Origin of the sequence: Shewanella decolorationis S12 (genome assembly GCF_000485795.1) — a bacterium.
Taxonomy (GTDB): Bacteria; Pseudomonadota; Gammaproteobacteria; order Enterobacterales; family Shewanellaceae; genus Shewanella; species Shewanella decolorationis.
The window spans coordinates 1-57,671 of sequence record NZ_AXZL01000053.1 but is presented as its reverse complement, the minus strand read 5'-3'; the positions used below and the strand labels follow the sequence as shown (position 1 = coordinate 57,671).

General features: G+C 48.9%; 50 protein-coding genes and 2 pseudogenes (1 of these 52 running past the window's edge). 27 read left to right on the top strand and 25 right to left on the bottom strand.

Annotated features, from left to right (window positions below; genetic code table 11):
- From SHD_RS05365 to SHD_RS05335, 7 genes are all read left to right on the top strand, one after another.
- On the top strand, positions 1 to 184 hold the end of the coding sequence (locus tag SHD_RS05365; protein WP_023266171.1) for an ATP-binding cassette domain-containing protein. It extends 1,184 nt beyond the left edge of the window; only the last 184 of its 1,368 coding nucleotides appear in the window; its start codon lies off the left edge, out of view; the stop codon is at positions 182 to 184.
- Positions 174 to 857 (top strand): energy-coupling factor transporter transmembrane component T, encoded by a 684-nt coding sequence (locus tag SHD_RS05360; protein ID WP_023266170.1) that lies wholly within the window; start codon positions 174 to 176, stop codon positions 855 to 857. Before SHD_RS05365 ends, SHD_RS05360 begins: the two co-directional genes overlap by 11 nt.
- Positions 854 to 1,396, top strand: a complete 543-nt coding sequence (locus SHD_RS05355; RefSeq protein WP_023266169.1) for a hypothetical protein — start codon at positions 854 to 856, stop codon at positions 1,394 to 1,396. The genes SHD_RS05360 and SHD_RS05355 overlap by 4 nt, the downstream gene beginning before the upstream one ends.
- Positions 1,397 to 1,411: 15 nt before the next feature.
- Positions 1,412 to 2,149 carry a DNA-binding protein gene (locus tag SHD_RS05350; RefSeq protein WP_023266168.1) on the top strand — a complete coding sequence of 246 codons (738 nt, stop codon included), beginning with the start codon at positions 1,412 to 1,414 and terminating at the stop codon, positions 2,147 to 2,149.
- 7 nt (positions 2,150 to 2,156) lie between these two features.
- Positions 2,157 to 2,399: a hypothetical protein gene (locus SHD_RS05345; protein ID WP_023266167.1), complete on the top strand. Its 243-nt coding sequence runs from the start codon at positions 2,157 to 2,159 to the stop codon at positions 2,397 to 2,399.
- A gap of 219 nt (positions 2,400 to 2,618) precedes the next feature.
- Positions 2,619 to 3,809, top strand: coding sequence for an HD-GYP domain-containing protein (locus SHD_RS05340; protein WP_039977640.1), 1,191 nt, complete (start codon positions 2,619 to 2,621; stop codon positions 3,807 to 3,809).
- Positions 3,810 to 3,913: 104 nt separating this feature from the next.
- On the top strand, positions 3,914 to 4,549 hold the full coding sequence (locus tag SHD_RS05335) for a paraquat-inducible protein A (protein WP_023266165.1): 636 nt from the start codon (positions 3,914 to 3,916) through the stop codon (positions 4,547 to 4,549).
- Positions 4,550 to 4,591: 42 nt separating this feature from the next.
- Here the strand turns inward: SHD_RS05335 and SHD_RS05330 are convergent, their stop codons facing one another.
- Genes SHD_RS05330 through SHD_RS05315 form a run of 4 tightly spaced genes read right to left on the bottom strand, consistent with a single transcriptional unit; the run spans position 4,592 to position 10,176 of the window.
- Positions 4,592 to 4,897 (bottom strand): DUF3240 family protein, encoded by a 306-nt coding sequence (locus SHD_RS05330; protein WP_011627657.1) that lies wholly within the window; start codon positions 4,895 to 4,897, stop codon positions 4,592 to 4,594.
- Positions 4,894 to 7,947: an efflux RND transporter permease subunit gene (locus SHD_RS05325; RefSeq protein ID WP_023266164.1), complete on the bottom strand. Its 3,054-nt coding sequence runs from the start codon at positions 7,945 to 7,947 to the stop codon at positions 4,894 to 4,896. The genes SHD_RS05330 and SHD_RS05325 overlap by 4 nt, the downstream gene beginning before the upstream one ends.
- A gap of 1 nt (position 7,948) precedes the next feature.
- On the bottom strand, positions 7,949 to 8,977 hold the full coding sequence (locus SHD_RS05320) for an efflux RND transporter periplasmic adaptor subunit (RefSeq protein ID WP_023266163.1): 1,029 nt from the start codon (positions 8,975 to 8,977) through the stop codon (positions 7,949 to 7,951).
- Complete coding sequence (locus tag SHD_RS05315; RefSeq protein ID WP_039977618.1) at positions 8,974 to 10,176, bottom strand: TolC family protein; 1,203 nt, start codon at positions 10,174 to 10,176, stop codon at positions 8,974 to 8,976. Before SHD_RS05315 ends, SHD_RS05320 begins: the two co-directional genes overlap by 4 nt.
- A 144-nt stretch (positions 10,177 to 10,320) precedes the next feature.
- Between SHD_RS05315 and SHD_RS05310 the strand changes: the two genes are divergently transcribed.
- Both SHD_RS05310 and SHD_RS22020 read left to right on the top strand, forming a co-directional pair.
- A complete protein-coding gene (locus SHD_RS05310; RefSeq protein WP_023266161.1) occupies positions 10,321 to 10,866 on the top strand; it encodes a helix-turn-helix transcriptional regulator in 546 nt (181 codons plus the stop codon).
- Between the two features lie 112 nt (positions 10,867 to 10,978).
- Complete coding sequence (locus tag SHD_RS22020; protein WP_084294843.1) at positions 10,979 to 11,125, top strand: hypothetical protein; 147 nt, start codon at positions 10,979 to 10,981, stop codon at positions 11,123 to 11,125.
- 48 nt (positions 11,126 to 11,173) lie between these two features.
- Here the strand turns inward: SHD_RS22020 and SHD_RS05300 are convergent, their stop codons facing one another.
- Both SHD_RS05300 and SHD_RS05295 read right to left on the bottom strand, forming a co-directional pair.
- Positions 11,174 to 12,124, bottom strand: a complete 951-nt coding sequence (locus tag SHD_RS05300; RefSeq protein ID WP_039977617.1) for a YeiH family protein — start codon at positions 12,122 to 12,124, stop codon at positions 11,174 to 11,176.
- A 265-nt stretch (positions 12,125 to 12,389) separates the two neighbouring features.
- Positions 12,390 to 12,953 carry an aldolase/citrate lyase/malate synthase family protein gene (locus SHD_RS05295; RefSeq protein ID WP_011624573.1) on the bottom strand — a complete coding sequence of 188 codons (564 nt, stop codon included), beginning with the start codon at positions 12,951 to 12,953 and terminating at the stop codon, positions 12,390 to 12,392.
- A gap of 208 nt (positions 12,954 to 13,161) precedes the next feature.
- Between SHD_RS05295 and SHD_RS05290 the strand changes: the two genes are divergently transcribed.
- From SHD_RS05290 to SHD_RS05280, 3 genes are all read left to right on the top strand, one after another.
- Positions 13,162 to 14,694: a DUF3612 domain-containing protein gene (locus SHD_RS05290; RefSeq protein WP_039977616.1), complete on the top strand. Its 1,533-nt coding sequence runs from the start codon at positions 13,162 to 13,164 to the stop codon at positions 14,692 to 14,694.
- Between the two features lie 243 nt (positions 14,695 to 14,937).
- Entirely contained in the window at positions 14,938 to 16,197 is a 1,260-nt protein-coding gene (locus SHD_RS05285) for a KAP family P-loop NTPase fold protein (RefSeq protein WP_023266157.1), read from the top strand.
- Positions 16,169 to 16,432, top strand: a complete 264-nt coding sequence (locus SHD_RS05280; RefSeq protein WP_039977615.1) for a hypothetical protein — start codon at positions 16,169 to 16,171, stop codon at positions 16,430 to 16,432. The genes SHD_RS05285 and SHD_RS05280 overlap by 29 nt, the downstream gene beginning before the upstream one ends.
- A 77-nt stretch (positions 16,433 to 16,509) precedes the next feature.
- Here SHD_RS05280 and SHD_RS05275 read toward each other — a convergent pair whose 3' ends face one another.
- The 7 genes and pseudogenes from SHD_RS05275 to SHD_RS05250 all read right to left on the bottom strand — a co-directional run bounded on the left by SHD_RS05275 (position 16,510) and on the right by SHD_RS05250 (position 23,807).
- Positions 16,510 to 17,757 (bottom strand): glutamate-5-semialdehyde dehydrogenase, encoded by a 1,248-nt coding sequence (locus SHD_RS05275; RefSeq protein ID WP_023266155.1) that lies wholly within the window; start codon positions 17,755 to 17,757, stop codon positions 16,510 to 16,512.
- Positions 17,758 to 17,768: 11 nt separating this feature from the next.
- Entirely contained in the window at positions 17,769 to 18,875 is a 1,107-nt protein-coding gene (proB, locus tag SHD_RS05270) for a glutamate 5-kinase (RefSeq protein WP_023266154.1), read from the bottom strand.
- A gap of 9 nt (positions 18,876 to 18,884) precedes the next feature.
- A complete protein-coding gene (putP, locus tag SHD_RS05265; RefSeq protein WP_023266153.1) occupies positions 18,885 to 20,381 on the bottom strand; it encodes a sodium/proline symporter PutP in 1,497 nt (498 codons plus the stop codon).
- A gap of 3 nt (positions 20,382 to 20,384) precedes the next feature.
- The gene (locus SHD_RS22015) at positions 20,385 to 20,561 is read right to left on the bottom strand and encodes a hypothetical protein (RefSeq protein WP_023266152.1); all 177 of its coding nucleotides are present in this window, start codon (positions 20,559 to 20,561) and stop codon (positions 20,385 to 20,387) included.
- Positions 20,562 to 20,885: 324 nt separating this feature from the next.
- On the bottom strand, positions 20,886 to 22,241 hold the full coding sequence (gene gorA / locus SHD_RS05260; protein WP_023266151.1) for a glutathione-disulfide reductase: 1,356 nt from the start codon (positions 22,239 to 22,241) through the stop codon (positions 20,886 to 20,888).
- Between the two features lie 167 nt (positions 22,242 to 22,408).
- Positions 22,409 to 22,924 (bottom strand): hypothetical protein, encoded by a 516-nt coding sequence (locus tag SHD_RS05255; RefSeq protein WP_039977638.1) that lies wholly within the window; start codon positions 22,922 to 22,924, stop codon positions 22,409 to 22,411.
- A 95-nt stretch (positions 22,925 to 23,019) separates the two neighbouring features.
- Positions 23,020 to 23,807: pseudogene (locus SHD_RS05250) on the bottom strand (hypothetical protein).
- A gap of 268 nt (positions 23,808 to 24,075) precedes the next feature.
- Here SHD_RS05250 and prlC point away from each other — a divergent pair.
- Complete coding sequence (gene prlC, locus SHD_RS05245; RefSeq protein ID WP_023266147.1) at positions 24,076 to 26,115, top strand: oligopeptidase A; 2,040 nt, start codon at positions 24,076 to 24,078, stop codon at positions 26,113 to 26,115.
- Between the two features lie 128 nt (positions 26,116 to 26,243).
- Positions 26,244 to 26,774, top strand: a complete 531-nt coding sequence (locus SHD_RS05240) for a thioesterase family protein (protein WP_023266146.1) — start codon at positions 26,244 to 26,246, stop codon at positions 26,772 to 26,774.
- Positions 26,775 to 26,788: 14 nt separating this feature from the next.
- On the opposite strand, the gene SHD_RS05235 is transcribed toward SHD_RS05240, so the two are convergent.
- Complete coding sequence (locus tag SHD_RS05235) at positions 26,789 to 27,436, bottom strand: glutathione S-transferase family protein (RefSeq protein ID WP_023266145.1); 648 nt, start codon at positions 27,434 to 27,436, stop codon at positions 26,789 to 26,791.
- 206 nt (positions 27,437 to 27,642) lie between these two features.
- Between SHD_RS05235 and SHD_RS05230 the strand changes: the two genes are divergently transcribed.
- A complete protein-coding gene (locus SHD_RS05230; RefSeq protein WP_023266144.1) occupies positions 27,643 to 28,332 on the top strand; it encodes a DNA-3-methyladenine glycosylase I in 690 nt (229 codons plus the stop codon).
- Between the two features lie 102 nt (positions 28,333 to 28,434).
- Here the strand turns inward: SHD_RS05230 and SHD_RS05225 are convergent, their stop codons facing one another.
- Positions 28,435 to 29,181: a TorF family putative porin gene (locus tag SHD_RS05225; protein ID WP_023266143.1), complete on the bottom strand. Its 747-nt coding sequence runs from the start codon at positions 29,179 to 29,181 to the stop codon at positions 28,435 to 28,437.
- Positions 29,182 to 30,003: 822 nt separating this feature from the next.
- Here SHD_RS05225 and SHD_RS05220 point away from each other — a divergent pair.
- From SHD_RS05220 to SHD_RS05205, 4 genes are all read left to right on the top strand, one after another.
- On the top strand, positions 30,004 to 31,152 hold the full coding sequence (locus SHD_RS05220; RefSeq protein ID WP_023266142.1) for an efflux RND transporter periplasmic adaptor subunit: 1,149 nt from the start codon (positions 30,004 to 30,006) through the stop codon (positions 31,150 to 31,152).
- A 9-nt stretch (positions 31,153 to 31,161) separates the two neighbouring features.
- Positions 31,162 to 34,296, top strand: coding sequence for an efflux RND transporter permease subunit (locus SHD_RS05215; protein WP_023266141.1), 3,135 nt, complete (start codon positions 31,162 to 31,164; stop codon positions 34,294 to 34,296).
- 109 nt (positions 34,297 to 34,405) lie between these two features.
- Complete coding sequence (locus tag SHD_RS05210) at positions 34,406 to 34,702, top strand: hypothetical protein (protein WP_023266140.1); 297 nt, start codon at positions 34,406 to 34,408, stop codon at positions 34,700 to 34,702.
- A gap of 48 nt (positions 34,703 to 34,750) precedes the next feature.
- Entirely contained in the window at positions 34,751 to 35,050 is a 300-nt protein-coding gene (locus SHD_RS05205; RefSeq protein ID WP_011624555.1) for a hypothetical protein, read from the top strand.
- Between the two features lie 92 nt (positions 35,051 to 35,142).
- On the opposite strand, the gene SHD_RS05200 is transcribed toward SHD_RS05205, so the two are convergent.
- Positions 35,143 to 36,750, bottom strand: a complete 1,608-nt coding sequence (locus SHD_RS05200) for an AbgT family transporter (RefSeq protein WP_023266139.1) — start codon at positions 36,748 to 36,750, stop codon at positions 35,143 to 35,145.
- Between the two features lie 468 nt (positions 36,751 to 37,218).
- Between SHD_RS05200 and SHD_RS05195 the strand changes: the two genes are divergently transcribed.
- From SHD_RS05195 to SHD_RS05185, 3 genes are read left to right on the top strand one after another with little or no spacing between them, the layout of a single operon-like run.
- Positions 37,219 to 37,785 carry a LemA family protein gene (locus SHD_RS05195; protein ID WP_011624553.1) on the top strand — a complete coding sequence of 189 codons (567 nt, stop codon included), beginning with the start codon at positions 37,219 to 37,221 and terminating at the stop codon, positions 37,783 to 37,785.
- Between the two features lie 50 nt (positions 37,786 to 37,835).
- A complete protein-coding gene (locus SHD_RS05190) occupies positions 37,836 to 38,864 on the top strand; it encodes a DUF3137 domain-containing protein (protein WP_023266138.1) in 1,029 nt (342 codons plus the stop codon).
- Positions 38,864 to 39,583: a lytic transglycosylase domain-containing protein gene (locus SHD_RS05185; RefSeq protein WP_023266137.1), complete on the top strand. Its 720-nt coding sequence runs from the start codon at positions 38,864 to 38,866 to the stop codon at positions 39,581 to 39,583. The genes SHD_RS05190 and SHD_RS05185 overlap by 1 nt, the downstream gene beginning before the upstream one ends.
- 378 nt (positions 39,584 to 39,961) lie before the next feature.
- Here SHD_RS05185 and SHD_RS05180 read toward each other — a convergent pair whose 3' ends face one another.
- Both SHD_RS05180 and SHD_RS05175 read right to left on the bottom strand, forming a co-directional pair.
- Positions 39,962 to 40,807 carry a 23S rRNA (adenine(2030)-N(6))-methyltransferase RlmJ gene (locus SHD_RS05180; protein ID WP_023266136.1) on the bottom strand — a complete coding sequence of 282 codons (846 nt, stop codon included), beginning with the start codon at positions 40,805 to 40,807 and terminating at the stop codon, positions 39,962 to 39,964.
- A gap of 92 nt (positions 40,808 to 40,899) precedes the next feature.
- Complete coding sequence (locus SHD_RS05175; RefSeq protein WP_023266135.1) at positions 40,900 to 43,164, bottom strand: EAL domain-containing protein; 2,265 nt, start codon at positions 43,162 to 43,164, stop codon at positions 40,900 to 40,902.
- Positions 43,165 to 43,429: 265 nt separating this feature from the next.
- On the opposite strand from SHD_RS05175, the gene SHD_RS05170 reads away from it, so the two are divergent.
- From SHD_RS05170 to SHD_RS05160, 3 genes are all read left to right on the top strand, one after another.
- Positions 43,430 to 44,176, top strand: coding sequence for a class I SAM-dependent methyltransferase (locus tag SHD_RS05170; RefSeq protein ID WP_023266134.1), 747 nt, complete (start codon positions 43,430 to 43,432; stop codon positions 44,174 to 44,176).
- Positions 44,177 to 44,301: 125 nt separating this feature from the next.
- A complete protein-coding gene (locus tag SHD_RS05165) occupies positions 44,302 to 44,676 on the top strand; it encodes a hypothetical protein (protein ID WP_023266133.1) in 375 nt (124 codons plus the stop codon).
- A 92-nt stretch (positions 44,677 to 44,768) separates the two neighbouring features.
- Positions 44,769 to 45,221, top strand: a complete 453-nt coding sequence (locus tag SHD_RS05160) for a hypothetical protein (RefSeq protein WP_052030972.1) — start codon at positions 44,769 to 44,771, stop codon at positions 45,219 to 45,221.
- A 346-nt stretch (positions 45,222 to 45,567) separates the two neighbouring features.
- On the opposite strand, the gene cyoE is transcribed toward SHD_RS05160, so the two are convergent.
- The 6 genes from cyoE to SHD_RS05130 all read right to left on the bottom strand — a co-directional run bounded on the left by cyoE (position 45,568) and on the right by SHD_RS05130 (position 50,997).
- On the bottom strand, positions 45,568 to 46,500 hold the full coding sequence (cyoE, locus tag SHD_RS05155; protein WP_023266131.1) for a heme o synthase: 933 nt from the start codon (positions 46,498 to 46,500) through the stop codon (positions 45,568 to 45,570).
- 13 nt (positions 46,501 to 46,513) lie between these two features.
- On the bottom strand, positions 46,514 to 46,855 hold the full coding sequence (gene cyoD, locus SHD_RS05150) for a cytochrome o ubiquinol oxidase subunit IV (protein WP_023266130.1): 342 nt from the start codon (positions 46,853 to 46,855) through the stop codon (positions 46,514 to 46,516).
- Positions 46,855 to 47,475 carry a cytochrome o ubiquinol oxidase subunit III gene (cyoC, locus tag SHD_RS05145; RefSeq protein ID WP_011718747.1) on the bottom strand — a complete coding sequence of 207 codons (621 nt, stop codon included), beginning with the start codon at positions 47,473 to 47,475 and terminating at the stop codon, positions 46,855 to 46,857. Before cyoC ends, cyoD begins: the two co-directional genes overlap by 1 nt.
- Position 47,476: 1 nt before the next feature.
- The gene (gene cyoB, locus SHD_RS05140) at positions 47,477 to 49,456 is read right to left on the bottom strand and encodes a cytochrome o ubiquinol oxidase subunit I (protein WP_023266129.1); all 1,980 of its coding nucleotides are present in this window, start codon (positions 49,454 to 49,456) and stop codon (positions 47,477 to 47,479) included.
- A gap of 2 nt (positions 49,457 to 49,458) precedes the next feature.
- Positions 49,459 to 50,487 (bottom strand): ubiquinol oxidase subunit II, encoded by a 1,029-nt coding sequence (gene cyoA / locus SHD_RS05135; RefSeq protein WP_011624544.1) that lies wholly within the window; start codon positions 50,485 to 50,487, stop codon positions 49,459 to 49,461.
- A 189-nt stretch (positions 50,488 to 50,676) separates the two neighbouring features.
- Complete coding sequence (locus SHD_RS05130; RefSeq protein ID WP_023266127.1) at positions 50,677 to 50,997, bottom strand: hypothetical protein; 321 nt, start codon at positions 50,995 to 50,997, stop codon at positions 50,677 to 50,679.
- 632 nt (positions 50,998 to 51,629) lie between these two features.
- On the opposite strand from SHD_RS05130, the pseudogene SHD_RS05125 reads away from it, so the two are divergent.
- A pseudogene (locus tag SHD_RS05125) lies at positions 51,630 to 55,259 on the top strand (EAL domain-containing protein).
- A 75-nt stretch (positions 55,260 to 55,334) separates the two neighbouring features.
- Entirely contained in the window at positions 55,335 to 55,811 is a 477-nt protein-coding gene (locus SHD_RS05120) for a hypothetical protein (protein ID WP_023266124.1), read from the top strand.
- Between the two features lie 55 nt (positions 55,812 to 55,866).
- Here the strand turns inward: SHD_RS05120 and SHD_RS05115 are convergent, their stop codons facing one another.
- A complete protein-coding gene (locus SHD_RS05115) occupies positions 55,867 to 57,372 on the bottom strand; it encodes a DUF3300 domain-containing protein (protein WP_023266123.1) in 1,506 nt (501 codons plus the stop codon).
- Positions 57,373 to 57,671: the final 299 nt, after the last annotated feature.

Here is a 57,671-nt window from a genome sequence, read left to right as displayed (position 1 = left end):
TATGGATAAAGAGTACTATCGCAAAGTTTGGTTCCTGCTCAAGCGCCTCAGTGCCCAAGGCAGTGCGATTCTGATGACCAGCCACAGGCTGGTGGAACACAGTGCGGTGTCGCGGCAGTTAAGCCTGCGCCAAGGGCTGTTGGCAGAAGAAGCCATAGGAATGGAGGAGCGCTATGTGGGTTAGTTGTCGTCGATGGCGACTACGTGCCCGCCGGCGTTGGAGTCGCGAGAAGCAAGAAACCACCCTGTGCGCGCTGTCGCTGTTTTTGGTCTGCGTACTTTCCGCCTGCGCTTTTGTATTGCCCGCCGATTTACTGCTACCGCTGGCGGCCGTGAATGGCTTGCTTGTGCTCCATGGGTTAGCGCACCGAGGCAGTATTATGGGCGTGGTGAAACTCGGCGTGATCCAACTGACGATTACCTTAAGTCTTTATCTGCTGCTCTATGGTGTTGATCACCTGGCCCAAGGCGCCGTGGTGGTGGGACGCATTATTTTAGCGACTATTCCCGGATGGTGGTTGTGTATCACGGCGGCGCCTGAGCGTATCGGCGAAGTCTTAAGTGCATTTTTGCCGAGCAAATGGGCCTTTGTGGTGGCTGCATCCTTGAGTTTGCTACCTTATATGGCGGACGAAGTGCGCGAGATTTACCAGATCCAGTGTCTGCGCGGCGCACGCATTACCCCTAAGGCGCTGCGGAACCCCAAAAACTGGCCAGAACTGGTGTACTGCGTGCTGTTTCCTGTGTTAATCCAATTGCTTAAATTATCTCGCCAGATGGCGGTTGCGGCCCAGAGCCGCCACTTTGGTAAGAGTACACGTGCCACCCATTGGCATTCACCCAGAGACAAAAAATGAATAAAAAACTCCCCCTGAGCTTACAGGATTCTTTGTTTATCGGCTTTTGCGCCACCCTGCTGGTGGCATTGACGGGCATGTTAAGGCTCAAACTTGGGCTTTCTGGCCACAGCATGTTTTTAATGAGCTTCTTCTATTTGATTTGCTACGGTGTGCTTGGGCGTTTCGGCAGCATGATTGCCTGTGGCGGCATTGCAGGCTTAGTTGCCATGGCGCTCGGTGTTGGTAAGGGCGGCCCAATGATTTTATTAAAGTTTATCTTACCTGCTATCGCTATGGATCTGGTGGCCTTATTGTTACCGCTCACATTAGGCCTGCATTGGCGCTGCGTGATTTTAGGCATTGTTGGTTGTATGGCGTGGGCGGTCAAAGTGGCACTTACCAATGCGCTGGCGGGGATGGCGCTTGATGTCGTGCTGATCCAATGGGGCGCGAGTGTGCTTAAGGGCGGATTCTTTGCCACCTTAGGTGCCCTGTTAGTGCCTCCCGTGCTGCATAGGCTTAAGGCCCATGATCTCCTTCACCGTGACAAGTTGTAACTGCTAGGAATACCGATGAAAAATTGGCTTATTTGTATCGACGATACCGACGACATTGGCACTAAGGGTACGGGCGAAATTGCCGAGGAAATTGCACTCTTACTCGCGCAAACTTCGGGGGGCAAGGCCTCCTTTGTGACGCGGCATCAACTGTTTGTGCACCCTGACATTCCCTACACCTCACACAACAGTGCCATGTGTTTTGCGCTGCAGTCGCCACTATCGCAGGCGGAAATCCATCGTCTGGCGGTCGCACATCTGGTGGCCGAATCGGCGCCTAAGGCGGATCCTGGGATTGCGATTTTGGATGTCGATTCCGACTATGATGTGCATGCGCTGATAGATTTTGGGCTCAGCGCCAAGCGTGAGGTGATTACCAAAGAAGCCGCCTATCAGCTTGCAGAGCAGTTACAGATCCAACTTACCGAGCACGGCGGCACCGGACAGGGCGTGATCGGAGCCTTGGCGGGATTAGGGCTGCGTTTAATGGGGAGCGATGGGCGAGTGAAGGGTCAAATCAAACTCGGTCAACTTGAGGAAGTCTCCCTCGAATTAACTGTGGCAGAGATTCTCGAGCAGACAGGCCTCGATGCGGTCATTAGCACAGATAAAACCCGTTTAGCGGCGGATGAAAAGGTTCAACTCAAAGGCAAAGTGAAGGCCGTTTACCTTGAGCATCAGTTTGTATTGTTAGTCGCGAAGGACGGTGAGTTGTGGCGTAATGCGGGTAAGCAAGCCTTACAGGACTATTGAGGTGAGAATGGAGCAAGAGCTACTTCAACAGTTTGAATACGAGACCGAGCGCTGGATTTTTCGGGCGGGTTTACAGCAATATTCCGAGGCGAGACGGGTGGCACAACTGTGCCCTCGCTTTGCTCCCGACGATGAAGATGAGCAGGTCGATGATGAACTTCGCTCCTGCTATAACTGCCAATATCGTCGTTGGATGATGACAAGCTTCGAGTGTTTGATGCTAAAAAATACCGTATTATTAACTAATTAGCTTATATTTGAATCGAGTCCCATCATTTTGCTTGGTTTTTGCCTTGTTCTTTGAGGCTTGTCATCAAAGCATATGGTGCTTTTAACCTCCCCAGCTTAGAATGCAAGTTATACTGTCCTATACTACCAAGATAAAAATGGCTTCATAATGTGCTAAATTAGCATGGCGTGTTGCGTGGTCAGTAGCAGTAATCTTCTCTATGCCTTGGGGTTGCTAGAAATGAGTGAGTCGGCAGAATCAGTTGAGCTAATCAAATTACCCGTGTCGCAATTAACATTGGGGATGTTTGTCTGTGCGATAGACAAAAGTGATCAAGGTCGACTCGCCATTGCAAACGCCGGCCAAATCAAGCACAAGGATGCGATTGCCAAATTAACCAAGAATGGGATCAAATTTGTTTGGGTCGACACTGAACGTTCGGCCGAACATTGTGGTTTTAAACGTAAAGCCAGCAACAACATTCCGCCAGAACCGAAAAAACCGTTAGCGACCCGCGAGAATCAACAAAAGCAGGCACAGGTCATTTTGACCGAAGCGAAAGATTTGATCCGTAAAGTCTTGTCAGAAACCTTTGAAGGCAAAGCGATAGAAGTCGCCCCATTCGAAGCCTTAGCCGACAGCATGATTGAATCTGTCTTGTTGGATGAAGACGCGCTGAGATGTATGTCTGCACTGCGTTCAAAGGATGCTTATCTGCTTGAACATTCAGTGAATGTGGCCTTCCTGTTAGTCACCTTTGGTAAGTATTTAAAGCTCGACCGTTCGATTCTTCGGGAGATGGCGGTCGGTGGTATCTTGCACGATATCGGCAAGATCAAGGTCGATAACAAGGTGCTGCATAAGCCGGGTAAGCTGACCCCAGAAGAATTCGAACATATGAAGCTGCATCAAGTGTATGCACTTGAAATTATGAACGAAACAAAAGGCTTATCTCAGGTCAGTAAAGACGTTTGCTTGATGCACCATGAAAAGCTCGATGGCCGTGGATACCCAAGGGGATTAAAGGCCGAGGAAATTCCACTCCATGGCCGCATGAGTTGTATCGTTGATATCTTCGACGCCCTTACCGCCACTCGTTGTTACAAAGAGGCTATGAGCCCCGCGGCGGCCTTTAAGATCCTACTGAGTTTGACACCGTTCCATCTCGACCAAGAACTGGTATACGAATTTATTCGCTGCGTCGGCGTGTATCCTGTCGGCTCTTTGGTCGAATTGTCCGATGGGCGAGTGGGTATCGTCTGGACCTCGAAGGACAGGGATGCATTAAACCCGATCGTAAAATGTTTTTATTCTTTAAAAACGAAGCGTTATACAGAAGTTGTTATGATAGATCTGCTCAAGTCGGAGCTGCATATTGAACGCGGAGTCTCACCTAGCTCGCTGGATATCGATCCTAAACCCTTCTACTAATGCGCGCCGTTGCGCCTGATATCTGCCAAGTTGTCAGGTGCCATTCATTGCCCCGATAAGGTGAAAGGCCGTACACTGGGCCAAAGTTTTTTTAGGGCCCAGTTATGAACAGTGTACGCAACTCTCTCCTTCCTATTCTCGTTATTCTGCTGTCTTTAGCGCTGTTAATTCCCGGCGTGACTCAACCCATTTTGAGCCTCAATGGCAGCATAGATAAGGCCAAACTCACCGAACAAGGGATTGAGCAGGTCGCACAAAGTTTCGATGAGGACTCGGGGCGCGACAGTGCCCGCGGCATGTTGAATATGGTCAGTGGCCTGTTAGGGCTGAACAACCTCAAGGGTGAGGTAGAAGTATTGCAGCAAACCCGCAGTATTTGGAGCACAGTCACCGAATTATACAACTCTGGCAATGGCTTAGTGGCCGGACTGGTGATGCTGTTTAGTATCATTATCCCCGCAGTGAAACTCAGTCTGATGTTGGTACAACAAAGCGTGAGTTCGGTTGCGCTGCAGTGGCGCATTCATCATCTAGTGTCTGCGTTGGCGAAATGGTCGATGGCCGATGTGTTTGTGGTGGCCCTGATCATTACCTTTTTGGCGGGCAATGCCTCGGGTGGCATGGGCGAAATGCTCAAGACCAAGGCGCAGTTTGAGAGCGGATTCTACTTCTTTACCGCCTACTGCATTCTCTCAATCGCCAGTGGTTACTTAGTGCGTCGTCCAACACCGATTCTGTAGTTAATCAAAGGGCATACAGCAGGTTCCGTATGCCCTTTATCGTTAGGAAAGCGTGCCGTTTTGATAGATGGGCATAATCCAATAACGGCAAGGGTTGTGTTTACAGACCTTTGCTAGTGCTTCAAGCAGGGCGCTTTGCTGGCTTGCAGGGTGCATAATCTCAAACTTACAAAACTCCCGATAACCTTCCACTTGTTCCTTGATATTGAAATGGCTGTGCTCGCGGCTAAATCCGCAAATATTGCCCAAGCTAAAGCCGGATAAAAACTCCAATTCAATCAGGGTGTCGACTATATCGTCCTTAATATCGTTTTGGGCGATCAGGACTAGCAGTTGTTCCGTGCTCATCGGCGTTTCTCCAGCCAAAAATACAACATGGGCAGTAAATACAGGGTCGTAATGGTCGATGTGAGTAATCCACCGATCACCACAATGGCCAAGGGTTTTTGGATTTCAGCACCTGGGCCCGAGGCGAACACTAAGGGGATCAAACCAAACATGGCGGTGGTGGCTGTCATCAGAATGGGTCTGAGTCGCCGCGCGGCGCCCTGTTCGACTCGCTCCCTGAGGCTGCCAAATAAGTATTTGGTTTGTTCGTAATAGCTGACCATCACTACACCGTTAAGCACGGCGACACCTAGCAGGGCGATAAAACCTACCGAGGCGGGCACCGAGAGGTATTCCCCCGAGAGATACAAGTTGACGATACCGCCCATCATGGCGAACGGGACGTTAGCGAGGATTAATCCCGATTTTGCTAGAGAGCCGAAGGTGGTGAATAAAATCAAAGTGATCAATGCGATAGCTATAGGGATCACCAGCAACAAATTGCTGGTGGCGCGCTGCTGGTTTTCAAACTCGCCACCGAAGCTAACGCTATAGCCACTGGGCAGTTTGATTTCCTTGGCGATTTTGCTGTTTAGCTCCTCCACAAAGCCCACAATATCCCGCCCTTGGACGTTGGTGGTGATCACCGAAAAGCGATTTCCCTGTTCCCGCTCGATAAGGATTGGGCCTTGTTTATAGCTCAAAACGGCCACATCGCTTAGGCGTTTTAGGGAATGATCTGGCATCACCAATAGCTGATTTTGCAGTTCGTTAATGTTGCTGATCTGCGCTTGATTATTGGCGATAAGCACGGGCGTGCGCTTCTTCCCTTGCAGCACTTCGGTGACGACTACGCCTTCGAGTTGACTCTTGAGGTAGCGGGCAAACTCCATAGTGCTCATCCCAAATCCACGGGCCAGTTCGTTATCTAAGGTGAGATTGATAAAAGGGCTGCCCTCAATCATCGCCATCTTAACGTCAACACTGCCCTGAGTGGCGGTGACCAGTTGCTCTATCTCTCCGGTGAGTTTGCCTAAGATCTCGATATCATTACCAAATACTTTAATCGCGACATCGCCAATGCTGCCTGTGAGCATTTCAGACACCCGCATCTGTATCGGTTGCGTAAAGTTAAAGTTCACGCCGGGATATTTGAGCAGCACAGTGCGGATGGCATCGATAAGCTGTTCTTTGGTCGCAAAACGCCATTCGCTGCGGGGCGCCAGCTCTAAAAACACATCGGTTTCGTTTAGTCCCATGGGATCTAAACCAATCTCATCGGCGCCGGTGCGCGCCACCATCTGCTTAATTTCCGGGATTTGGCTTAGCAGGGTTTGCTGGATCTGTTTATCGATAGCGATGGAGGCGTCGAGGGAAATCGAAGGGGATTTCTCTAACTGGAGAATAATGTCGCCCTCATCTAAGGTCGGCATAAAGGTTTTCCCTACCAGACTAAACAGGCCGAGACTGACAATCAGCAAGCTAAAGGCGATGAGCATAAAAGGTTTTTGCCAACCAAAGCAGGCTTTTAGGCTGCCAAGGTAAAGATGCTTGAGCTTTTCGATGGCCTTAGGTTCTTTCGCGGCCTTTTCGTTAACGAGGTATGAGGCAATCACGGGGATTACGGTCAGTGATAACACCAGCGCCGACAGCATGGCAAACACTATGGTGATGGCGACTGGGGTGAATAGTTTGCCTTCTAAACCACTGAGGGTGAGCAGTGGTGAGAACACTATGATGACGATAACCGTGCCCGAGACTACGGGAATGGCGACGTCTTTGGTGGCGCGAAAGATTAAGTGCAAACGCGGCAAACGCTGTTTAGTGGCGATTAAATTTACCATGTTTTCAACCACGACCACGGAGGAGTCCACCAACATGCCGATAGCGATAACGAGGCCGCCGAGACTCATCAGGTTAGCGGAGAGATTGAAGTGATCCATCATCAAAAAGGTGAACAGTGCGGCCAGCGGCAGTGATAGTGACACCACTAACGCGGCGCGCACATTCCCTAAAAACAGCGCCAGCAATACGATGACCAACACAACGGCCTCAAATAGTGCATTGGAAATAGTCTCGATAGCGGTATTGATCAGGTTAGCGCGGTCGTAAAAGGTGTTTATCTGGCTGCCTTCGGGGAGAGTCAGGCTGATTTGCGCCAGCTTTTCCTTAATGTTGTTAACCACTTGTGCCGTATTGGCGTCCTTGAGGGCAATGATTAAGGCTTCTGCGGTTTCGTTACCATCCTTAGTGACGGCGCCGTATCGCGCAAGGTGACCTATCTGGATATCGGCGAGATCCTGCAAGCGATAGACCTTAGCATTATCGGCTTTGATCACTAGCTGTTTAAGCTCGTCGATATCATCGATACGTCCCTCGGAGCGCACTATGATGGTGTCTGTACCTATGGTGAGCTTACCTGCACCTTCGTTGTGATTATTCTCCACAATCGCCTGTTGCAGCGCGGCAAAGCTCACACCCGCAGCCGCCATCGCCGCAGGATTGGGGCTGATACTAAAACTCTTGGCATAACCGCCGAGGATATTCACATCTGCAACGCCGGGCACTGTGCGCAGCAGCGGCCGAATTTCCCACTCGAGTAATTGGCGTCGCTCCAGCAGGGAAAGATTGGGGTTTTCGAGTGAAAACATAAAGATTTCACTGAGCGGCGTGCTCATGGGCGCCACGCCGCCACTCACGCCTTCGGGAAAACTGTCCCAGACCGCCGAGAGGCGCTCGCTCACCTGTTGGCGCGCCCAATAGATATCCGTGCCTTCTTCAAAATCGAGGGTGATATCGCTAATGGCGTACTTAGTGGTCGAGCGAAGAATCGATTGCTTCGGAATACCCAAAAGCTCGGTTTCAATCGGGACAGTAATCTGCGCTTCGATCTCCTCCGGCGTCATGCCGGGAGCCTTGAGGATAATCTTCACTTGGGTTGGGGAAATATCCGGAAAGGCATCCAAGGGAATGGCGAACCAAGCGCGTGCACCAGCCAACATGAGGATCTGCGCCACTATCAGCACAAAGAGTCGCTGAGTGAGCGAAAAACGGATCACAGAGGTGAGCATCTTATTCGCCTCCTAAACCGAGCATGATGCCTTTCACCGCGGCAACCGACTGGGATAGGACTTGCAGCTGACTCAAGTCTTGATCGCTGGCGACAATATATTGCTCTGGCGTCGAGCCTAAAATATCGACCGTCAACGCATTGAGCTGGTTATCGGACAGAGTGAATACTTGGCTGTCTTGCTCCCAACTAAACACACTGTTTTTGGGGAGTAAATACACGGCTTTTTGATACTCGGGAACCACTGTCATTTGCTGGCCTAACAACAGGTTACATTCCTGCGGTACCGCCGATGACCAAGCCGTAACAAAGGCGCCTTCGGCAATCGCCGACAATGACTCAATCGCGATATGGCATTGATTAATGTTGATGGCCGACAGGGAGTGTGACTGCCTCGTCGGCACATTCACTTTGACGCGGATGCTGTTATTGGGCACCAGAGAAAACAGCTGATCCCCGGCCATATAAGGGCCGCTGATGGCATTGAGTTTAACAATACCGTCGACGGGCGCGGCGACAACTAAGGAGTCAGTTGCCGCATCCGTGCTGTGGACGCGTTCCATAAAGTGCTGCATATGCTCGTATTCGAGGTGAGTCGTGAAATAGTCCTGACTGATCTCACGCCATTTTTCGGCGCTTATGCTGCCATTGGCGAGCAAAGGTTTGTTGCGCTCATAACGACTCTTAGCGAGTTGATACAGGCTCGCCGCTGCCTCGACTTGGGCGAGGTAGTGGAACACTTCTGGCCCTGTGAGTTTGACTATCGCTTGGCCTTTACTGACGCGCTGGCCTTGGCCGACGAGAAAGTGTACCTGCTGGATATTCTCGGGCGTGCTGATCCAGTAATCATTGCCGGGGAGGATTTCAACCTGCGCTGGCAACGGGCTGCCCTCATAACTGGCGACTCTTTGTGGTTGGGTGTAACTGAGGTCGAGATTGCCTAAGGCGCTGATGGCTAAGCTTTCGGCCTGCGCCGAACCTACAACACTCGCGGATAAACAGAGAAGGCATGCGCCGTACTTGGCCATCATAATGAAATTCCTAAGGCTTGGAGTTGTTGAGAATGCAGTTGTTGCAAGCTGACGCGGTTGAGCGCCAAGCGGGATTCGGTGTCGAGCGCCTCCATATAGCGGCGCAGCCAGACTTCATAACTCACCTGATCTTGATCTTTTACCTTGGCGAGTTCCTCGGTAATGGTGCGACTGAGGGCGAGCGCTTGGGTGAGTAGGCGCTGTTGCTCGACGAGGTTAGTTTGCTGGCGGACTAATTGATCCCACTGGTTTTTAAGCTCGAGGGCGCTGCGGTCAAGATTGAGACTTTGCTCGGTATTTGCTTGTTGCCATTGGGATAAATCGCTCTGGGATAGTGCCGAGCCCAAGGTTAAGGGCACTGACACGGCTATGCCTAACTGCTGATCATCCACGCCCGTATCCGCGGAATTTTTTGCTGTGAGTGAAACGGTCCAAGGATCGCGCTCACCCGCTTGCTGAGTTTGGATCAGCTGCAGGTGTTGCTGTTGTTGCAGCTTTAGCAATTGCCATAGGGGATGTTGGGCTAAGGTCTCGGCGCCCTTGCCAAGCGGGCGGTCAGTTTCTTCTATCGCGCTTGGCATCTGATCTTGGCCCGTCAGCTGTTGATACAGGGCTAAAGACTGAGCTTGTTGCTGCAGAATGTCGGCGCGGCTTAAGGCGATATCGACACTTTCCCGCTCCAGCAGCAGAGTGTTGGCCAGTGGCAGTTCCCCCGCATCGGTCAGTTGTTTTTGCTGGCGATGGAGTTTATCGAGCAACTGCTGTTTGCGCTCAAGCTGCGCCAGTTTGACTTCGCTCTGGCGGTATTCCCACAGGCTCTGCCTTAATAATCCCGAGAGATACAAGGCTTGCAGCGCCGTTTGTTGTTGATGAATTTGCTCGGCGAGTTGTTTTATTTGCTTATCGCTGCTGTGTAGCGCGGGCGATTTAAATGGCAAATTGACTGAGAGTTCCTGCTCGTAGCTGTTACTATTATCCAAGCTCCCGAGGTGACTTAAGCTAATGCTCGGCAGGCCAGTGAGCCAGGTCGAGCTGGATAAATTTGCCGATTGGGTATTCGACGAAGTGAGATGAGTCAACCTCGCTTGGCTGCTCGAAAGCGCTTGGGAAAGTTCGGCTTCCGCCGCAAGACACAGGAAACTACTGCCGACTAAGCTGGTCAACAGACATAACTTGATACAAGACGAACTGACAGACATGAGATGATTCTGTGGTATTAAACAATGCTGTCAGTGTAGGGATTGACGGCTGAAAGTCGTCGGGGACCTGTATCATAAATCCGCCTATGGTACATATGTCCCATAAAATAATTGATTGATTTTGCTTTTATTTAGGAGTTTTAGATGAAGGATATTGTCATTATTGGTCTGCTGGCACTCATCATGTGCTTTAAGCTTTTTGACATTAGTTCCGACATTCAATTAGGCATTCCGCAATGGCATTTAGTGCAGGAAGCCATACTCTTAGTGCTCACCGCCGTCGGGGCCATCTACCTCAGTTACGATTTAATTCGCCGCTCACGTGAGGTTAAAGCCTTAGCAAAACGCCTCGAGTTCGCCGATAAAAAAATCGACAATATGTCGACCCAAATGCGCTCCGCCAGACAGGAATACAGCCAAGCCGTATCGAACCAGTTTGATACTTGGGGTTTTACCAAGAGCGAGCAGCAAGTCGCATTTTTATTGCTTAAAGGGCTGAGTTTTAAAGAAATTGCCGAAGTGAGACAGACAAAAGAGAAAACGGTGCGCCAACAGGCATCGACCATTTATGGCAAGGCCGCCGTTGATGGTCGCCACACCTTTTGTGCTTGGTTTATGGAGGATTTTATTCAGGAACATAACCAAGAACTGGTGGCAAACGAGTCCGATAGCGCCCATAAGGCCGCTTAAGCTAAACGCTCAGGCTTAGTTGTTATAGCTATTTGTTATTGAAAATCGATATTGGCTGGCTTTTTGGTTCTAAACAATAATGAGCATCCCCTAAGTTTGTCGGAGGATGCAATTGAAAAACTCGCTGCTGATTGTGTTTTGCCTTATTGCCTTGGTTGCATCCACGCAAACCACAGGATTGCTCCGCTCGCTGATCGAATTTTCCGCCTTTTTAGGTGTACTGGGGTTGGCTTGGCGGATTAAACCCTCCGCCGAGTAGGCTTCCCGTATCAGTGTGTCAATTTAAGCCGCTTAGCTTAAATCCAATCTATTGAAAATACAGAATATAACCTAAAGACGTTGCCCCAATCGCCGCCCACAGAACCACGCCCAGCAGCAAAGGCTTAGGGCCGCTCGCCCGCATTTTTTGCACTGTAATCCCAGCGCCAATCAAGAACAGACACAGAACCAAGGTACGTTTCGACACCATAAACAGCGTGTCGTAGAGCGGCTGAAACTGCGGCAGCCAATGGGCGATTGCGATGGCTAAACAGTAAAATCCGATAAAATACGGTAGGTTAAGCTTACGTTTATCGCCGCCAAAGATCAGCGCACTGACAAGGGCGATAGGGATAATCCACAGTGCGCGCGCCAGTTTAATGGTCGTGGCGGTTTTAAGTGCTTCATCACCATAGGCAGATGCCGCACCGACGACTGAGGAAGTGTCATGAATCGCGATGGCAGTCCACACGCCAAAATCGTATTGGCTCATATTGAGCAAATGCCCGAGGGCGGGGAATAAAAACAAAGCCACCGAGTTGAGTACAAATACACAGGCTAATGCGGTGGCGGTTTGGTCTGGTTTGGCATTAATGGCGGGCGATACGGCGGCAATGGCGCTGCCGCCACAGATGGCGGTGCCAGAGGCGATTAAGTGGCCTGTGATCGGGTCAAACTTCAGGGCGCGAGTCACCATAAAGCCTAAGATCAGCGTAAAAATAATCGAGCCGACAATTAATCCTAGGTTATGGCTGCTGGCCTCAATCGCGGCATTGAAGTTAATGCCAAAGCCTAAGCCGATAATCGAATAGGACAGTAACTTTTTGGTGAGGGCGGCGATATTCCAGTCGTTTGGCACCCAACCTAGGCTGGCCAAGGTAAAACCGAGCACAAGCGCCATAGGGGATGAGATAACAGGCGCGAGACACAGTAGCGCAGCGCAGATAAACACAAGGCGATGGGGTTGCTTAAGTTGCGAGACTATCGATGAAAAATTCATAACGCCTTAGGTTTGCGACTGAGTGTTATCGTGCCAATCTTGGGTTTTCAGCTCCATCCACATAGGCATGGATACTCGAATAAGCCAACTGAATAAGCATTGGGACGCTGACAAAGACGGGCATTATAACGATTGCGTTTAGCTTCAATAAAATCAATTTAATTTATTTTGTAAGTCAATTTTATTGAGTCTCAATGGGCAGGTAGGTTTGAGGCTTAAAAAGGAGAGTCGCCGACGGCAACTCTCCCGTGAAAATACGCGGAATTTAGAGATTCACGATACGTTGCAGGCTGTAGTCGCCACCGTCTTTAGCGGTAAACAACTTGTCTTGAATATCGTTGGCGCTTGGCATTCCTGCATGTAACAGGCTTAACCAGTGGCGCGAGGTGGTATTGCGTGTCTCTGTGGGTTCGGCGGCTAACTCAACAGGCGCTTCGATTTGCACATCTTCCAAATTTGCTAAATCCCGCGCGCCTATCATGCCAGTGCGGTCGAAACACAATTCAACATGGCAGCCTTGATCCTGTAACACTATGGCGCTTGGCGCATCTTTAGTGCCGTTGAAGGCAACAAACTGCTTGGTTTGGCGTAATCCGCTGTGGCTGCCGTCGGCAAAAAATGCCAGCAGGTGTTGGTAGTAAACCACATAGCTGATCACATCTTGGTGCGAACCCGCATCCAGCGGGAAATGACGGTCGAGGAACTGCTTCGCCTGGGCTAGTTTTTCATGCTCGGCCACGTTTACTTGGGCGACGGCAAGCACTTCTTCTGCGATGAAGCTGTTTAGATTCGGTTGGATCTGGTGGCTATTGATAATTGACATATTCATCGCTGTATCCTCTACACATTCAAATTAAAAATTAGGGCCTTGGTTTCACTTCTAATGGTTCAACGTTTGTCTTCAATTTGGTTTGTCCGACAGAGTTAATGGTTAAGCAGTGTCAGGTGGATAACCTGCCTCGATTGCTTAATTTGTAGTCTAGTCTTTTTTTGACTACAATTTCACAATAAAAATTTTACAATGTGAATTTTACAAAATGCGCAATGACCAGAGCTTGATGAGAAAGTCACATTTCCTAGGGACAAAAATACGTAACCTACGGAAACGTAACAATTTAACCATGGAAGATTTATCGGCACGTTGCATTCGCGTCGATGCGGGCAGTGCGCCCTCTGTGTCATATTTGTCGATGATCGAACGTGGAAAGCGCGTGCCCAGTGCCGAAATGTTGGCCGTGATTGCCACGGTTTTTCAAAAGGACGTTGACTGGTTTTTAGACGACGTGCCCGAGGAAAGTGCCATCACGCCGGACAAGGGCCGTCGTGGTGGGATCAGCGGCATGGCGCTCGAACCCAGCTTTTTGTTTTCAAATGATATTTTGCAAATAGCTATCCCTGAAATGCTATCCCAGACTGGGATCTCGGGTCGACAATTCGCCCACTTATTAATTCGCGCCCATCAGGAGCATCATCAAAACCATTTCCCCGATCTTGAACGTGCCGCCGAAGAGGTTGGGTTAAAACGTATGCCCTTATCCCTCGAGGAAATGCTGGATATTGCCAAGGGCGTAGGCTTAAAAATCAAATGGATAGATAGTACACCCCAGGAGGTGATCGACGAGCGTGGCGTAAGCTCCCATCAGCTAGTGACTTCCTTCTTCGAGCCGCCCAGCACCATTTACATCAATAAAGTCCTTAAAAATCGCCCCAGCCGGCTAAAGTACGATCTCGCCGCCCATATCGGCCATTGTGTGTTGCACAACAAGGATGGGCTTAAGAGTGTGATGATTTCAGGCCGAAAACTGGAGATGGATGAAGAAGTGACCATGCAGTCTAATACACTGAACGCGCAGGATATTTTACATGCGTGGCGCGACTTCGAGTCCAGCTTTTTTGCCGGAGCCCTGTTATGTCCTAAGGTGCCGTATCGACAATTGCTCGACCGCCACGGTTACGAAATTGAGGTGCATAAACAGCTGCAAGTGTCGGCTTCGGTCGCCATGCGGCGGATGACAGTTGTATCGCCTTATCCCCATTGGCATTATTTTGATGCCTATGCGCCGGGCAAGCTTAAGGCCGTTTACCGAGGCAATGGTATTCCTCTGCCTTGGGGCAATATGCGGCTGGTGGAAGACCCTTGTCAGCACTGGGCGGTGTTTAGAATGATCAGCGAGCCTAAGGTCGGCACCTCGGCGCAAATTTCGATTTTAAATGTGGGCAATGAACCACGGATTTACTGCTGCGAGTCGATTAAGGTCGAAGACTCGGCGGGCAATCCCCATGTGCTCTGTGCCGGTATCGATTTGAATCCGGCCATTGAGGCCCAAGGCAAAGATGCACTCTCTATCGCCCATGATTTAAAAGCCGCCTGTGTCTCTGGCGGCGGCTCAGTCGCGATTCCCAAGCATATTAAAAGTGATCTAGTAAGCGTGGCTAAGATATTGAATATCAACTGGATTGAACGCGGTATTAAAAATGATGCTCGGCTTATCTGCTCCCGCGGCGCCGTCTGCCCACGGCAACCCAGTTGTTATCAAGCGGGTAAATCCCAGTGTGATGGGGTGGAGTAAACTATGTCGCGAAGTTTTGCATAGGGTTTAGCAAATGGCCGCTATTAAGCACTCTACACTTCAGTGACACGCCATTAACTCATCCCTGAGAGCTCGACGGCGGCATCCATGCCGCCAACGGTCACTGCCGCGAGAGTGCTTAACTCTGCGAACTCAGGTGTCTGTATTGCTCATTGAGTTGATAGTGCACACATTACGACTTTATTCTGAAGTATGAGTAACTGATTAATAAAAAGGGATTTTATGTCTGATGATATTGTAGATTTTAACTGGAAAGAGCCTGTGTTATGCGCAGAAGGAACTGAATTATTTCCAAGAGATACATTAGATCGCGCTAGATACGCTTCTTTTTTACACAATTATTTGGCGATTAATGCTATCGATGGTGGCTATGTTTTAAACCTAAATGCGAAGTGGGGCTCGGGTAAAACCTACTTCATTAATCGCTGGATGGAAAGTATTAAAGATAGACACCCTGTTGTTTATATTGATGCTTGGAAGCAGGATTACTCTGATGATCCCATGCTTACCGTTATTTCATCTTTGATAAATGCTTTAAGTGAACAATTGCCTGCTGAAAATGAAACTCTGGCAAATATTACTGAAAAGTCAGCCCGCTTTATCAAAGCAGCTGCGCCTGCTTTACTTAAAGGATTGGTGAAAAAGGCTGTCGGTTTGAATTTAGATGATATTAAAGTTGAAGGCGAACTAAAAAATGATGACAAATTCATTTCTGATACTTTAAGTGAATCGGCCGCCGCAGTTGCACAATGCTTAGTAAAAGACCACAACGATAAATTGCAGTCAGTCAACTATTTGCGAAACGAAATTAAAGCGTTAATTACTGCAGTCATTGCACATCAACAAGGTGCTTTAAAAGCACCTGCTTTTATCTTTATTGATGAGCTTGACCGCTGTCGGCCTAGTTATGCCGTAGAAATGTTGGAAGTGGTTAAGCACTTCTTTGAATTAGATAATATTGCCTTTATCGTGGCGACTGATACTGAACAACTACAGCATGCGGTGAAAGCTGTTTATGGTGAAGGCTTTGATGCTCAAACCTATTTAGGTCGGTTCTTTAGGCGGCGTTACTCATTAACCGAGCTTTCTCGCTATGAATTTGTAAGCCATATTTCTGAAAGTAAAGTCACTTATAATCCTAATTGGAAGGAGTTTGTACCTAGCCTAGCTGAATTAGATGACTTTACTCGTGTGGTTTCTATTGTGGCGGATAGATTTAGACTCTCGCTGAGAGAAACTGAACAGTTAATGGATAAATTTATAGCAGTATTAAGCAATACAACAAAAACATTAAATCCTTATTTGTTGTTAATTCTGTTTGTATTGAGAGATAAGCATTATTATCTTTATGCTGATTGGCTAGATACAACAACTACTAATCATACTCACTTCGATAATTTAATAGATAGAATTGGCTATAAGATAGATAGTTTTTTTGTTTTATATGGTGCTAATGGCGATTTTTTTTGCAAGAGAGAATGAAAATAGTAATTGTGCAAGATTTAGTTCTAGATTGGCAATGATTTTGTCTGACATGAATAAGTTTTGTGTAGATGATAGAAAAGAGATGTTTGAAAGTCTGAGTTATGATTATCAAATAACAACAAATCATACAGAGAAAAATTTTTTATTATATAAGATTGGTTTGATAAAGCTCTCAGCAAATAAAATTGACTATAAAAACTGGGTTGAATTAGCTGTATCTTTTGACCAGTAAGATAAAGCTTCAGCCAAAGCCCCAAACAGACACTTTGGGGCTTTATTATTTAGTTAATCACATCGTCTAGGTAATCGCTAAGCCCTAATCTGCCCTGTGCCTGAAACCAGATATTTTTCAGTGGTTAAGGCTTCGAGTCCCATGGGGCCGTAGGCATGTAGCTTAGTGGTGGCTATGCCGATTTCGGCGCCGAGGCCGAGTTCGCTGCCATCGGAAAAGCGCGATGAAGCATTCACCATAACGACCGAAGCATCCACTGCGCGTTGAAAGCGGGCGGCGGTGAGTTCATTGTCAGTGCAAATCACCTCGGTATGATGGCTGCCAAACTTAGCGATATGTTGGGTGGCGACCTCAAAGTTGTCGACTTGGCGAATGGCGATTTCTAAGTCCAAGTATTCTTGGCCAAAATCCTCTTCTGCCATATAAGTACAAGCGTCGAAATACGCGGCGGACTGAGGACATGCATTGATTTTAACTTGATGCTCGGCCAGTGCTTTGGCGACGCGGGGCAAGAATCGTGGCGCGATATCCTTATGTACTAACAAGCCTTCGAGGGCGTTGCACACGCCTGTGCGTTGGGTTTTGCCATTGAGCAGCAAATCCAAGGCGATATCTTGATTGGCGTCTTTATCCACATATAAATGGCACACGCCCTTAAAGTGCTGAATAACCGGAATGCTACTGTTTTCAGTGACGTAATTAATCAGCCCTTCGCCACCGCGAGGGATGATCACATCGATATACTCCCGCTGCTGCATCAGTTCGAGCATCAGGGCGCGGTCAGGATCGGGGATCACGCTGATTAGGGCTTTAGGCAAACCATAGGCGGTCAGTACCGCCTGTAAAATACTGGCGATCACTTGGCTGGTGTGTAGTGCTTCCTTACCGCCACGCAGGATCACCGCATTGCCGGATTTAAAGCACAATGCGCCGGCATCGGCAGTGACATTAGGTCGCGCCTCATAAATCATGCACACCACGCCGAGTGGCACGCGCATCTTACTGATAGATAAACCATTGGGGCGTTTACCAATAAAACGCTCGCGCCCAACGGGATCGGGCAGGGCGGCGATGGTTTCGATTCCTTGCGCCATCGCCTCGATGCGGTGTTGGTTCAGCGTGAGGCGATCGACCATAGCGGGGCTTAAGTTGTCCTGAGTCGCACGGTGTTCGTCAATCAGGTTAGCGCTTTGGATTTCATAACTTTTTCCCCTTAATGAGCGCGCCATATCCAGTAATACGGTGTTTTTTAACGACTCATCGAGCTGGGCGAGTGTGCGGGCCGCATGGGCGGCATCGGCGGATATTTGTTTAATTAGGCTCATAGTTTCTCCACTCAAATGGATTTAAGAATGGCGATATTCTTATCGGAAATGATGGGGCCGGTTTTTTGCTGGAATTCACTGGCAAACGCCTGATCATCCTGCTCGGTAATAAAACTCAGTAGGCAACTGCTGTAGTTAGATTTGGCTTTCGCCAACTTAGTGCCATCGCCTTTACGCACCAGAATGGTGTCGCCCACTGAGAAATCCCCTTTGACTTCAACCACATCATCGCTGGTTAATTGCTCGCTGTGCTGATCGAGTGCGAGGTCAAAATCATCCTCGACGATCACTTCACCCTGCGCTTGCGAGGTGTGGGTCATCCAATGCAAATGCTCCTGCATCGGTTTTTCGTAGGGGGTAAAGAGGGTGCCCGGATTTTGCCCCTTTAGCAGTTGGCTAAAGGAATCGGCATTAAAGCCATTGATAATAAAGGTCTCAATGCCGTGGGAGATGGCTTTTTCGGCGGCTTGGATCTTAGTGCGCATGCCTCCGGTACCAACATCGCTGCTGGCGCCTCCTGCCATCGCATAGATATCGGCATTGATTTCAGTGACTTGCTTTATCAGCTTGGCATTGGGATGTTCGTGGGGATTTTGATCATAGAGCCCATCCACATCCGAGCAAATCACTAAGGTGTCGGCATCGGCCGCAGCCGCCACCATGGCCGAGAGATTATCGTTATCGCCAACCTTAAGTTTGTCGGCGGTCACGGCGTCATTCTCATTGATAATCGGCATTAAACCGTGTTCGAGCAGGCTAAAAATCGTGTCTCGAATACTGATATAACGCTCGCGATTACGTAAGTCGCCATGGGTCAGCAGCAGTTGGGCGGTAGGAAAATCAAATAGCTTATTCCACGTCGCCATCATATCCGCCTGACCCGCAGCCGCCATGGCCTTTTTCACCGTAACACTCGGCTGAGCTTGGCCCTCAAAATGATGCCAACCAGCGGCAACCGAGCCGGACGAAACCAGTACCACTTGGATACCTTGGATACGGCAATAAGTAATAAACTGCGCGATACCCAAGAGATAATGACTACTGCAACCTTGCTTGTGGGGCGCGATTAAGGCGCTCCCCACTTTGACGACGATACGTTTACGGGGAGAGTCTGTCATTGCGCCTCCTTAGCTTTCCTCGGCCAATACACGACCGGCCTGATGGAACTGCTTAGTGGTTTTAGCGCACGGGTCGTTATCGAACTTGCTCACCAGATAAATCACTGTGCTGCTGACAACAAAGCCTGGGATCATCTCATACACTAAGCTACTCAATGCCTTACCATCGGCAAGCACGGGGGCATAAATCCAAAAGAGTACCGTGAGCGCGCCCGAAATAATCCCCGCAATCGCTGCCTTATGGGTGAGATTGGCTTTATACAAACTAAACAGCACCAGTGGACCGAAAGCGGCACCAAAGCCTGCCCACGCATTACTCACAAGGGAGAGGATGCTGTTAGAGCGATCAAGCGCCAATAGCGTTGCGACAATGGCAACACCTGCGACCCCGTAACGACCCATTTTTACCATCTCTTGCTCGCTCGCTTGTTTCTTCGACAGGGTGCGATAAATATCTTCGGTCAGCGAACTCGACGAGACTAATAGCTGCGATGAAATCGTGCTCATAATGGCCGCGAGAATCGCTGCCAGCAGGAAGCCGCTGATTAAGGGGTGGAACAGTAACTCTGAAAACACGATAAAGATGGTTTCAGGATCCGAGAGCTTCATGCCAAATTTATTGGCGTAGGCGATACCGACCAAGCCCGTCGCTAAGGCGCCGATAATGGTTACTGTCATCCAGCTGATGCCGATGCGGCGTGCGGTTTTAATGTCGGCGACCGAGCGGATCGCCATAAAACGCACAATAATATGCGGCTGGCCGAAATACCCGAGTCCCCACGACAGGCTGGAAATTAAGCCTAGCAGAGTCACATTTTGCATAGCATCGGTAAAATGCGGGATCGACTGATAGGCAAAGTTCATCATGCGATCTGCGCTGGTAAATTCTTGATATGCCACGAAAGGCACTAACACCAAGGCGACAAACATAATGCAGCCTTGCACAAAGTCGGTGAGGCTAACGGCTAAAAATCCCCCCAGCAGAGTGTACGACACCACGACGGCTAAGGTGACGACTAGGCCGATATCGTAGTTCAGTCCAAAGGCGGATTCGAACAACTTGCCGCCCGCGACTAATCCCGCCGAGGTATAGAGAGTGAAAAAGATCACTATGATGGCGGCGGCAATAATGCGAATGCTGTTATCGGCCTGCCCAAAGCGTTTGGCGAAGAACTCAGGAATCGTCAGCGCGTTATCGGCGACCTCGGTGTAGACCCGCAATTTAGGGGCGACAACCAGATAATTGATTAGAGCACCAATTAATAATCCGAGGGCGATATACAGGGTTTCAAACCCCACTAGGAACATGGCGCCGGGCAGGCCCATCAGCATCCAGCCACTCATATCCGAGGCGCCAGCCGAGAGAGCCGTTACGTGCGGACTCACTTGGCGGCCACCCAAAATGTAACCAGAGACATCATCGGTCGACTTACGATAGGCGAACAAACCAATAGCGAGCATGGCAATAAAGTAAATTGCCAATGAAACGTAAGAGAGGGAATTCATCAATTATTTTCCTCCTAACGCTTTGTTATTTTGAATGAAGCTCGGTTTCAAAATGACAAAGAGATAGGTACTTAGAATGGCGAACAGGCAGAAATATTGTAGTGTTCCATGAAGGCGTTCCCGGGTGGAACGGATGATCTGTGAGATGGGGTTTTCATCTGCAGCATGCTTAGCTGACATAATGCCTCCTTGATTTATTTAAAGCGAATAATAGTTAGTGCTATAACTATAATAAGATCTTTATTAGCAAAATATCAAGTTGAAATGCCCAATTTGCATACTTTTGGTTGGCGTAAAACAAGGGAAATTGATTTGAATACTGATAAATTTACCTGTGCTTTTAACCGATAATTGGGGCGAAAGAGTGGGATGTTGAGAGCGGATAAATAGGCTTGATGGCTTAGCGTTGAACATAAAAAAGCGGCGCTGAGAATATCAGAACCGCTTCTATAAAATGCAACATTCACAGGCTATAGAGCCTGATTTAAGGCTTGAGTCATGCGCTTAGCGCATAGTCACAAATTCCTCAGCACCAGTGGGGTGGATGGCGACAACGGCATCGAAATCAGCTTTGGTGGCGCCCATTTTCATGGCGACGCCAAATCCTTGAAGGATCTCGTCCATACCAAAACCAATGCCATGAATACCCACGACTTTCTCTTCTTTACCCGCGCAGACCAGCTTCATTTTACAGGCCTGACGGTGGCTAGTGACGGCGGTATACATTGAGGTAAAGCCAGAGGTGTAAACCTTCACATTATCATCACCATATTGCGCGCGGGCTTCTGGCTCGGTTAATCCCATAGTGCCAATCGGTGGATGGCTGAAGACCACGGTTGGGATTTGGCTGTAATCCATTTTGGCATCGCTCATGCCGTTGAATAGGCGCTCAGAGAGTAAGCGACCGGCCTTAACCGCAACGGGAGTCAGTTCCACGCCGCCTGCCATAATATCGCCCACGCAATAAATGCCTTTGTGGGTGGTATTTTGCTGCGCATCGGTTACCACATAGCCTTTGCTATCCAATTGCACATCGGTGTTTTCTAAGCCGATATTGCCCGTCGCGGGTGAGCGGCCAATGGCCCAAATCAGGCAATCGACGGTCACGCTTTCGCCATTCTCGAGATTTAGAGTCAGGCTGTCGTCAGCATTTTTAACCACAGATTGTGGGACGCTGTTGGTGTGCAGGGTTGGACCTTCGGTCTTCATGGCATCGACTAGGGCGTCGATTAGCATAGGATCGAAGTTACGCAGCGGCGCATGTTTACGCACAAACAGGTGAGTCTCACTGCCAAGCGCGTGTAAAACACCCGCGACTTCGACGGCGATATAGCCTGCACCAACGACCGCGACACGTTTAGGTTGTTCGCGCAGGGCGAAGAAACCATCTGAATCAATCCCGTATTCCGCACCCGGAATGTTTGGGATAGTTGGCGTGCCACCGGTGGCGATCAGGATATGGTCAGCCGTGTAGTGCTCGCCATTTACTTCAATGGTGTTGCCATTAACGAAACGGCCATAGCCATTGAGCAGGGTGACTTTGTTATTGGTAAAACCTCGACCGTAGGCCTCGTGGATGCGACCAATATAGGCTTCGCGGCTGTTCACTAAGGTGTTCCAGTCGAATTTGTTGACTGAAACATCAAATCCATAATCTTTGGCGTAGAGGTTCATGGCTTCGGCGATATGCGCGCCATACCACATGACTTTTTTAGGTACGCAGCCCACGTTTACGCAGGTGCCGCCAACATGTTTTGCTTCGATGAGTAGAACTTTAGCGCCACGCATGGCAGCTCGGTTAGCTGAGGCGATACCGCCGCTGCCTGCGCCTAGGCAGATATAGTCAAAATGTTGAGCCATGAGTTTCTCCGTCTAACTCTAAGAATGAGGTGCTTATTAGCAGAAGGTCATTGTAGGTTGGAATGGGTTTGCAGACCAGCCCATTAGGTTGCTTTGGTATAGACCTTGTTTTGTCGCCAAAAATCTCAGCAAAGCACCTACTTTATCTTTGGGCGGTTAGCTCAAACTTAACGGCGATATTGGCAGCGATAGTGATCGTCTTGGTTTGGCCCTTCGGCGCCGCATTTGAGACATTGCCATTCCTGCTGACGGGCACTGAGCTCATCGGTCTGATAGCTCGCGGCTTTGTCGGGGCGAGTGCCAATCTGGGTTTCGAGTTGTGACATGCGGGCATTGAGCCAACGACAACTGGGGTTGTTAGCGACTTTCTCTCGGCTGGCGAGTTGTTGTTTGCGGCTCTGCTTTTTCTTTTTCGATGACGTCGATTTGGCCTTATGGGTATTTGTTTTCGCAGGCATATTGTCAGTGTCTATGACGGGAGATTGGTAATCTAAGGCGCTTTGTTGAGTCGGGATCGGGAGCGGTTTCCCTTCACTGTCGAGTAGGGTTCCCAAAGGTAGGGGCTCAGTTGTGGCTGGTTTGGATAATGCTTCTAATTCTGGCTCGGCAGCAAATGACAATAAGCCATAAAATATCAATAAGATAAATGCGTTAGACAGCCATTTGATATGATGAGTTAACATTCCCTGTTCCTCGCCCATGCTGAGTCGTTCCATCGACTTCTTGAGTGTAGTTAGGGCGAGAAGAGTTTGCCAAACGGAGAAGCGTGCTTAAAAACTTAGAAACTCATATTAAAGTGGACACCCGCATAGGTTTGATCTTGCGAGCTAAAGTCGCCGTTGGTGGCCGCTTCTTGCTCAATATCGTTCTGGGCAATGCTGTGGCTAATATGGCCACTGAGACTCATATTATCGGCCAGATCATAATTGGCCTCCAAACCAAATTGGAGGTGATTACGGCCATTGTGTTCTTCTGTTCGATATTTAAAATCAAGCCCTTGGGTTATATAAGGTGCGAGAGTAAAGCTTTCACTCAGTTGCCAATAACTGTGCAGACTCAGCTCGACAAAATAGCCGGCAGCCTCGGTGGAATACACATAATTTACCGAGGGGACTAACCAAGGGCGGCGGTATAGGCTAATTCTGCGAACAGTTCGTTATCCTGGCAGCGACTGCTGCTATAACCTTCAATCCGCTGATAACCCAGATTCGCCTCTAAGTGTTCGCTGAGGTTTACCGCATATTCAAGACCAATATTCCACTCGGTATAAGCTTGGCTATCGCCGCGTCCGACTAGGGCGTAGGTGGTGAGATTACCGTATTGAACGCTAGCATTTAGCCAATAAATTCCGCCCTCGGCCAGATTGTTACGTCCTTGGGACACATATTTGCTATCCCAACCTAAGTCTAGATTCGCGGCCCAAGGTGCTGTGGTTGTTGCGGGTAATACGCCGCTTGATACACCTTCGGTTTGCACTAAGCTCTCGTTCGCCAAGCATGGGTGACTCAAGCAAATGACGCTAATCACGCCGACGGCACTAAGGATGGGATGAAGTGAAGCTGCCATATTTAAGCCAATCTGATAAAAGATGCGGAATATGTGCAGATATTAACTCAGGCGAATATGATCGTTAATGAGAATGGATTCGATTTGCGATCAGCTCGTCAAGATTGAATAAGTAAATTTGGTGTAAATCTTAATTGTGAACTTGTTCGCTTTTTTCTTTGTTGAATACGGCTAGGTGTATCTGCGAAGGGGGCAATCGGTTTTCTCACCTTGATAAATAGTAGATAAGCCCTTATTTATTAGCTACACAGATTGTAGAGGAACCATTATGAGCAACCCTTTGCTTAACGGCGCAAAATTACCGCTTTTTTCCCAGATTAAACCTGAACACATTCAAGTTGCCGTTGAGCAGGCCATTGCTCAGTGTCGTGCCAAGATTGATGAAGTGCTGCAAAACCCTGGGCCTTTTACCTGGGATAACTTAGTCGCCCCGCTCGAGCAAGTGGATGACGAGTTAAGCCAGATTTGGTCGCCTGTCTCCCATATGAACTCAGTGGTGAGCACAGATGAATGGCGCGCCGCCCATGATGCTTGTTTGCCGCTGCTATCCGAATACGGCACTTACGTTGGCCAACACCAAGGGCTGTATCAGGCCTATAAATCCCTGCGTGCATCGGCAGACTTTGACCAATTGAGCCAAGCACAACAGATGGTGATTGAGCACAGCTTACGGGACTTCGAGCTTTCGGGTATCGGCTTAGACGATGGGCAAAAAGTGCGTTATGGCGAAATCGTTAAGCGTCTTTCTGAACTTACCAGCGGCTTTTCCAATCAATTACTGGATGCAACCCAAGCGTGGACTAAGTTAATTACCGATGAGGCCGAACTTGCTGGCTTGCCAGATTCTGCCAAGGCAGCAGCGAAAGCAATGGCCGAGGCGCGCGAACTAGAAGGTTGGTTATTTACCTTAGATTTCCCTTCCTATTTACCTGTGATGACCTACAGCGAAAACCGTAATCTGCGTGAAGAGTGTTATCGCGCCTTCGTAACGCGCGCCTCGGATCAAGGCCCGAATGCGGGTGAATTTGATAACGGTCCTTTGATGGATGAAATCCTTGCGCTGCGCCACGAGCTGGCACAGTTGTTAGGCTTTGATAGCTTTGCCGAAAAATCCCTCGCGACGAAAATGGCTGAAACGCCTGCGCAGGTGATGGCATTCTTAAACGAATTAGCGCTGCGCTCTAAGGATCAAGCTAAGGCCGAATTAGCCGAGTTAAAAGCCTTTGCGCTTGAGCAGTACGGCGTGAGCGAAATGGCGTCTTGGGATTTGAGTTTCTACGCCGAGAAGTTACAGCAACATAAGTATGAGATTTCTCAAGAGTTGCTGCGCCCTTACTTTCCTGAAGATAAAGTGCTTTCTGGCTTGTTCTACACTGTTTCGCGCCTATTTGGCTTAAAGATTGTTGAGCAAACCGAGTTCGACCGTTGGCATAAAGACGTGCGTTTCTTCGATATTTTTGACGAAACAGGCGAGCACAGAGGCAGCTTCTATTTAGACCTATATGCCCGCACAGGTAAACGCGGCGGCGCTTGGATGGATGATTGCCGAGTGCGTCGCCACACGCCTAAAGGTCTGCAAAAGCCCGTGGCTTATCTCACCTGTAACTTTAATGGCCCAGTGGATGGCAAACCGGCACTCTTCACCCACGATGAAGTGACGACCCTGTTCCACGAATTTGGCCATGGCATTCACCATATGCTGACCAAAATCGACGTGGCAGGCGTGTCAGGTATCAACGGTGTGCCTTGGGATGCAGTCGAATTGCCTAGCCAGTTTATGGAAAACTGGTGCTGGCAAGAAGAAGCCTTAGCGGAGATCTCCGGTCACTACGAAACCGGTGAGCCTTTGCCAAAAGCCATGTTAGACAAGATGTTAGCGGCGAAAAACTTCCAATCAGGCATGATGATGTTACGCCAGCTGGAGTTTTCACTGTTCGATTTTAGACTGCACCACGAATTTGACCCAGCTAAAGGGGCGCGTATTCAAGAGACCTTGGATGAAGTGCGTCGTCAGGTAGCCGTGCTAATTCCGCCAGCATTTAACCGCTTCCAACATGGTTTTGCGCATATTTTTGCGGGCGGTTATGCCGCGGGTTACTACAGCTACAAGTGGGCAGAAGTGCTGTCGGCGGATGCGTTTTCTCGCTTCGAAGAGGAAGGCATCTTCAATCCTGACACGGGCCGTAGCTTCCTGCACAACATCCTCGAAATGGGCGGTTCAGCCGAGCCTATGGACTTGTTCAAACAGTTTATGGGCCGCGAGCCGAGTATCGATGCGCTGCTGCGCCACTCTGGGATTGCAGCTTAAGCCAGACTCAATAGGAATGCTTGAGCATAAAAAGGCGCTATTTGGCGCCTTTTTTGTGAGCTAGATCTCGCTTGCCCTCTGGTATGACCTCTGTTAGCCTGTGGCTCTTCTTTTTAGGGTGACTGCATATGAATCTGTATTTCCGTTTGTTTTGGTTGTTGTTTTGGCGCACACGTCACTGCCGTAAGATTGATTTTTTGGGCACAAGCCGCATTACTTACCGGGCATTACCTAGCGATTGCGATATCAACTTCCACCTGACCAACTCCCGCTATCCGGCGTTTATGGATCTGGCGCGTACCTATATGTTGGCCGAAATGGGGCTGTTAAAGCGTTTCCTCAAATTGAAGTGGATGCCAATTGTTAACGCCGCCGAATTTACCTATATCCGCGATATCAAGCCCCTGAAAAAGTTTGAGATTGAAACCAAGGTCGTGGGCTGGGATGAGAAATATTTTTATATTGAACAACGCTTTGTGAGCGAGCGCGGTTTGCACTGTATAGTGCATGTGCGTGGTGTGTTTGTTTGTAAAGGTAAGCAAGTCCCGCTGGATGTGTTGGTTAAAGAGGCGGGTTATACCGATCCGGCTCCTGAGTTGCCGCCTGAAGTGGTTAAATGGAAAGCGTTTTTACAGTTGAAAAAAGAACGCAACCTTTAGTCGTTGTGTTGGCGTTAGGGAATACTCCTGATACCTGTGTATTCCTCCATTTCGGCGAGCAGTACTTCTTCCAGCACTAGCATCCAGGCGCCGCGCAGTTGTGCCTGCTGCCAGTAACGCACGAGTTCATCTAAATCTAGCAGGTTTAAGTGGGCAAAACTGTAGCTTAAACAGGGGATAAGTGCGCAATCGGCCAAGGTAAAACTATCACCACACACCCAGTGATTTTGGCTAAGGTGGGCATCCAAGCGCTGAAATTGGATAAACATCTGCTTTTCTATTTGCTTGATTTCAAATTCATTGCCTTCGGGCAAAATCTTCAACTTTTCTAATTGAAATAGTGGGTTATTGATATCGTTATCAATAATGCGATCAAATAAGCGTACTGCTAAGTTGCGTTCTGGCTCTGCGGGTAGCAGCTCTGTGCTGTTGCTAAAATGCCTATCTAAATATTCGATAATAATGCTGGATTCGGGGATGAGTTGGCCTTCTTGGGTCTTAAGCAGTGGCAATTTTGCGGGTGGATAAAATTGTTGGAATGTTTGGCGAGCAAATGGGTCGCGCAGATCGGTGATCCGCGGATAGAAGTTAGCTTGTTTCTCATAGAGAGCGATTAGCACCTTCTGTGAATATCGCGATAACGGATGATAGAAAAGCTCCATAGGTGCCGACCCCATAACCACTGCATTTTTTGACTCTACGCCTTAACTTTAGTCGGTATCAAGGCGCTTGCTGTGGGAATTTTCTTTAAAAGTAGCTGAAGTGGCGTAAAAGTGGTTTGCCATGCGGAATGATCTATTCCCGCTAAAATTCGGTACTATTAACGCTTCAAAAAATCAGTGAAATATGGACAATCAAAGGTAACAGTATGAGTCAGTTAGAAAGTTTCTCATCCATCTATGCCAGAGCGAGTGAGCGTAAGGGCGGCGCCAAGGGACTCGAAGCATTGTTGCCGGGCTGTCTTACCAGTGCAGAGATTCGCCAGTATGATGATGCTGAGCTGCTCTCTGCTATGAGTCGGCAGGTATTTCAGAGTGGCTTCGTCTGGCGTGTGGTCGATAATAAGTGGCCCACCTATGAGCAGTCTTTCTTCCATTTTGTGCCTGAAAAGGTGTTGATGCTGTCGCCCGAACAGATCCAAGCCCGCGCCGCGGATGCGACCTTAATTCGCCATTTAAAGAAGACCCAAGCGATTTATGATAATGCCTTGATGATCCATGATATTGCCCGCGAACATGGCAGCTTGGCTAAGCTGATTGCCGACTGGCCGACCGAAGATATAGTCGGGCTTTGGGCACTCTTAAAGAAACGAGGCGCTCGCCTCGGTGGCAATACGGGGCCGTATTTCCTGCGCGGTATTGGTAAGGACACCTTTTTGTTAACCGATGATGTGCAAGGTTATTTTAAGGCGCACAAGCTGGTGGATGCCGGTTTTAGCTCGCAAACGGCGTTAAAACAGGTGCAGGCCGCCTTCAACCAATGGCAACAAGAATCGGGTCGTTGTCTTGCGGATATCAGCCGCGTTTTAGCCTGTAGCGTGGGCGATAATCGTATTTAGATAAAAAAGGACCAGCCAAATTGGCTGGTCAAGGCTCGATATTTCAAGCAATTGGAGTACTGCAGGGAAGCAGCGGGATGAACGTATAAGCAAAAAATAGAATTAGAAACTCTTACTGATCCCAATGACGACTCTGTCATCGAAGATTTCAGTCTGTGTGCCATAGACTTTATGGTCACTATCCACAGTGCTGCCGTGGTAGCGTAAATCGAAGTTGAGGCCGTAGTAAGCTTTGCTCAAGCCGATGTTCCAGTGGCCCCAACCTTCGGCGCCCTCACCCGTGAGGTCTTGATAACCCACAGAGGCCGAAATTTTTACGCCATTGTCAAAGCTATAGCTTGGGTGCAAGGCATAGTTAACCCCGTGCCAGCCATCGACACCAAACCAATCATCAACCGTTGGGGTGACTTCGAGTTGCAAATTCGCACGGCCAAATTGTTTGCCGACTTTTAACCATAATTCGGTGTAGTTAGAGTAAGACGCACCTGGATAGAGGTATGAAAACAACATCACATCATAGGTAAAACCGGAATCGCCAAACTCACCTGCTTTACCAATAAAAGGTGCGGTAACGATTTCTAAGTTAGGGTCGGCAAATTTGATGTTGGAGCTAAATACGCCCGCATACCAACCTTGGTTGTGATTCCAACTCAGCGTACCTTGTACCACGGGAATATCACCGTCTAAGGTCTCTGATTCACCGCGAAACACATAATCCGAGGCAAAGTTAACATTGCCGTTAATGGTGCCACCAAAAAGCTGGTTGTCTTCGGCACCATGGGAGCTGGCCGCCAGTGAAAGTAACGCCCCACTTAGCAGAAATTTAGTACGAGTCTTCATAATCATCATCTCAAAGTCATTGGGAATTGTTAGCGCACCTTTATCGTAAAAATAAGTTGTGAATAGCGCTGTAGCTTGGGATGAACCAATGACGAAAAGATATGAATGAATGTGAACAAGCAGCGAAATAGCACGGTTGTGAGTAGCGTTTATTTTTTAAATGCGTTTTTTGGGAAGCAGAGTTTCATTTAATGGGGTGTAAATCGCCATTTCGGGTTTGCCCTCAATTAGACTTGGTCATAAAATGTCGCGTCCAAGGTTTTGGGCGTCTCTCATTTCCAAGATGTAGATTTAAAAAGAATTTACATAAGCCATATATTATTTCACGGTATCAAGAGTATTTTTCGCCTACGATTTTTCAACGCTTTAGTTGGATAACAAGGCGATATGAACCATCCTTGTTTATCAAGCATCTGCCGTTATTTGGGAGATGTTATATGCGTAAAATCTTATTAATGAGAGGCGCGAGCGAATATATCGCATCGTTATCGATTAACTGTGTTCAGCATTTATGGTGACTAAAGCTGTGTTGCCAAACATGTTTGCAACATTTTTGATATAGAGTAGGCTGGATAAGTGCTTTGTATCGTATAACGCTAACAACCTTATCCACTATTAGCATATTCATTAAATAGGGTAACAATTTAATGAATAAGGTATTCGTTAGGGTGTGAATATTTTCATTAGTTTACATTTTAGTTGGTTTATCTTTCTTGTTCATCCTTATAGGGTATGCGATAAGTAGCAGATTTGATTTTAGTTATAATTACGGCCGTGAGTTCACCATTGCAGCGTGGCAAAACGGTAGCGTTAATATTTAAAGGAGTTCTCATGCGGCAGACAATTAAACTTGCCTCAGTAATTAGCGTGGCGTTGTGGATGGCAGCTTGTAGCCCTCAAGAAGAGAAGGCTGGTCATGCTGGCGCTGGGCCGCAGAGTGTTGAGGTGGGGGTCATCAATGTGGCTACCAAGCCTCAGGTTATCCAAGTCGAATTACCGGGCCGTAGCAAGGCGTTCCTCGAAGCCGAAGTGCGTCCTCAAGTGAATGGTATTATTACCAAGCGTAGCTTTGTTGAAGGCGGCCACGTGAAGCAGGGCGAGTCCCTCTATCAAATCGATTCCGCACCTTATAAAGCGGCATTGGTAAGTGCAAATGCCGATTTAGCTAGAGCGAATGCGAGTCTTGCATCGGCTAAGGCGAAAGCAGCCCGTTATCAGCAGTTAGTGAAGACTAACGCCATCAGTAAGCAGGATTTCGACGAAGCTGAAGCGGCTTACAAAGAAGCGCTGGCGAGTGTGACTGTGGCTGAAGCGGCAATCAACACTGCCAAAATTAACCTCGAATACACCGAAGTGTTAGCGCCTATTTCAGGCCGTATCGGTAAATCGAGTGTGACAGCCGGTGCGCTGGTGACTGCTAACCAAAGCCAAACGTTGGCGACTATTCAACAGCTCGATCCTATCAATGTGGATATCGCGCAGTCGAGTGCTCAGCTGTTACGTCTAAAAGCCAAGCTACAGCAAGGTAAGCTGCAGGCGGCTGATAACGCTGACGTGCAGTTAGTCTTAGAAGACGGCACGATTTATGGCCACAGCGGTAAGCTGCAATTTGCTGAAGTGAGTGTGGATGAAAACACTGGCTCAGTGATCCTGCGTGCAGAGTTCCCTAACCCCGATGGCATCTTACTGCCTGGCATGTATGTTCGCGCCGTATTGAATACCGGTACCGATCCTCAAGCCATCCTAGTGCCGCAAAAAGCCATTAGCCGTAACGCTAAGGGTCAAGCCGTGGCTATGGTGGTGAACGATCAAGGCGTAGTGGAAGCAAAAATTGTTACCACAGCTGAAGTTATCGACAATCAATGGCGTATTACTGCCGGTTTGGAAGCGGGCGATAAGTTGATTGTGGAAGGATTACAAAAGATCCGTCCAGGTGCACCAGTCACTCCCAAAGTTATTTCTGAAACCCAAGCACAATAGGGCATAGCTATGGCACGTTTTTTTATTGATCGCCCCATCTTTGCGTGGGTGATCGCCTTAATCATTATGTTGGCGGGGGTTCTGTCGATCCGATCCCTGCCAGTCTCGCAGTACCCTAGTATTGCGCCACCGACAGTGGTGATCAGTGCGAACTACCCAGGGGCATCGGCCAAAATCGTTGAAGACTCAGTGACTCAGGTGATTGAGCAACGTATGAAGGGTATCGACCACCTACGTTATATCGCCTCAACCAGTGATAGCTTTGGTAACGCTTCTATTACCTTGACCTTTAACGCAGAAGCCGATCCGGATATCGCGCAGGTTCAGGTACAGAACAAGTTACAGGGCGCAATGACTTTGTTACCACAAGAGGTGCAATCTCAAGGGGTTAACGTTAACAAGTCAAGCTCTGGCTTCTTGATGGTATTAGGCTTCGTTTCGACCGACGGTTCTTTAGATAAGGGTGACATCGCCGACTATGTGGGCGCTAACATCCAAGATCCTATGAGCCGTGTACCGGGCGTGGGCGAAATTCAGATTTTCGGTGCCCAATACGCGATGCGTATATGGTTAGACCCACTGAAACTGACTCAATACAGCCTCACCAGCTTAGATGTGGTGAGCGCTATCCGTGCGCAAAACGCGCAGGTATCTGCGGGTCAACTCGGTGGTACACCATCACTGCCTGGACAAGAGCTAAACGCGACTGTATCGGCACAGAGCCGTCTACAAACGCCAGAACAATTCCGCAAGATCATTCTTAAATCCGATACGTCGGGTGCGAACGTATTCTTGGGTGATGTGGCGCGTGTTGAACTGGGTTCAGAAAGCTATGCAGTAGAGTCTCTGTATAACGGCAAACCAGCTTCGGGTATCGCGATTAAGCTGGCAACCGGCGCTAACGCCCTTGATACGGCGGCAGCGGTTCGCGCTAAAGTTGAAGAGTTACGTCCCTTCTTCCCTGCGGGGTTAGATGTGGTTTACCCCTACGATACAACGCCATTCGTTGAGAAATCGATTGAAGGCGTAGTACACACTCTGCTCGAAGCTATCGTACTGGTGTTCGTCATCATGTACCTCTTCCTGCAGAACTTCCGTGCGACCTTAATTCCAACGATCGCAGTACCTGTCGTATTGCTGGGTACCTTTGCGATTCTGTCGGCAACGGGCTTCTCCATCAACACCCTCACCATGTTCGCTATGGTGCTGGCGATTGGTCTACTCGTGGACGACGCGATTGTGGTGGTGGAAAACGTTGAGCGGGTAATGGCCGAAGAGGGCTTAAGTCCACTCGAGGCGACCCGTAAGTCGATGGATCAGATTACTGGCGCGTTAGTCGGTATCGGTTTGACCTTGTCGGCGGTATTCGTACCTATGGCGTTTATGTCGGGTTCGACTGGGGTTATTTACCGTCAGTTCTCGATCACTATCGTTTCTGCGATGGCGCTGTCTGTGCTGGTGGCCTTGATTTTAACGCCTGCACTCTGTGCGACCATGTTAAAACCATTGAAGAAAGGCCATGGTCATATCGAAACCGGTTTCTTTGGCTGGTTTAACCGTGGCTTCGATCGCTTAACGAACCGTTACGAATCGAGCGTGGCTGGTATTGTGAAGCGTAGTTTCAGAGTCATGATGATTTACGCAGCCTTAGTCGTGGCAGTGGGCTGGATTTTCATGCGCATGCCAACGGCATTCTTACCTGATGAAGACCAAGGTATCTTGTTCACGCAGGCAATTTTGCCAACCAACTCTACCCAAGAAAGCACCATGAAAGTGTTAGAGAAAGTCTCTGATCACTATCTGGCAGAAGAGGGCGTGAGATCGGTATTCAGCGTGGCGGGCTTCAGTTTCGCGGGTCAAGGCCAGAACATGGGTATTGCCTTCGTTGGCTTGAAGGATTGGTCAGAGCGTGAGGCGCCAGGTATGGATGTGCAATCCATTGCGGGCCGCGCGATGGGCGTATTCAGCCAAATGAAAGAAGCCTTCGTATTCGCCTTCGTACCGCCTGCGGTAATCGAGCTGGGTACGGCTAACGGTTTCGATATGTACCTGCAAGATAAGAATGGCCAAGGGCACGACAAGTTAGTCGCAGCGCGTAACCAATTGTTAGGTATGGCGGCACAGAATCCAAACCTCGTGGGCGTTCGTCCAAACGGTCAGGAAGATGCGCCAATCTATCAGTTGCATATTGACCACGCCAAACTGAGTGCCTTAGGCATTGAGATTGCGAACGTGAACAGCGTACTCGCAACCGCATGGGGTGGCTCTTATGTAAACGACTTTATCGACCGTGGTCGTGTGAAGAAAGTTTACGTACAGGGTGATGCGCAATACCGTATGCAACCTGAAGACTTAGACACTTGGTACGTGCGTAACAACAAGGGCGACATGGTGCCATTCTCGGCCTTCGCAACTGGTGCATGGGAATATGGTTCACCTCGTCTAGAACGTTTCAACGGTTTACCTGCCATGAACATTCAAGGCGCAACGGCTCCTGGTTTCAGTACTGGTGCGGCGATGAATATCATGGAAGACATGGTGAAGCAGTTGCCACCAGGCTTTGGTATCGAGTGGAACGGCTTATCCTATGAGGAACGTTTATCGGGTAACCAAGCGCCAGCGCTGTATGCGCTGTCGATTCTGGTGGTATTCCTCGTACTGGCGGCGCTTTATGAGAGCTGGTCTGTACCGTTTGCAGTAATCCTAGTGGTTCCGCTGGGGATTATCGGTGCCCTACTGGCGATGAATGGTCGTGGCTTGCCAAACGACGTGTTCTTCCAGGTGGGTCTGTTGACGACGGTCGGTTTGGCGACGAAGAACGCCATCTTGATTGTAGAATTCGCCAAAGAATTCTATGAGAAAGGTGCGGGACTTATCGAGGCGACCTTACATGCGGTCCGCGTGCGTTTGCGTCCAATTCTGATGACGTCACTCGCCTTCGGTCTAGGTGTCGTACCGTTAGCGATTAGTACAGGTGTAGGTTCTGGTAGCCAGAACGCCATCGGTACCGGTGTACTCGGCGGTATGATGAGTTCGACCTTCCTAGGTATCTTCTTCGTGCCGTTGTTCTTCGTGATTGTGGAACGTATCTTCAGTAAGCGCGAGAAGAAAGGTAAAGAAGAAAAGCCGACCTCGGCAGAGTAATCTAACCTAACATTATTAAAGCCCTGCACATGCAGGGCTTTTTGTTAGCGTATCGTTATAAGGATGGATAGCCAGTATTAGTCAATTCGGGCATATTGGCGGAATCATAATGGATAGGGAGCTTGGTATGTCGTCACAGGAACTTGCAGCGCTGGATAAAGCCATCGCCAAAGGGAAATGGTTTTTTATCCTAGTGGTTGGCGTGTTGTTTTGGGGAGGCATGACCTCCCTCGTGGTCGCCACTATCCATTATCTCACCTCAGATACATCCTTTTGGGGCGAGTTAGCTCGGGCACTCTGTATTTATCCCGTGGCAGGTATTTTATTTGGTTGGTTTGACTGGGTGCGGCTACAACGTAAAAGAGATAGACTGCGCGCCGAATATTATCAGCCGCATAATGAGTAACAGTGTGTTGGCTTTAGGAGCAAAGTGGTGTCATCGGTGAGAGGTTTTATGACTAAGCAGCTTATCATGGCAGTCGTTTGCCATTGTATCGCGCTGGGCATGGTCGCCTATGGCGCCTATGAGTTTTATCTTGAGCAACTGGCCGTTCCTGAGCTGACTCGCCTCTTTGCCGTAGCAGTATTTTTTATTGGCATGGGGCTCGACCCTAATATGTTTTTTACTCCCCTCAACCAAGTGATGAGTCAGGCCGAAGATAAATCGCCTAAGGCAAAGTTACAGACTGTGGTGTTTAATCTGGGGGTTTTCTTGCTGATCTGTAGTTTTTTAATGGAATGGTTATACGACTGAGGCCGTTAATCCACCCAAGAATTCAAACATCAAAAAGGGCGTCGAGCTTAGCTTCGACGCCCTTTTGGTTAGAGATGGAGGCAAGCCTCGGCTTAAGGCGTGTAGTAAGTGGCTGCGCCTGGCCCCACAGGCAGACCAAAGCCAAACACCCACAGGAAGAAGAACGCCGTCCAGCCAACAAAAAACACTAAGGTGTACGGCAGCATAGTGGCGATAAGCGTGCCTATGCCAAGGTTTTTCTGGTAACGGCAAGCCACGGCCAAAATCAGCCCGAAATAACTCATCATAGGCGTGACTAAGTTAGTCACTGAGTCGCCAATACGGTAGGCCGCTTGAATGGTTTCGGGGGCATAGCCAACTAACATCAGCATGGGCACAAAAATGGGTGCGGTAATGGCCCACTGGGCCGAGGCGCTACCCAGCATCAAGTTGATAAAGCCACAGATCATAATAAAAAACAGGAACAGGATTGGCCCAGTTAAGCCAATGGATTGCAGGGCATCGGCACCCAGCACGGCTAACACGGCGCCGAGATTACTCCAGTTAAAAAAGGCCACAAATTGCGCCGCAAAGAATACCAGTACGATATACAGCCCCATAGTGCTCATGCTGTGTGACATGGCATTGATAACGTCTTTATCGTTTTTAATGCTGCCAACGACCTTGCCGTAGACAAAACCCGGGATCGCAAAACAGATAAAGATAAAGGCGACGATGCCTTTGAGGAACGGCGAACCCGAGACTAGACCGGTTTTAGGATCGCGCAGTGGCGCACCCTCTGGCACGACTGACAGCGCAAGGATTGCCGCTAGCACCAGCATAGATAACCCCGCCCACTTGAGGCCGCGTTTTTCCAGCTCGGTGACATTGCCCATGGATTGGTGCACGGTTTCATCGGCATCATCACCTTGATATTTCCCCAGTTTCGGCTCGACAATCTTCTCGGTCACAAAGGCGCCGAGGAAAGTGATCACAAAGGTCGAGACAAACATAAAGTACCAGTTAACCTCGGGGCCGACGTTGTAGTCGGGATCGATCATCCGCGCCGCCGCCTCAGTGATACCCGATAACAGCGGATCGACAGTACCTAGCAATAGGTTAGCGCTGTATCCCCCTGATACCCCTGCAAATGCTGCGGCCAGCCCCGCCAGTGGATGGCGACCTAAGGAGTGGAAGATCATCGCCGCCATGGGAATTAATACCACATATCCAAGCTCTGCCGCCGTGTTCGACATAATGCCGGCAAATACGATAGTTAACGTCACCAAACGCTTCGACGCGCCCATAACGAGTGCACGCATCGCCGCGGATAACAGCCCCGAACGCTCGGCGATACCCACACCCAGTAGGGCGACCAACACAGTGCCTAAGGGCGTAAAGCCAGTGAAGTTAGTGACTAAGTTGGACACTATCATCCGCAAGCCTTCGGCATTCATCAGGCTGACGACATGGATAAGCCCATCGGCACCTCGGCCGTGGGCGCCCTCTGGGCGCGGATCGGTGACCGTTAATCCAAAGTAGCCCGCAATGCCTGACAGCAATATCACGGCGACACAGAACAGGGCGAACAAGGTAATAGGATGGGGGAGTAGGTTGCCTAAGCGTTCGACAATATTAAGAAAACGGACAAACCAGCCGCGAGAACTCATGTCGTCGGCCTGTGGTGAATTGACGGGAATATCGTTGGATTTCGAGCTCATTCTCTTGCCTCTGTCGACCTTTGCTAGCGCATTCTTTACCCGGGAGCAGAATCGATGCGGCGTACTTGGCAGAGCTATGTCTGGCCCAAGTGGTTGGATTATCGCTAAGGTGAAAGTTAAAAAATTGGCCGAAAAGTATGATGGTTAAGCTTTAATTGAAACTTAAATGTTGCAACTGGGGCTGTGCGGCGGATTATGGGGGGAAATGCGGGGTAAAAAAAATGGACTCACGAGGAGTCCAGTATTCACGAGCAAAAAGGTTGCTCTTAACGTTGTGCATATACACTATAGCCTAGTTTTTCTGTATCCAAGCTGAATAATCTCGCTGGTCATTTTGTTGTTTAATGCTCTGACCAGAGTAGCTAAAGCTAATATTTCATTGCGTTAGCTATCGCTTTAGATGAAATTCTTGGCCATTTATGTTTAGCTGTACCCGTTGAGACTAAGAACAAACCCTAAGGATGGAAGATGGACAAACTGTTATTAGGATTAGCGCTGATTTTTATCGTCACCTACCTTTGGTACGTCAGCCTAGTCAAAAAGCGCAATACCGCCCTCGAAGCCCTGTCGGGAATCGATGTGCAGTTAGCCAAGCGCGCCGATCTTGTGCCCAATATCCTCAAAATCGCCAAGCGATTTATGGATCATGAAAAATCATTACTCACTGAAATCACTGAGCTACGCACGCAATTAACCCGCAATTACAACAAGACAGATCCGAATGCGGTGAAAGAGCATATCGCGCAAGCCGAGAAGCTGAACGATAAAATGGGTGCCTTGATGGTGAGCGTTGAAAGCTATCCCGAGCTGAAGTCGGACAATACTATGCTCGAGGCGATGCAAACCTATAACGAGGTTGAAGCCCATATCTCCGCTGCCCGCCGTTTCTATAACTCGGCAGTGTCTGAGTTAAATACCGCCGTTGAGATTTTCCCCGGGTCGATTATTGCGTCGATGGCAAACATTAAGGTGATGCCATTCTACGAGGTGAATGAAGCCTCTAAAGCGCCGATAGACGCGGCGGATTATCTGTAATCCTTCGATATTTGCGGGGCCAAGATAGGCTCCGCAAACATATTAACTGAATGAATATACTCACCTTTATCTTAGGTAGTACCATCAAGGCTCAGCGGCAGGCGGCAAGATTGTCGGCCGACGCTTCGGATAGGGCGTCGCTGCAGGAGTACTACGATACCCAACTGGCGCCGCTCGCCGCCCGCTATGAAACTAAGCGCGTCAACAGCCTTAAGGCGACACGTAAACGCTTATATCTTAGTTTGGCGATAGTCGCAGGTCTCGTGCTGTTAGCGCTATTGGGACATAGCCGTGGACTCATGCTGTTTCCGCTGCCGTTGGTCGCGCTATTGGGATTAGGTTTTTGGAGTTTTACACCGACTCGGCAGTTTAAGCGGCAAGTACAGCAAGAAATTTATCCCATCATGTTTAAGTACTTTGGTGAGGATTTTATCTACAACCGCGAGATGCGCCTCGACATGAATCGCCTCAGTGCCGCTAAGGTGCTACCCAATTACGATAAGGCGAGCTTTGGTGATTATATTCAAGGCCAATACAAGGGCATCGAGTTAGTCGTCAATGAGTTAACCCTGACCAAAGACGTACGGGTGGAGGAGTGGGACGGCAATAAACGCCGCACCGTGACCCGCACCGAAACCCGCTTTCGCGGCACTGTGGTTGAGCTGAGTAGCCATAAGCAATTTATTGGTCATACCGTGGTATTGAAGGATCGCGGTGGGCTGGCAAATTTCTTATCCGACAGCCACTCAGGGCTGCAGAGGGTGAAGCTTGAAGATCCCCTGTTCGAAAAAGAGTTCGATGTGTTTTCAACGGATCAAATCGAGTCGCGCTATTTGCTCAATACCGCCTTTATGGAGCGCTTGCAGCAATTGGCTAAATCCTTCGATGGAGATATTCAATGCGCCTTCTTCCGCAATCGTTTGATCTTGTTTTTGCCAAATCGCCGTAGTCGTTTCCAGATGCAATCTATCTTCGACAGTGCTAATTTTTCGGCCGAATTTAGCCAGTTAAACCGTGAGATGAAGCAACTCTTTGCTATTATTGAAGTACTTAAACTAAACGAACACACGGGACTTTGATGCCAGCAACGCATTCTTCGCCACTTTGCCTTAAGTCGATAGCCATCATTAGCCTTGGTTTGTGGTTGGCTTGGGGAAGTGTTGCGGCCGCGTTTGCCGATGAAGCCAAGCCTAAGCCTCGTATTGTGGCTCGTTATTCTGAAAGCGGTATTGTGAGTAACACTGGGCAAGAAAAAGTCAAAGTTTATCAATATCTACAGGCCAATGGTGTCACGGCTTTTACCGATAAAGCGCCGACCACCAATGAGTATCAAATCCTGCTCTATGACTGCTTTGCCTGTCGTCCTGACTCCAAAATTGACTGGAATGGTATTCGGCTGTTTACCCGCAATTACGATAGCTTGATCAGTCGTGCGGCTCATAAACATCAATTAGACCCGGCACTTATCCGCGCCGTGATCCACGCCGAATCGGCCTTTAATGCCAGAGCCTTGTCACGTACTGGCGCAATGGGCCTGATGCAATTAATGCCCGAAACCGCCAAAGAAATGGGCGTGACCAATGCCTTTTTGCCGGAGGAGAATATTCTCGGCGGTAGTAAGTATTTGGCGCAAATGCTAAAACAGTTCAATGGTGATATTGCATTGGCCTGCGCCGCCTACAATGCGGGGCCAACCACAGTGACCCAATACAACGGTATTCCTCCCTATCCAGAAACCCAAGCCTATGTGGAACGGGTGCAAATTCTGCTAAAACGTTACCGCAGCGCCAAAGTCTAGCAACACAGCCACGACCTATTTAATGCTTAAAAACAAAAGCAGCGGACTAAGGGCGTGTTGATGTTTCAGGATTATTTTTGCAGCTATTTGGCGGGCGTTTATGCAAGGCAAAGTCCGTGTAGTGTAGTTATTCTACATAAACGGACGATAACGCGGCAGAAACGCCCGCCAAATGCTGCCCGAAGGGTTCGTCTGGCAAGCCCTTGCTCTTACTTTCTGTAATAAGAGCCGCTCGTCATTTGAGTAGAATAACTACACTTGATTCCTCATTTCGCGAGTACGAGCTTGCTAGAAAGAACAAAATTTAATCTCGAAACGCCAACACGCCCTAAGGTGACGCTGCTCTGCTGCATGCGGTGATGACGCAATAGGATTGGCTTATTCGCCAACTTCCCATTTAACGATGACATTGCCATCGGCTTGGCCTAAGTTTTTGCCGAGATAATCGAGCATCTCAGTCGCGATTTCATCCAGTTGCCAAGGTGGGTTAATCACCCATAGTCCTGCGGCTGTCATGCCAAATTCATTGGAGTCCGGCTTGATTGCCTGTTCGATACGTAACTGGCGCTTAATGCCGCTGCCGGCTAAGCGGGAAAGCATTTCTTCCGTCTGCGCGCGGTTGACTACGGGATACCAGAGCATAAATACGCCCGTGGCAAAGCGTTTGTGTGCCTTGATTAAGGTCTCGGCGACCGTTTGATAGTCGGTCTTAATCTCATAACTGGGATCGACAAGTACCAGTGCGCGGCGCTCAAGTGGCGGTACCGCAGCAATCAATCCTTTAAGGCCATCGCCCTTGATGACTTTTACCTGCTTATCCTGCTCGAAATACTCATCCAGCAGCAGATGATCGGTACCGTGCAGCTCGTGCAGCAGCATACGATCCTTCGGCCCAAGATCCATATCGATAATGGCAGGAGAACCTGGGTAAAAGTTGAGTTCTTCTGGATTGTCTTCATTAAAGTGACGCACCGCATCTACATAATCCTGCAGGGATTTTGGCAGATCGGTTTTATTCCAAAGCTTAGCTACGCCTTCGAGGTATTCACCCGTCTTCTGAGCAAACTCATCCGTTAACGCATAACCACCGGCACCCGCATGGGTATCGATATAGACTAAGGGTTTATCTTTCTTATGCATTAACTGCAAAGTTTGCAGCAAAATAGCGTGTTTCAGCACATCGGCATAATTGCCGGCGTGATAACCGTGGCGGTAACTTAACATGGAGGATCCTAGTTATTTGCAAACAATGCAAAGGGAGGCAAACGCATGTGGGCAATTATACCTAGGATGCCTTAAAGCGTAAAACGAATGCCTCAGTTAGCCGTTTTTTTCTGTGCTAACCAGTGGGTTGGGGTTTGCATTTGATAGGTTTTTAGCCACAACGAGGCTGGTGCAGGTTTGCCAAATAAGTAGCCTTGGAATTGTTCACACCCCAGTGCTGTGAGCTGTATCAATTGGGTTTCAGTTTCAATCCCCTCGGCAATAACATGCAGTTTTAAACTCTTTGCCAACAGAATTGCCGCGTTGACAATTTGCGTGTGGCGCTCGCTAATGCCGAGCTGGCTGACAAAGTAGCGATCAATTTTTATTGTATCGGCGCTTATGTCAATCAGCTGGCTCAAGGAAGCATGGCCTGTGCCGAAATCGTCGATCGCAATGGAAACGCCCATTCTCGCGAGTGTGTTTAAGCGTCTGCCAGTTTCTTTGTGGGTGGAAAACACTGAGGTTTCGGTGATTTCAATTTCTAAAATTGGAATGAGTTCGGGATGGTTAATATATGTCTGGATCAGTACCTTGAAGAATCGATCCGACAAAATATCTTGTCCCGATAGGTTGAAGGCAATCTTAGTCATAGGGACATTTTTGGGCCAAGCACGGATCAATTGAAGTAATTGCCTAAACACTTTAATGGCGAAAATCGCCTGCAACTGCGATGACTCTATGATGGGGATAAAGGTGCTGGGCATGATCATACTGCCGTCTTTGTCGAACATTCTGGCGAGCGCTTCAAAGCTAATAATATGCCCATCTGCCAACACTTTTGGTTGCAGCCACATTTCCAGTCGGTTGTGTTTTAGCGCGTCGCGGATTTTGCTTTCTTGCGAGGATGCCTCAAGTAAATTGTTAATCAAGCCAACGTAATACACCATAACTGGGTTGGCTTGGGTGGTTTGTTTAATGGCAATCAAGCATTGCTCGGCGGCTTGCTGCGGAGCGGATTTATGGCCAGAACTACAGCCAACGCGGCACTCTAAATGGTATTCAATCTGTTGTTCTTGCTTAAGTTTTAAACTTGTCGGAATGCGAAGACGTAATTGCGGTGCGAGCGTCTCTGGCGAGATGAGTGGAAGTTCGGTAAATTCCAGGGCAAAGGATGCACCTCTAAAACGATATATTTTGGCCTGATGGCCGAAGCGCTCTTTAAGCTCTAAGGCAAAGGCTTTGAGGATGGCATCTCCCACGCTGATGCCAAAGGCGGCATTAATTTGGCTTAGATTATCGATCTTAACTAGGGCGACTGTCATTTCCTGGTGGGCAGTACTTGGTGTCGGGTTATACCAGTGGTTCTCGTTGGGTAGGGCTGTGACTAAATCGTAAAAATGGGTACTGATATGGTGCTTTTTGAGTCGATTGAGTTCGAGCTCATGATTGGCTTGTGCCGTGATATCGTGGCAGTGAAACAGCAAGGTATCATGGTGCTCTAATGAGGCTTTTTGTAGTAGATATCGGCTGCCGCTATTGTGCCTTAAACGGGTATGGAATGAGGCGGCCAACAAATTCGTACTGGTATCTTGGTCCACTTCAAAAATATCACACAGGCGAGTGCGATTAAGTGTGACATCTCCTGCGATTTGTTTTGCCGCATTATTCAAGTTGAGGATCACTCCATCTTCATTACAGAAGAAGGAGGCCGTGCCATTATTGTCAAAGATTTCTGCATATTGATCTAAAGAGCGTTGCAGCGCGTGTTGATGCTGGATCATTTGCTGCGCATGGACTTTCTGGGTTTTTAACAACCGCATGGCCGACAACGGGATACAAATATTGAAAAACATAAACAACAGCCCGTTGAGGTAAGCGTGGGTCGCTGGCAGGCTAATATCGACATCGACAATAGGCGGGAGATTCTGGTTACGCAGCAGCAATAAGAAAGGCAGCACATTGAAGCACATCATCCAGAAGGCGACTTTTCTACCAAACAGGAAAAGCGCCATCAGCGGCAGCGTATACAGGAAGGTAATGCCTGCCTGCGACAAGGTAAAATCTGGAATAAACAACAGTATTGCCAAGCAGGCCGCAACCACCATGGCCAGCAAGCTGATTGAGCTCGCCAGCAAATACCGACGGGTAAACCATAATGCGAGAAATAAGACGGTTAAAAAACTGACCGTAATGCCAATAATAAAGCTGAGGTTGAGTTCATATGCGATCAATGAGCTATGCAGCACTATGCTGGTGGTCAGAATGGCACCACTTAGCAAAATAATCCGCAATAAACTGGTTTTTAATATGGTTCTATCGGGGTTTAAAAAGTCTTTATCCCTGATAAACAAAAAACCTTTCAGCCAGTTAAGCAAAAAATGTCCTTATTCCGTATGGAAGTCGCAAGGTTGGCTCGGAACAAAACATATAACACAAATCGCTAAACTGTTATATAAATAGATTTTTGCCTTTATCAATCAGTTAATTACACTGTGACTCATGTTTGAGTTTACCTAAGGTGGCTTAGACAAATTGACTCATAGAATAATGAGCATTAACAAGATGATTGACTGAGTTACATATTCACGAAGCAGATTTTTAGGCATAATAGCCATCATTTTGTTGCTTTGAAGATAGCCTGTGACTCCGATTTTTTTTAATCAGCAATTTCCAACTCTTGTGGACATTTGTGCCCGCTGGCAACTGGTGTTTGATGCCGATGCGCCATTCGAATTGCGTTTTGAATCAGACACCTTGACGCTACATAAGCGCGATGAGCCTAAGCTCGATGGCATAGTTGTGGATTTTGTCACTGGCGCGGTTGCCCATAGACGCAAGTTTGGTGGCGGTCGTGGGCAGTCGATTGCTAAGGCTGTTGGATTAAAGCAGGGCGTTACCCCAAAAGTGGTCGATGGTACAGCGGGCCTGGGTCGCGATGCCTTTGTGCTGGCAAGTTTAGGCTGCACTGTGACTATGGTAGAGCGCCATCCTGTAGTGGCCGCATTATTAGAAGACGGCCTGCGCCGTGCCTATCAAGATGCCGAAATCGGCGACTGGATGCGTGAACGTATGCAGCTTTTCCATGGTTCTAGCCTCGAAGCACTCGCCAAATTAGAGCAAGAGGTCGATGTCGTCTACCTCGACCCTATGTACCCTCACCGTGACAAATCAGCCTTAGTCAAAAAAGAAATGCGAGTCTTTCAAACCTTAGTCGGTGCGGATCTCGACGCCGATGGATTGCTCGCACCCGCCATGGCTCTAGCCAGTAAGCGTGTAGTGGTGAAGCGCCCCGATTATGCCGAAGACCTCGCTGGCGTTAAGCCCAGCATGGTTATCGAAACTAAGAAAAACCGCTTCGATGTCTATGTAAAATCGGCAATGAAGTAACTAGCCGAGTGTTAAATCGTTATACATTTGAATTTGTGTCGTGGACGGCATTCTTAAGTAGGCTGGCAAAATAATTCTGCCGAATGTAAAGATGATTCAGGCACTAACCTTCAATCGGATTGAGTATGAAGTTGTTTAATGAAGAAATCGTTGAGTTATTGAATGAGTACTTCAAGGAACTGCAATTTGTAGAGTCTATTCATTTGGCTTCATATGGTTTTACTATCCAATTTGTTGATTTTGGCATCCAATGCTGCGAGCGTGTGTTTGCTTCAATAGATGGTATGTCCTACGAATGGGATGATGCGCCGAATGCAGGCCCATGGGGTGCTCTTTGTCGGCAGCGTGCGAAAAGTGCCAAATTAATGAGTCCTTCGTTGTTGAGTATCATGTTCGAGAGTGGAGACTCCATTAGTATTGAAACAATCGAAAGTCAGTTCGAATCTGTCATTTTCAATTTTCCGCCACAAGGGAATTCTTTGGTTATGGAAATATTCTAATAAAACTAAAGCTTGAAAAAGCAATCAAATAGGTGTCTTCGGCACCGGATGCGCAAAAAAGCGTGTACCGATTTTTGGTGTTATACGATTCGATGAATACTCAAATTAGTAATTTATACAGCACATTTAGTGGTTACCCTCTTAAATTGCAAATTGAAGGGTGCTCTCATTGTGAATTGCAAAATTTAGATTCTTTATTGCACACAAAAAAGTTAACCCAGCTTTCTTGGGACGATCTTCAACTATTTATCCTTAAAATCATGACAACATTTGGTGACGTAGGCGATTTCAAACACTTTTTGCCCCGCATTTTTGAGTTGTACGTAACGGATTATTGGAACGCACCATGTGATTTTGGATTGTTTCTCGCAAAGCTAGAGTATGGCGGATGGGCTACATGGCCTGAAAATGAGAGAGAAGCCGTGTTGCGACTGTATGAGAATTGGATGTTGCAGCTTAAGGGATCAAGTTTGGCTGCAGACAAAGAGCTGCTAGAGGACATAGTTGCCGATATTGAATGTTATGAAGTGAAATTAGTCGTATAACTAAGTCTGCCAGCATCGTTCATTGTGGTCATTATTGACGGTGTATTTTCTTGATACTTACAGATTACGCGAATGCTAAAAAAGTAGCCATGGTGATTAGCGAGCCGACCGTCCGCCCCATGGACGGGGCGGTCGAGCATCCAAGGATGGACTAGCTGTGTGTCGGTGAGCAAATACCATGGTCCACCTATAACTCGTTGATTGCATATAGGGCTTTTAGTCACAGGTCACTCAGTTGTTTTTCCATCCATTTTTAACGCCCTCTTGTCCCTTAGTTATTGAGGATTAAGGCAATAAAAAAGCGCTAACCTAGGTTAGCGCTTTTGTTTTTGAATAAAGGTTATGTTTATCGCACTAAGGTAAACAGTGGGGTTTGACTGACCGCTTGAAAATCCAGCGCCATGGTTACACTGAGTGCTGTGATGGTAATAATTGAAAAACCAAACACTTGTCTGGCCCAACGTGGCATATCCACATCTTGACGATAACCTTTGAGGGCCATTGTTAGCCACCAGAGGCTGGTGGCACAGGTCACGGCCATAAAGGCGGTGCCTGTGTAACCTGCAAGTGGCAGCATGGTGCTGACCAAGGCGAACACTGCGATATAGAGCACTATATGGTGCTTCGCCTTGGCCATCCCTTCGGCGACTGGCAGCACGGGGATCTTCGCGGCTGCATAGTCATTAAAGCGGAAAATCGCGATGGCGTAAGAGTGTGGCATCTGCCAGAGGCTGAACATCAGTAATAAAATCACTGCGCCCATATCCATTTGCCCCGTCACGCTGCAATAGCCCACCACGGGCGGTACTGCGCCCGAAAAGCTGCCGACTAAGGTGCCGTAAACCGAGTTTCGCTTCATATAGAGGCTATAAATCCCGACATAAACGACATAGCCAATAGCGGCAAACAGCAGGGCTAAGGCATTAGTGAACAGAGCTAAGGTGCCAAATCCAAGTACGCCTAAGGCGATGCCAAACAGCAAGACATGGCTTAGGGGAATTTCGCCCGTGACGGTGACGCGTTTGCAGGTGCGCTGCATTTTGGCGTCAATGTCACGGTCAATACAGTTATTAATCGAACAGCCTGAGGCGACGACTAAGGATAATCCCACTAAGCTTGCCAGCATCAAGACCAGATCCACATCGCCCTTAGCGGCCAATAGGAAACCGCCAGCAACGGAAATCAGATTCCCGAAAATGATGCCAGGCTTAGTTACCTGTACATACCCTTTGAAGCGTGCTTTCCATTGCGTCGATGTCAATCTAGCTTGTGTGTTCATTTGCTGTGTCTCGTTACATCATCAAAGCGTTAGCTTCGAGAATGATCCATACCGACAAGCCAACCACCATCACGATGATCAGCGCGGTAAATAGGAAGGAGAAGGTGTTGATCTTGCCTTCCTTAGAGAAGTCCAAGTGTAGGAAGTACTTAAGGTGTACCAAAATCTGCACCAGTGCCGTGACAACGACGATGGCAAGCGTCGTCGATTGCTCGAAGTGATGGGTCATTACCGCCCAGAATGGGATGGCAGTTAACACCACTGACAGCACAAAACCGACTAAGTAGGACTTGATGCTGGCGGCCAGATCGTCTGCGCCATGGCTATGATCATGCGAATGAGTATGTGCGCCCATTACAATGCTCCCAATAAGTACACAACGGTGAATACGCAAATCCACACGATGTCGAGGAAATGCCAGAACAAGCTTAAGCAGCTCAAGCGAGTGATGCTGCGGTTGCCTAAGCCCGTTTTGGCGACTTCAATCATCATGATTGCCATCCAAATTAACCCTGCGGTCACGTGCAAGCCGTGCATGCCCACTAAGGTGAAGAAAGATGACAGGAAGGCGCTGCGTTGTGGGCCGTTGCCATGTTCAATCAGGTGATGGAACTCATAGACTTCCATGCCGATAAACACACAGCCCAGTGCAAAGGTAATGGCTAACCAAGTGAGGGTTGCCGCCTTGTTGTGGCGCTTAGCGAAAATCAACGCGAAACCATAGGTAATACTACTGAGCAGCAGGGCTGCGGTTTCGATCAGCACAAAGTCCAGTTCGAAAATGTCTTTACCCGATACACCGCCGTCGGTGTTCATATAGAGCACGGCGTAGGTGGCGAATACCGATGCAAACAGGATGCAGTCGGTCATCAGGTAGAGCCAAAAACCAAACAGGGTGTTGCCACCCGTATCATGGTGCTCGTGGTGCTCCTCGGCGTGAGCAACTTCTAAATCAGCTGGGATTGCAACACTCATATCAGCCCCTTACTACATTGTTTAAGTGAGCATTTTCAATGCGTGCCACTTCATCGGGTTGAACGTAATAGTCGACATCGTTGTTATAAGCACGGAATAAGAACACGATAAACGCGCCCACCATGCCCACAATCGCGAGCCACAGAATGTGCCAAATTGCAGCAAAACCAGCGGCAGTAATGCCCAGCGCCATTAAGATACCGCTCGGGGTATTTTTCGGCATATGGATTGGCTGATAGTGTTTGAGGCGTTGATAGGCGGTGCCTTTTTCTTTGGCATCGGTAAAGGCATCGATATCAGACACTTGTGGCAACTTAGCAAAGTTGTAGAACTGTGGTGGTGATGCGGTTGACCATTCCAGCGTGTGGCCATTCCATGGGTCGCCCGTGGTGTCACGGTTTTGGTCGCGGTCACGGATACTCACGTACAGTTGCACGAATTGCAGAATGATACCGACCATGATGATGCAAGCACCCACGGCAGCGATATAGATCCACATGTTCCATGCTGGGTTATCAATGTGGTTGATACGGCGAGTCATACCCATAAAACCGAGTACATACAGCGGCATAAAGGCTACATAGAAACCAATCTGCCAGCACCAGAATGACGCTTTACCTAAACGCTCATTTAAGTGGAAACCCGTCGCTTTCGGGAACCAGTAAGCAAAACCAGCTAAGTAACCGAACACGGCACCACCGATAATGGTGTTATGGAAGTGAGCGATCAGGAACAAGCTGTTGTGCAGTACGTAGTCGGCGCCAGGTACGGCCAATAATACGCCCGTCATACCACCAATGGTGAAAGTCACCATAAAGCCTAAGGTCCACAGCACTGGCACTGTTAAGCGCAGGCGGCCGCGGTAAATGGTGAACAACCAGTTAAACAGTTTTACCCCAGTCGGGACCGCAATCACCATGGTCATCACGCCGAAGAAGGCGTTGACGTTGGCGCTAGAGCCCATGGTAAAGAAGTGGTGTAACCACACGATAAAACCGAGGATCGAAATCGCGCCACTGGCCCATACCATTGAGGAATAGCCGAACAGACGCTTAGAGGTAAAGGTTGAAATCACATCCGAGAAGATACCGAACGCAGGTAAAATCAGGATGTACACTTCAGGGTGACCCCAAGCCCAGAACAGGTTGATATACATCATGGCGTTACCACCACCATCATTGGTGAAGAAGTGGAAACCCATGTAGCGATCGAGTGTTAACAGCGCTAAAACTGCGGTCAGGATCGGGAACGACGCCACGATCAGGATGTTGGCCCAAGTACAAGTCCAAGTGAAGATAGGCATTTGCATCAGCTTCATGCCTGGGGCGCGCATCTTAAGCACAGTCGCGATAAAGTTGACCCCAGTTAAGGTTGTCCCTATCCCCGAAATCTGCAGCGCCCAGATATAGTAATCGACCCCAACGCCCGGACTGTAAGCCAGCTCAGACAACGGCGGGTAAGCTACCCAACCGGTACGGGCGAATTCACCTAAACCTAATGAAATATTGATCAGCACGGCACCAGACGCGGTTAACCAGAAGCTGAGGTTGTTCAAGAAGGGGAAGGCAACGTCGCGGGCACCGATTTGCAGTGGCAGCACTAAGTTCATTAGACCGATCATAAATGGCATCGCCATAAAGATAATCATGATCACGCCGTGGGCAGTGAAGATTTGGTCGTAATGTTCTGGCGGCAGATAACCTGCGGCGCCATTGGTGGCCAGTGCCTGTTGGGTACGCATCATGATGGCGTCGGAAAAACCGCGGATCAGCATGATGAAGGCAAGTACTATGTACATGATACCGAGGCGTTTATGGTCAACCGAGGTTAACCAGTCGTGCCAAAGCACGCCCCATTTTTTGTGTTTAGTGATCAAGGCTGCGACGTACAGGCCTATCACGGCAACAACCGCAAGGGTCACCATGATGATAGGCTCATGATACGGGATCGCATCTAAGCTTAATTTACCGAGAAAAGACATGATTACTCCGCCTCCACTTGGTGAGTGGATGAGTGTTCTGTTGATGAAGTGTCAGAATGGGTTGAGCTTTCCATGTCGGCCATCTTCTGTTCGCTCGCCATATGCGCCATATCGTGGTGCATGCCAGCCATATTGTGGTCGGCACTCATGTGTTCCATACCTTCATGGCCTGCCATGTGCTCGTTTGAGTCCATGTGCATGTATTGCATAACGATTTGATCGAACATGCCGTGACTAACTGAGCCAAAGTATTCAACAGGATTGTTTTCACTCTTCTGTGCTAAGGCTTGGTAAGTCGCAGAGTCTAAGGTCTTAGTCGCCTGTTGTTTTGCCTTGGCTACCCAAGCATCGAAGTCGGCTGCCGTTGGCGTGGCAATGGCTTTAAACTTCATGCCCGCAAAACCTGCGCCGCTATAGTTAGCGGAAATACCGTCATAGGTACCGGGTTCGTTGGCAATCAGGTGCAACTTAGTCGTCATCCCAGCCATTGAGTAGATTTGGCTACCTAACTGCGGGATAAAGAAAGAGTTCATTGCGGTATCAGAGGTGATCTTAAAGTTCACTGGTACGTTCGCTGGGAAAGCCAGTTCGTTTACCGATGCAACACCTTGTTCTGGATAGATAAACAACCATTTCCAGTCCATAGAAACCACTTCAACCGTAATTGGCTTGGCCTCGTGTTCGAGTGGTTTGTAAGGGTCGAGATCATGGGTTGAACCCCAAGTGATCACGCCCAAAATCAATACGATCACAATAGGCACAATCCAAACCACGGTTTCAATCGCGCTTGAATGGGACCATTTAGGGGCGTAAACCTCATGATCTCGGCCATCGCGGTATTTCCATGCGAAGAACAAAGTCATGAAGATCACGGGGATAACCACAATCAGCATGAGTAGGGTAGCGATGATGATCAGGTGCTTTTCATCGACACCGATCTGGCCCTTGGGATCCAATACGCCGCCATCACAGCCTGCGAGCATCAGGGCTATCGCCGCGAATGCTACTTTACTTAAATTTCGAATTAACAAAGGAAGATTCCTCTAACCCTAAGGTTTACAACTCTGCCCAGAGAGATTGGCAGTAGCATTGAGCGGCGTTATCCGAAGGCAAATCCGAAAGTGGCTCGAGCGCGGCACAAAAAATGCCTGCCACCCCAATGCAAGATTGAGGATCGACTTTCAGCGCTTAATGCTAAATTTGAATTTTAAAACAGAGAGTTACAATGGTGGGGCGCGACAACCGTGCGCAAGGTGCTCGAGGGATTTTAGCCTTGGGGGTGCTAAAAACAGGGCAGCATTAGTTAAATCTAAGCTGTTGAAAAACTTGAAGCCATTGTCGAACAGATTCCACAATTGCTTAATAATCTGGGGGTTGAGCAGTAATATGCTCAGCAGCGTGGCGCCGAAAAACTCGATTAAAAATCCATCGCTCAGGGTGATTAACTCACCTATGTCGATACAGCCACCGACCATCACCGACACTAAGTCAGCAGCGGGCAGCACAAACAGTAACCCGAAGATCAGGGCTAAGTTTGTCATACTGAAGTGGGAGAACCTCGCTACGAGATTCAATCCTTCAGCGATAAATTGGCTGAGTGCGAATTTCAATTAACAGGTCCGGCTGAACGAGAGGAAATTGTTGGCTGAATAAAAATTCAAGCTGCAACTTTTTTGTGCGGGCGGGAGGATAACAAGAAGCGGGGATTGATTGAAAGTGGATCCCCGGCTCAAAACGGCTTTTGCATTAAAAAAACCTTAATTAAAACCATAATAAAACAAATAATTAACAAAATTAACTGAATTTATACTCATTACACTCGCAAAAAATAGGGTTAATGTGAGCTGCATCAGAAAACGCCTTGGGTTAAATGTAAACAATTTGAGCTGGAAAAATCACCTAAACTCGCTGCGCTTGCGCCCCATTTCACGGAATTATCTTTACCGCATTGATGCGGGTTAACCTCCCCACTCGTTAATGCCCATCCTTTGGCTGCGCTTAAGATTTGGCGTGAGTCTAGCAGAATTCGCCGCGGCAAACCGACAGTTAATGAAGCGTTTATGCTGGTGACCGACAATAGAATTGATGATTAGCTTTTACTAAGCTTGAGATTGATTTGTAGATTAAGGCATTATGTGACCTATCTGAGTTGCGGCTTAGTAATAAAAAGGGATTGGATATCAAAGCATTTGCTCACTACCTTAAGGTCAATCTACTCGTTGCCTTGGCTTACTTTGTCGTTGGCAAAATCGGTTTGTTGATTGCCTTACCTCCCGGTTATTCGGCTGCCATTTGGCCTGCGGCGGGTATTGCCATTGCCTCCTGCCTGATATGGAGCAAGTATTCGCCCTGGTTTGGTATCTTGGTCGGCTCTTGGCTGATTAACATCAATATCGGTGGTGAGATCCATCTCGGTTGGCTGCCCTTAGTGATTGCTGCGGCATCGAGTTTACAGGCCTATGTTTCTGCCAATGTGATCCGCCGTATCGACCCCTTAGTGACCTTAGATAGACCCAACACTGTCATTAAGTCCTGCCTCAGCCTCTCGTTAACCTGCATGATTGCGACCCTCTTTGGTAATGCCGCCTTGGCCGCCCATGGCACCATCCCCATCAAGGATGTCTTTGGCAGCACGATTAATTGGTGGCTTGGGGACTTACTCGGAGCGGTGATCTTTATTCCGCTGACGATGTTGATCTTCGATCAGCGCTCCATTTGGCGCTCAAGGCGGATTCAGACTGGGTTACCACTGTTTGTTGGCTTTTTATTCTGTGTCGGCATTTATTACTACTCGGATATGAACCAGCGGCAGCAGCTGCAGGATAAATTTCAAATTCAGTCCAATGCCATTATTAGCAATGTTGAAAGTTTTCAGGTGTCGAATCTTCAGCAAGTGATTGCGCTCGCGAGTTTATTCGATAATAGCGAGCAGGTGTCTCAGGATGAATTTATCCAGTTTGGTAAGCGCAACCAACTGCAATTAGATGGGTTTCGGGCTTGGGCTTGGTCACCGCTGATTGCCGCGACCGATAAAGACAGTTTCGAGGCCGCCACCCGCGCCGAGATTGGCGAATCATACCGCATTCGATACTTAGCCAATGGGCAACCCAATCCCGACGGTTGGTTAGTGCCGATTAAGTTTGTGCAACCGATAAACACCAGCCGTGCCGCCTTGGGTATTGACCTTAATGGCGAACCGACAAGGGCGGCGGCGATTGCCAAAGTCCGCGCCACACTGTCACCTGTGATGACCGGAAAAATTCAACTGGCGGAGGATCCAAATGGGCCGGGCGGGACGCTGTTTATTGCCCCCGTCTTCGACCGCTTAGGCAATATCAAGGGCTTTTGCTCGGCGGTGATCGACCTGCAATCGATTATCAACGCGGTGGAGCAGGTCAAAGGTTTGCACTGGCGACTCACAGACATGAGTGCTGGCGGAGCCTTACTCTACGCCAATAGCCAGAAGTCCTTCCCTCAGTTTCAGGGGAACATACAAAGCGATAAGATGGGCCAGTATTATCAGGCCAACTTAATGCTGGCCGATAGGCATTGGCATATCGTTATCTACGAGTCCTATTCCGAGCTGATGGGCGACACCTTTAGTCTATCGCTGCTGATGCTACTGCTGGCGTTTATCACCTGCGCGGTTGTCGGCGGTATGACCTTAGTATCTTCCGGGGAGCGGCACCGCATCGCCGAAAAGGTGGCGGAAAAAACCATGGCACTCTCTAAGGAGATCGCCCGTAGCCAGACTTTCCAAGCGACCTTGATCGAGAGTGAACAAAGGTATCGCACCCTGTTCGATAAGGCGCCCGTGGGCCACGCCTTAAAACGGCTAGAGGACGGGCAGTTTGTCGCCATCAACCAAGCCTTTATGGATATTACCGGTTATACCCTCGAAGAGTTGCAGACACTCGATCCTTGGGAGCTTACGCCTATCCGTTATCGGGTGAGTGAAACCGAGCAGCTCGAACGCCTTAAGCAGACTCGCCGCTACGGCCCCTACCAGAAGCATTATCGCCATAAGGGCGGGCAAATGGTGGCCGTGAGGTTAAATGGCTCCTTGGTCACTGCGGCCAATGGCGAGCAACTTATCCTGTTTATTGTGGAGGACATTACCGAGCAGGAACGCACCGTGGCTAGGGTTAACCTGCTGGCTCAGGTATTCCAGCAAAGCGGCGAAGGCATCACCATCATGGACGCGAATGACATTATCGTGGATGTGAATAGTGCTTTTACCCAAATTACCGGATACACCCGAGATGAGATCATCGGCAAAAACTGCCGCTTCCTCGAAGCTGAGCGGACCGACCGTAGCAATGATGCTAGAGTGCGAGCCGCCCTGGAACAGACCGGATTCTGGCAGGGTGAGGTGTGGGACAGACACAAGGAGGGATTTGATTTCCCTAAATGGTTGATGATGTCTGTCGTGCGGGATGAGACGGGGTCTGTCAGCCATTACATCGGTAGTTTTACCGATATCAGCGAACGCAAAGTCAATGAGGAGCGCATTCACTTCCTGGCGCACCACGACTCTTTGACTCTGCTGCCGAACCGCTTGAGTCTGCAATCGCGGTTAGAGACGGTTTTCAAAGAAGCCTTTGTCAGTCAGACCCAGATTGCCGTGATGTTTATCGATATGGATCACTTCAAAAATATCAACGACACCTTGGGACACCATGTCGGCGATATGCTGTTGCTCGAAGTAGCGCGGCGGCTGAAGAGTATTGTGAGCAGCGATGATATTGTCGCGCGCTTGGGCGGCGATGAGTTCGTGGTGGTGTTGTCCGATACGGACCATGACGAGGTGGCTAAGGTGGCAGAAGCCCTACGCAGTGGTTTGAATCAAACCTACACCATAGATAACAAGCCGCTGCATTCATCACCCAGCATAGGCATTAGCCTGTTCCCAACCGATGGTGACAGTGTTGAGGCGCTCATGAAAAATGCCGATATGGCCATGTACCGTGCCAAAGCGGCGGGGCGTAATAACTATCAGTTTTTCACCGCCGCCATGAACACCTTAGTGACCGAGCGTCAACAAATCGAAACCGGACTCAGGCAGGCGATTGCCCGTGATGAGTTGCGGCTGCACTATCAGCCGCAAATCGATATCAATACCGGGCAAATGGTCGGCGTCGAGGCGCTGATCCGTTGGCAACACCCCGAATAGGGCCTGGTGGCTCCTGATCGCTTTATCCCTATCGCCGAAGAGATCGACATGATCATCCCCATCGGCCAATGGGTGTTAGAGCAGGCGTTGGCGCAGCTAGCCGAGTGGCGAGAGAAGGGCGCCAAAGGGCTGCGGATGGCGGTCAATCTCTCGGCTCATCAATTGCGTAAGGACACTATCGTGCTCGATATCATCAACGTGCTTGCCAAGCATAAGTTGCCCAAAGGGGCGCTCGAGCTTGAAATCACCGAGAGCGTGGCCATGCAGTATCCCGAGCAAAATGCCAAGTTACTGGCCGAGTTGCGTCAGCATGGTATCGAATTGGCGATTGATGACTTTGGCACGGGTTACTCGTCACTCTCTTACTTGAAGTTATTGCCCTTAGACAGACTCAAGTTAGACCGCTCTTTTGTGAAGGATATCGAGAGCGATCCGAACGATGCCGCCATCAGTGCGGCAACGATTTCAATGGCGCATGAGTTGGGGCTGACCGTCGTGGCCGAAGGGGTCGAGAATGAGGCGCAACTGGTGCTGTTATCGGGCATGGGCTGCGATTTAGTGCAGGGTTATTACTTTAGTAAACCCTTGGCGGCCGAAGACTGTTCGCGTTTTATCGAGCGCAATTTTTAAGCCGTTTTTTATCCATTTAGAACTATACTTGGCTAAATCCGGCGATGGAAAGATGGATAAACTAAGGACGGCTTTATGCAAGTTATCTTCACCAAAGGTTCGAAGCGTTATGGTCAATTACGTTGCGTGCGCATGGATGGCAGCGCAACCCAAACACAAATGCCCGAGCAGGGCATAGCTCCCCATGACATGATCCATTATGTCGTTGAAAAACGACTGCATATTCAGGGCGCATTTTTCGCCCAAGTGCGCGCAGGCGCCGATATCAGTTTTTCCCTTGAGCACAACGAAGCCTCCTTAGCCGTCGCGGATAAAACCTTAATTTGGCAAACCGAGTCGATTGTCGAATCCCTGCAATCTTTGCTGTGGTCAGCCGATACGCCGACCTATGCCGGGTTTTTATACCTGCTAGAGCAAAGCTGTAGCAACCGTAAACTTGCGCTGCCAGAGGTATCTCAAGCGGACTTTGAACATATTATCAATGAGATAATGGAACTGACCATCGAATGGCAGGGCATGGGTGAAGGCCAGTCTTTGACCCTCAAGTTTTAGCTATTTGAACATAAAGAAAGAGCGCGAATATTCGCGCTCTTTTTATTGGTTGAGATTATTCCCTGTTGCGGCGCTCTTGGCTCTGTGCCGATCTGCCTTGGTTATGCTCAGGGCTGCGGGCCATCTGCATATTTTGGCGTGAATCATTCTGCCTGACTCGATTCTCTTCCCGCTGTCTTGGCGGCGCTTGGCGAGGCTGCTCCATACGTTGCGGTTCGGCGCGTCTCACTTCAGGGCGAGCTTCCGGTCTCTGCGGCTGAGTGCGAGGCTCAAAGCTGCGCGGTTGCTGCTCTCGAGTCTGATACTGGCGCTGTGGGCTGTCCTTGGTTTGTTCCCTCGTCGCTTTTGCCTGCGCTTGTCTTACTTGATTATCCTGACGGAAATTGTCGTTACGCTCTTTCTGGTAACCTTCTCTTTTGGTTTGCGCCGAGTTTGTCGGTGCCACGCGGCGCTCTTTTAACTCGGCCTGAGTATTTTGGAAGCTAGGCGTACGCTCGCGGCTGTAGTGATTGTCGCGGCTTAGGTTGTTACTTCTGTCCTTATCTTGGCGCTTGTCATAGCCCTTGTTGTCGCGGTTATAACGTGCGTCTTGGTGTTCCCTCGATTTGGCATATTGGCTGGTAAAGTGCTGACCACTGCCACTGGAGTGGGAATCACGGCCACGGAACTTACTATCGCCGTAGTAGCGCTCTTTCACCACGGGATTGTGGTAAACCACGCCGCGTCTGTGCTCGGGTTTATGTTTCCAAGGTTGAGCACCATAGCTGACTGAGTACCGCTCCCTTGGGCGATAGTGGTGGGAGTGACGGTGATCGACAACGACGACTCTGTGGCTGTGCCAATGGAACGAGCTAAAGAAGTAGTTAAAGGAAATATGGATCCCGGGTGACCAGTAAAAGTAACTATGACTTGGGCGGTAAGGGTAGCCCACATAGCCACCAAACTCCCAATAAACTGGGGGGTAGGCCACGCCCCAGCGCCAAGTGCCATAAACCACGCGGGGATCATAGTAGGGCACATACACTACTTCGCGCCTTGCGGGTTCTATGATGATCTGGTTGTTCGCACGGGTCACCGCCATGTTGTCCATATTGGCCAAACTGTTGGCTTTATCCGCTTGTTGTCTGAGCGATTGAATGCCATCCATCACTTGGCCTTCGTCGGCTAAAAAGGCTTCGCCGAGTTTCTGCGTCCAATCTAAGTCTTCGCTCATTTTCTCTAAGACGTTGGGGAATGCCATAAGGGCTTTAACACTCGGATCCCAGTCCTTGTCTTCGGTGCGAGACATCACCTCGTCGGTCGATAACTTAGGGTTATCCTCTAACCAACGCTGCGCCTGTACCACTTCGAGTGGATAGGTGGAGGCGATCAAAATATGGCTCAATAAACTATCGGGGTAGAGTGCAATGGGCGCAAGCATCTGTTCGAGTTCGGCTTGGCTCAGTGAAGCACTTGAACCTTGGCTGACTGATACGCCTGCGGCTTGAGTTGGCGCAGTGAACGGCAGGGCAACTAATGCCGCCGATAACACCAGCCATTTCCATCGATGTAATCTGTTCATGGTTCGCTCCAATAATCCTATTTGAGGATGTTATTGGCATCATAGGCGCGTGAATATGAACATAAGCTGAAAGTATTTTGTGTGGTAAAAATGCCAATAGCAGCACAAATTTTAGCTAACTCATTAGGGCGTGTTGACGTTTCAGGGTTATTTTTGCAGCAATTTGGCTGGCTTTAATGCAAGGCAAAGTCCGTGCCGTGTAGTTAGTCTACATAAACGGACGATAACGCGGCAGAAAAGCCAGCCAAATGCTGCCCGAAGGGTTCGTCTGGCAAGCCCTTGCTCTTTGTCACTCGTCA

What these genes read in the sequence shown, in the direction of transcription:
- SHD_RS05345 (WP_023266167.1), top strand. Translation starts at nt 2,157, where the DNA reads ATGGAGCAAGAGCTACTTCAACAGTTTGAATACGAGACCGAGCGCTGG.
- SHD_RS05115 (WP_023266123.1), bottom strand. Translation starts at nt 57,372, where the DNA reads ATGAACAGATTACATCGATGGAAATGGCTGGTGTTATCGGCGGCATTA.
- SHD_RS05160 (WP_052030972.1), top strand. Translation starts at nt 44,769, where the DNA reads ATGAATACTCAAATTAGTAATTTATACAGCACATTTAGTGGTTACCCT.
- cyoB (WP_023266129.1), bottom strand. Translation starts at nt 49,456, where the DNA reads ATGTCTTTTCTCGGTAAATTAAGCTTAGATGCGATCCCGTATCATGAG.
- SHD_RS05295 (WP_011624573.1), bottom strand. Translation starts at nt 12,953, where the DNA reads ATGAATATGTCAATTATCAATAGCCACCAGATCCAACCGAATCTAAAC.
- SHD_RS05235 (WP_023266145.1), bottom strand. Translation starts at nt 27,436, where the DNA reads ATGGAGCTTTTCTATCATCCGTTATCGCGATATTCACAGAAGGTGCTA.
- SHD_RS05225 (WP_023266143.1), bottom strand. Translation starts at nt 29,181, where the DNA reads ATGATGATTATGAAGACTCGTACTAAATTTCTGCTAAGTGGGGCGTTA.
- cyoD (WP_023266130.1), bottom strand. Translation starts at nt 46,855, where the DNA reads ATGGGCGCACATACTCATTCGCATGATCATAGCCATGGCGCAGACGAT.
- SHD_RS05255 (WP_039977638.1), bottom strand. Translation starts at nt 22,924, where the DNA reads ATGTTAACTCATCATATCAAATGGCTGTCTAACGCATTTATCTTATTG.
- gorA (WP_023266151.1), bottom strand. Translation starts at nt 22,241, where the DNA reads ATGGCTCAACATTTTGACTATATCTGCCTAGGCGCAGGCAGCGGCGGT.
- SHD_RS05185 (WP_023266137.1), top strand. Translation starts at nt 38,864, where the DNA reads ATGCCAGCAACGCATTCTTCGCCACTTTGCCTTAAGTCGATAGCCATC.
- SHD_RS05220 (WP_023266142.1), top strand. Translation starts at nt 30,004, where the DNA reads ATGCGGCAGACAATTAAACTTGCCTCAGTAATTAGCGTGGCGTTGTGG.
- SHD_RS05280 (WP_039977615.1), top strand. Translation starts at nt 16,169, where the DNA reads ATGGCGATTTTTTTTGCAAGAGAGAATGAAAATAGTAATTGTGCAAGA.
- putP (WP_023266153.1), bottom strand. Translation starts at nt 20,381, where the DNA reads ATGAATTCCCTCTCTTACGTTTCATTGGCAATTTACTTTATTGCCATG.
- SHD_RS05330 (WP_011627657.1), bottom strand. Translation starts at nt 4,897, where the DNA reads ATGAGCACGGAACAACTGCTAGTCCTGATCGCCCAAAACGATATTAAG.
- SHD_RS05215 (WP_023266141.1), top strand. Translation starts at nt 31,162, where the DNA reads ATGGCACGTTTTTTTATTGATCGCCCCATCTTTGCGTGGGTGATCGCC.
- SHD_RS05290 (WP_039977616.1), top strand. Translation starts at nt 13,162, where the DNA reads ATGCGCAATGACCAGAGCTTGATGAGAAAGTCACATTTCCTAGGGACA.
- SHD_RS05335 (WP_023266165.1), top strand. Translation starts at nt 3,914, where the DNA reads ATGAACAGTGTACGCAACTCTCTCCTTCCTATTCTCGTTATTCTGCTG.
- SHD_RS05340 (WP_039977640.1), top strand. Translation starts at nt 2,619, where the DNA reads ATGAGTGAGTCGGCAGAATCAGTTGAGCTAATCAAATTACCCGTGTCG.
- proB (WP_023266154.1), bottom strand. Translation starts at nt 18,875, where the DNA reads ATGACAGACTCTCCCCGTAAACGTATCGTCGTCAAAGTGGGGAGCGCC.
- SHD_RS05275 (WP_023266155.1), bottom strand. Translation starts at nt 17,757, where the DNA reads ATGAGCCTAATTAAACAAATATCCGCCGATGCCGCCCATGCGGCCCGC.
- SHD_RS05165 (WP_023266133.1), top strand. Translation starts at nt 44,302, where the DNA reads ATGAAGTTGTTTAATGAAGAAATCGTTGAGTTATTGAATGAGTACTTC.
- SHD_RS05300 (WP_039977617.1), bottom strand. Translation starts at nt 12,124, where the DNA reads ATGAATTTTTCATCGATAGTCTCGCAACTTAAGCAACCCCATCGCCTT.
- SHD_RS05210 (WP_023266140.1), top strand. Translation starts at nt 34,406, where the DNA reads ATGGATAGGGAGCTTGGTATGTCGTCACAGGAACTTGCAGCGCTGGAT.
- cyoC (WP_011718747.1), bottom strand. Translation starts at nt 47,475, where the DNA reads ATGAGTGTTGCAATCCCAGCTGATTTAGAAGTTGCTCACGCCGAGGAG.
- SHD_RS05190 (WP_023266138.1), top strand. Translation starts at nt 37,836, where the DNA reads ATGAATATACTCACCTTTATCTTAGGTAGTACCATCAAGGCTCAGCGG.
- SHD_RS22015 (WP_023266152.1), bottom strand. Translation starts at nt 20,561, where the DNA reads ATGTCAGCTAAGCATGCTGCAGATGAAAACCCCATCTCACAGATCATC.
- SHD_RS05240 (WP_023266146.1), top strand. Translation starts at nt 26,244, where the DNA reads ATGAATCTGTATTTCCGTTTGTTTTGGTTGTTGTTTTGGCGCACACGT.
- SHD_RS05350 (WP_023266168.1), top strand. Translation starts at nt 1,412, where the DNA reads ATGAAAAATTGGCTTATTTGTATCGACGATACCGACGACATTGGCACT.
- SHD_RS05360 (WP_023266170.1), top strand. Translation starts at nt 174, where the DNA reads ATGTGGGTTAGTTGTCGTCGATGGCGACTACGTGCCCGCCGGCGTTGG.
- SHD_RS05205 (WP_011624555.1), top strand. Translation starts at nt 34,751, where the DNA reads ATGACTAAGCAGCTTATCATGGCAGTCGTTTGCCATTGTATCGCGCTG.
- SHD_RS05200 (WP_023266139.1), bottom strand. Translation starts at nt 36,750, where the DNA reads ATGAGCTCGAAATCCAACGATATTCCCGTCAATTCACCACAGGCCGAC.
- SHD_RS05230 (WP_023266144.1), top strand. Translation starts at nt 27,643, where the DNA reads ATGAGTCAGTTAGAAAGTTTCTCATCCATCTATGCCAGAGCGAGTGAG.
- prlC (WP_023266147.1), top strand. Translation starts at nt 24,076, where the DNA reads ATGAGCAACCCTTTGCTTAACGGCGCAAAATTACCGCTTTTTTCCCAG.
- SHD_RS05285 (WP_023266157.1), top strand. Translation starts at nt 14,938, where the DNA reads ATGTCTGATGATATTGTAGATTTTAACTGGAAAGAGCCTGTGTTATGC.
- cyoE (WP_023266131.1), bottom strand. Translation starts at nt 46,500, where the DNA reads ATGAACACACAAGCTAGATTGACATCGACGCAATGGAAAGCACGCTTC.
- SHD_RS05195 (WP_011624553.1), top strand. Translation starts at nt 37,219, where the DNA reads ATGGACAAACTGTTATTAGGATTAGCGCTGATTTTTATCGTCACCTAC.
- SHD_RS05315 (WP_039977618.1), bottom strand. Translation starts at nt 10,176, where the DNA reads ATGTCTGTCAGTTCGTCTTGTATCAAGTTATGTCTGTTGACCAGCTTA.
- SHD_RS05120 (WP_023266124.1), top strand. Translation starts at nt 55,335, where the DNA reads ATGCAAGTTATCTTCACCAAAGGTTCGAAGCGTTATGGTCAATTACGT.
- SHD_RS05130 (WP_023266127.1), bottom strand. Translation starts at nt 50,997, where the DNA reads ATGACAAACTTAGCCCTGATCTTCGGGTTACTGTTTGTGCTGCCCGCT.
- SHD_RS05320 (WP_023266163.1), bottom strand. Translation starts at nt 8,977, where the DNA reads ATGATGGCCAAGTACGGCGCATGCCTTCTCTGTTTATCCGCGAGTGTT.
- SHD_RS05325 (WP_023266164.1), bottom strand. Translation starts at nt 7,947, where the DNA reads ATGCTCACCTCTGTGATCCGTTTTTCGCTCACTCAGCGACTCTTTGTG.
- SHD_RS05180 (WP_023266136.1), bottom strand. Translation starts at nt 40,807, where the DNA reads ATGTTAAGTTACCGCCACGGTTATCACGCCGGCAATTATGCCGATGTG.
- SHD_RS05355 (WP_023266169.1), top strand. Translation starts at nt 854, where the DNA reads ATGAATAAAAAACTCCCCCTGAGCTTACAGGATTCTTTGTTTATCGGC.
- SHD_RS05310 (WP_023266161.1), top strand. Translation starts at nt 10,321, where the DNA reads ATGAAGGATATTGTCATTATTGGTCTGCTGGCACTCATCATGTGCTTT.